54 protein-coding genes (2 of these 54 running past the window's edge) are annotated in these 57,671 nt (G+C 54.8%); 38 read left to right on the top strand and 16 right to left on the bottom strand.

Annotation, left to right across the window (positions count from 1 at the left end; genetic code table 11):
* Positions 1–151, bottom strand: partial view of a DEAD/DEAH box helicase gene (locus WC598_RS07840; protein WP_372960925.1) — the 5' end (the start) only. 1,454 nt of this gene lie to the left of the window's left edge; the window shows 151 of its 1,605 coding nt (coding positions 1–151); its start codon is at positions 149–151; its stop codon lies beyond the left edge, outside the window.
* Positions 152–277: 126 nt separating this feature from the next.
* On the opposite strand from WC598_RS07840, the gene WC598_RS07835 reads away from it, so the two are divergent.
* Positions 278–853, top strand: a complete 576-nt coding sequence (locus tag WC598_RS07835; RefSeq protein WP_372960938.1) for a flavodoxin family protein — start codon at positions 278–280, stop codon at positions 851–853.
* A 7-nt stretch (positions 854–860) separates the two neighbouring features.
* Here WC598_RS07835 and WC598_RS07830 read toward each other — a convergent pair whose 3' ends face one another.
* Positions 861–1,604, bottom strand: a complete 744-nt coding sequence (locus tag WC598_RS07830) for an MBL fold metallo-hydrolase (RefSeq protein ID WP_372960924.1) — start codon at positions 1,602–1,604, stop codon at positions 861–863.
* A gap of 110 nt (positions 1,605–1,714) precedes the next feature.
* Between WC598_RS07830 and WC598_RS07825 the strand changes: the two genes are divergently transcribed.
* Complete coding sequence (locus WC598_RS07825; protein WP_372960923.1) at positions 1,715–2,581, top strand: hypothetical protein; 867 nt, start codon at positions 1,715–1,717, stop codon at positions 2,579–2,581.
* Between the two features lie 53 nt (positions 2,582–2,634).
* On the opposite strand, the gene WC598_RS07820 is transcribed toward WC598_RS07825, so the two are convergent.
* The 3 genes from WC598_RS07820 to WC598_RS07810 are packed head-to-tail and all read right to left on the bottom strand — an operon-like array spanning position 2,635 to position 6,138.
* On the bottom strand, positions 2,635–4,110 hold the full coding sequence (locus tag WC598_RS07820; RefSeq protein WP_372960922.1) for an NEW3 domain-containing protein: 1,476 nt from the start codon (positions 4,108–4,110) through the stop codon (positions 2,635–2,637).
* Entirely contained in the window at positions 4,107–5,216 is a 1,110-nt protein-coding gene (locus WC598_RS07815; protein ID WP_372960921.1) for an ABC transporter permease, read from the bottom strand. Before WC598_RS07815 ends, WC598_RS07820 begins: the two co-directional genes overlap by 4 nt.
* 4 nt (positions 5,217–5,220) lie before the next feature.
* A complete protein-coding gene (locus WC598_RS07810; protein ID WP_372960920.1) occupies positions 5,221–6,138 on the bottom strand; it encodes an ABC transporter ATP-binding protein in 918 nt (305 codons plus the stop codon).
* 254 nt (positions 6,139–6,392) lie between these two features.
* Between WC598_RS07810 and WC598_RS07805 the strand changes: the two genes are divergently transcribed.
* From WC598_RS07805 to WC598_RS07750, 12 genes are all read left to right on the top strand, one after another.
* On the top strand, positions 6,393–7,085 hold the full coding sequence (locus WC598_RS07805) for a hypothetical protein (protein ID WP_372960919.1): 693 nt from the start codon (positions 6,393–6,395) through the stop codon (positions 7,083–7,085).
* Positions 7,086–7,093: 8 nt separating this feature from the next.
* The gene (locus tag WC598_RS07800; RefSeq protein WP_372960918.1) at positions 7,094–7,870 is read left to right on the top strand and encodes a winged helix-turn-helix transcriptional regulator; all 777 of its coding nucleotides are present in this window, start codon (positions 7,094–7,096) and stop codon (positions 7,868–7,870) included.
* A gap of 181 nt (positions 7,871–8,051) precedes the next feature.
* On the top strand, positions 8,052–8,285 hold the full coding sequence (locus WC598_RS07795; RefSeq protein ID WP_372960917.1) for a hypothetical protein: 234 nt from the start codon (positions 8,052–8,054) through the stop codon (positions 8,283–8,285).
* Positions 8,286–8,410: 125 nt separating this feature from the next.
* A complete protein-coding gene (locus tag WC598_RS07790; protein ID WP_372960916.1) occupies positions 8,411–8,713 on the top strand; it encodes a hypothetical protein in 303 nt (100 codons plus the stop codon).
* A 108-nt stretch (positions 8,714–8,821) separates the two neighbouring features.
* The gene (locus WC598_RS07785) at positions 8,822–9,535 is read left to right on the top strand and encodes a hypothetical protein (RefSeq protein ID WP_372960915.1); all 714 of its coding nucleotides are present in this window, start codon (positions 8,822–8,824) and stop codon (positions 9,533–9,535) included.
* Positions 9,536–9,823: 288 nt separating this feature from the next.
* Positions 9,824–10,645, top strand: coding sequence for an archaeosortase A (gene artA / locus WC598_RS07780; protein ID WP_372960914.1), 822 nt, complete (start codon positions 9,824–9,826; stop codon positions 10,643–10,645).
* 674 nt (positions 10,646–11,319) lie between these two features.
* The gene (locus tag WC598_RS07775) at positions 11,320–12,711 is read left to right on the top strand and encodes a condensation domain-containing protein (RefSeq protein ID WP_372960913.1); all 1,392 of its coding nucleotides are present in this window, start codon (positions 11,320–11,322) and stop codon (positions 12,709–12,711) included.
* A gap of 124 nt (positions 12,712–12,835) precedes the next feature.
* Positions 12,836–13,522: a TetR/AcrR family transcriptional regulator gene (locus WC598_RS07770; protein ID WP_372960912.1), complete on the top strand. Its 687-nt coding sequence runs from the start codon at positions 12,836–12,838 to the stop codon at positions 13,520–13,522.
* Between the two features lie 118 nt (positions 13,523–13,640).
* On the top strand, positions 13,641–14,408 hold the full coding sequence (locus WC598_RS07765) for a flavodoxin family protein (RefSeq protein ID WP_372960911.1): 768 nt from the start codon (positions 13,641–13,643) through the stop codon (positions 14,406–14,408).
* A 4-nt stretch (positions 14,409–14,412) separates the two neighbouring features.
* Positions 14,413–15,147 (top strand): alpha/beta fold hydrolase, encoded by a 735-nt coding sequence (locus WC598_RS07760; RefSeq protein ID WP_372960910.1) that lies wholly within the window; start codon positions 14,413–14,415, stop codon positions 15,145–15,147.
* A 69-nt stretch (positions 15,148–15,216) separates the two neighbouring features.
* Positions 15,217–16,209 carry a 5,10-methylenetetrahydromethanopterin reductase gene (locus WC598_RS07755; RefSeq protein ID WP_372960909.1) on the top strand — a complete coding sequence of 331 codons (993 nt, stop codon included), beginning with the start codon at positions 15,217–15,219 and terminating at the stop codon, positions 16,207–16,209.
* Between the two features lie 15 nt (positions 16,210–16,224).
* Entirely contained in the window at positions 16,225–16,980 is a 756-nt protein-coding gene (locus tag WC598_RS07750) for an alpha/beta fold hydrolase (protein WP_372960908.1), read from the top strand.
* A 641-nt stretch (positions 16,981–17,621) separates the two neighbouring features.
* Here WC598_RS07750 and WC598_RS07745 read toward each other — a convergent pair.
* Positions 17,622–18,212, bottom strand: coding sequence for a TetR/AcrR family transcriptional regulator (locus WC598_RS07745; RefSeq protein WP_372960907.1), 591 nt, complete (start codon positions 18,210–18,212; stop codon positions 17,622–17,624).
* Positions 18,213–18,777: 565 nt separating this feature from the next.
* Between WC598_RS07745 and WC598_RS07740 the strand changes: the two genes are divergently transcribed.
* The 17 genes from WC598_RS07740 (at position 18,778) to WC598_RS07660 (ending at position 36,704) form a co-directional block, all read left to right on the top strand.
* Positions 18,778–19,692, top strand: a complete 915-nt coding sequence (locus WC598_RS07740) for an SAM-dependent methyltransferase (protein WP_372960906.1) — start codon at positions 18,778–18,780, stop codon at positions 19,690–19,692.
* A 397-nt stretch (positions 19,693–20,089) separates the two neighbouring features.
* Positions 20,090–21,241, top strand: coding sequence for an epoxide hydrolase family protein (locus tag WC598_RS07735; RefSeq protein ID WP_372960905.1), 1,152 nt, complete (start codon positions 20,090–20,092; stop codon positions 21,239–21,241).
* A gap of 532 nt (positions 21,242–21,773) precedes the next feature.
* Entirely contained in the window at positions 21,774–22,349 is a 576-nt protein-coding gene (locus WC598_RS07730) for an isoprenylcysteine carboxylmethyltransferase family protein (protein WP_372960904.1), read from the top strand.
* A 704-nt stretch (positions 22,350–23,053) separates the two neighbouring features.
* Entirely contained in the window at positions 23,054–23,737 is a 684-nt protein-coding gene (locus tag WC598_RS07725; RefSeq protein WP_372960903.1) for a TetR/AcrR family transcriptional regulator, read from the top strand.
* Between the two features lie 190 nt (positions 23,738–23,927).
* On the top strand, positions 23,928–24,185 hold the full coding sequence (locus tag WC598_RS07720; RefSeq protein WP_372960902.1) for a hypothetical protein: 258 nt from the start codon (positions 23,928–23,930) through the stop codon (positions 24,183–24,185).
* A gap of 185 nt (positions 24,186–24,370) precedes the next feature.
* A complete protein-coding gene (locus WC598_RS07715; RefSeq protein ID WP_372960901.1) occupies positions 24,371–24,625 on the top strand; it encodes an ATPase in 255 nt (84 codons plus the stop codon).
* A gap of 224 nt (positions 24,626–24,849) precedes the next feature.
* Positions 24,850–25,797 carry an SAM-dependent methyltransferase gene (locus WC598_RS07710; RefSeq protein ID WP_372960900.1) on the top strand — a complete coding sequence of 316 codons (948 nt, stop codon included), beginning with the start codon at positions 24,850–24,852 and terminating at the stop codon, positions 25,795–25,797.
* Positions 25,794–26,525 (top strand): flavodoxin family protein, encoded by a 732-nt coding sequence (locus tag WC598_RS07705; protein WP_372960899.1) that lies wholly within the window; start codon positions 25,794–25,796, stop codon positions 26,523–26,525. The genes WC598_RS07710 and WC598_RS07705 overlap by 4 nt, the downstream gene beginning before the upstream one ends.
* Positions 26,522–27,517 carry an SAM-dependent methyltransferase gene (locus tag WC598_RS07700; protein WP_372960898.1) on the top strand — a complete coding sequence of 332 codons (996 nt, stop codon included), beginning with the start codon at positions 26,522–26,524 and terminating at the stop codon, positions 27,515–27,517. Before WC598_RS07705 ends, WC598_RS07700 begins: the two co-directional genes overlap by 4 nt.
* Positions 27,496–28,227 (top strand): isoprenylcysteine carboxylmethyltransferase family protein, encoded by a 732-nt coding sequence (locus WC598_RS07695; RefSeq protein ID WP_372960897.1) that lies wholly within the window; start codon positions 27,496–27,498, stop codon positions 28,225–28,227. Before WC598_RS07700 ends, WC598_RS07695 begins: the two co-directional genes overlap by 22 nt.
* Positions 28,228–28,267: 40 nt before the next feature.
* Positions 28,268–29,503, top strand: a complete 1,236-nt coding sequence (locus tag WC598_RS07690; RefSeq protein WP_372960896.1) for a COG1361 S-layer family protein — start codon at positions 28,268–28,270, stop codon at positions 29,501–29,503.
* A 3-nt stretch (positions 29,504–29,506) separates the two neighbouring features.
* Positions 29,507–30,712, top strand: a complete 1,206-nt coding sequence (locus WC598_RS07685; RefSeq protein WP_372960895.1) for an ABC transporter permease — start codon at positions 29,507–29,509, stop codon at positions 30,710–30,712.
* 1 nt (position 30,713) lies between these two features.
* A complete protein-coding gene (locus tag WC598_RS07680) occupies positions 30,714–31,382 on the top strand; it encodes an ABC transporter ATP-binding protein (protein ID WP_372960894.1) in 669 nt (222 codons plus the stop codon).
* On the top strand, positions 31,379–32,881 hold the full coding sequence (locus WC598_RS07675) for an MFS transporter (RefSeq protein ID WP_372960893.1): 1,503 nt from the start codon (positions 31,379–31,381) through the stop codon (positions 32,879–32,881). The genes WC598_RS07680 and WC598_RS07675 overlap by 4 nt, the downstream gene beginning before the upstream one ends.
* 306 nt (positions 32,882–33,187) lie before the next feature.
* A complete protein-coding gene (locus WC598_RS07670) occupies positions 33,188–34,777 on the top strand; it encodes an amidohydrolase (protein ID WP_372960892.1) in 1,590 nt (529 codons plus the stop codon).
* A gap of 115 nt (positions 34,778–34,892) precedes the next feature.
* Positions 34,893–35,645: a TetR/AcrR family transcriptional regulator gene (locus WC598_RS07665; protein WP_372960937.1), complete on the top strand. Its 753-nt coding sequence runs from the start codon at positions 34,893–34,895 to the stop codon at positions 35,643–35,645.
* Between the two features lie 906 nt (positions 35,646–36,551).
* Positions 36,552–36,704, top strand: coding sequence for a hypothetical protein (locus WC598_RS07660; protein ID WP_372960891.1), 153 nt, complete (start codon positions 36,552–36,554; stop codon positions 36,702–36,704).
* Positions 36,705–37,355: 651 nt separating this feature from the next.
* Here WC598_RS07660 and WC598_RS07655 read toward each other — a convergent pair.
* Together WC598_RS07655 and WC598_RS07650 are read right to left on the bottom strand one after the other, a co-directional pair.
* Entirely contained in the window at positions 37,356–37,808 is a 453-nt protein-coding gene (locus WC598_RS07655) for a hypothetical protein (RefSeq protein WP_372960890.1), read from the bottom strand.
* 167 nt (positions 37,809–37,975) lie between these two features.
* On the bottom strand, positions 37,976–38,197 hold the full coding sequence (locus WC598_RS07650; RefSeq protein ID WP_372960889.1) for a hypothetical protein: 222 nt from the start codon (positions 38,195–38,197) through the stop codon (positions 37,976–37,978).
* 620 nt (positions 38,198–38,817) lie between these two features.
* On the opposite strand from WC598_RS07650, the gene WC598_RS07645 reads away from it, so the two are divergent.
* On the top strand, positions 38,818–42,990 hold the full coding sequence (locus WC598_RS07645) for a PAS domain S-box protein (RefSeq protein ID WP_372960888.1): 4,173 nt from the start codon (positions 38,818–38,820) through the stop codon (positions 42,988–42,990).
* 55 nt (positions 42,991–43,045) lie between these two features.
* Here the strand turns inward: WC598_RS07645 and WC598_RS07640 are convergent, their stop codons facing one another.
* Together WC598_RS07640 and WC598_RS07635 are read right to left on the bottom strand one after the other, a co-directional pair.
* Positions 43,046–43,174, bottom strand: a complete 129-nt coding sequence (locus WC598_RS07640; protein WP_372960887.1) for a hypothetical protein — start codon at positions 43,172–43,174, stop codon at positions 43,046–43,048.
* A gap of 87 nt (positions 43,175–43,261) precedes the next feature.
* Entirely contained in the window at positions 43,262–43,603 is a 342-nt protein-coding gene (locus WC598_RS07635; protein WP_372960886.1) for a GlpM family protein, read from the bottom strand.
* Between the two features lie 162 nt (positions 43,604–43,765).
* Between WC598_RS07635 and WC598_RS07630 the strand changes: the two genes are divergently transcribed.
* A complete protein-coding gene (locus WC598_RS07630) occupies positions 43,766–44,605 on the top strand; it encodes a deoxyribonuclease IV (RefSeq protein WP_372960885.1) in 840 nt (279 codons plus the stop codon).
* 40 nt (positions 44,606–44,645) lie between these two features.
* Positions 44,646–45,740 carry a CAP domain-containing protein gene (locus WC598_RS07625; RefSeq protein WP_372960884.1) on the top strand — a complete coding sequence of 365 codons (1,095 nt, stop codon included), beginning with the start codon at positions 44,646–44,648 and terminating at the stop codon, positions 45,738–45,740.
* Positions 45,741–45,757: 17 nt separating this feature from the next.
* Here the strand turns inward: WC598_RS07625 and WC598_RS07620 are convergent, their stop codons facing one another.
* Genes WC598_RS07620 through WC598_RS07595 form a run of 6 tightly spaced genes read right to left on the bottom strand, consistent with a single transcriptional unit; the run spans position 45,758 to position 52,985 of the window.
* Positions 45,758–45,961: a DUF2997 domain-containing protein gene (locus tag WC598_RS07620; RefSeq protein WP_372960883.1), complete on the bottom strand. Its 204-nt coding sequence runs from the start codon at positions 45,959–45,961 to the stop codon at positions 45,758–45,760.
* Positions 45,962–45,983: 22 nt separating this feature from the next.
* Positions 45,984–47,597, bottom strand: a complete 1,614-nt coding sequence (locus tag WC598_RS07615) for a hypothetical protein (RefSeq protein ID WP_372960882.1) — start codon at positions 47,595–47,597, stop codon at positions 45,984–45,986.
* Between the two features lie 5 nt (positions 47,598–47,602).
* On the bottom strand, positions 47,603–50,377 hold the full coding sequence (locus WC598_RS07610; protein WP_372960881.1) for a hypothetical protein: 2,775 nt from the start codon (positions 50,375–50,377) through the stop codon (positions 47,603–47,605).
* Between the two features lie 4 nt (positions 50,378–50,381).
* Positions 50,382–51,944 (bottom strand): AAA family ATPase, encoded by a 1,563-nt coding sequence (locus WC598_RS07605; protein WP_372960880.1) that lies wholly within the window; start codon positions 51,942–51,944, stop codon positions 50,382–50,384.
* The gene (locus WC598_RS07600; protein WP_372960879.1) at positions 51,944–52,342 is read right to left on the bottom strand and encodes a DUF1257 domain-containing protein; all 399 of its coding nucleotides are present in this window, start codon (positions 52,340–52,342) and stop codon (positions 51,944–51,946) included. Before WC598_RS07600 ends, WC598_RS07605 begins: the two co-directional genes overlap by 1 nt.
* 1 nt (position 52,343) lies before the next feature.
* Positions 52,344–52,985 (bottom strand): 4Fe-4S single cluster domain-containing protein, encoded by a 642-nt coding sequence (locus WC598_RS07595; protein WP_372960878.1) that lies wholly within the window; start codon positions 52,983–52,985, stop codon positions 52,344–52,346.
* A 286-nt stretch (positions 52,986–53,271) separates the two neighbouring features.
* Between WC598_RS07595 and endA the strand changes: the two genes are divergently transcribed.
* The 4 genes in view from endA to pheT are tightly spaced (at most 7 nt apart) and all read left to right on the top strand, a layout consistent with a single transcriptional unit that may run on beyond the window.
* Entirely contained in the window at positions 53,272–54,282 is a 1,011-nt protein-coding gene (gene endA / locus WC598_RS07590) for a tRNA-intron lyase (RefSeq protein ID WP_372960877.1), read from the top strand.
* Positions 54,283–54,289: 7 nt separating this feature from the next.
* Positions 54,290–55,546 (top strand): tryptophan--tRNA ligase, encoded by a 1,257-nt coding sequence (locus WC598_RS07585; protein ID WP_372960876.1) that lies wholly within the window; start codon positions 54,290–54,292, stop codon positions 55,544–55,546.
* A gap of 1 nt (position 55,547) precedes the next feature.
* Complete coding sequence (locus tag WC598_RS07580; protein WP_372960875.1) at positions 55,548–56,990, top strand: phenylalanine--tRNA ligase subunit alpha; 1,443 nt, start codon at positions 55,548–55,550, stop codon at positions 56,988–56,990.
* Position 56,991: 1 nt separating this feature from the next.
* Positions 56,992–57,671, top strand: the 5' portion of a protein-coding gene (gene pheT / locus WC598_RS07575) for a phenylalanine--tRNA ligase subunit beta (protein WP_372960874.1). 949 nt of this gene lie beyond the right edge of the window; only the first 680 of its 1,629 coding nucleotides appear in the window; its start codon is at positions 56,992–56,994; the stop codon falls past the right edge of the window.

Genomic DNA, 57,671 nt, shown 5'->3' with positions numbered 1-57,671 from the left:
TCTGGGCCTGGGCGGTCACATCGCGCCCTGCCTGGATGAGGGGGATTGCTAATGCCTGGATAGGCGAGGGCTCTTCGAAGCCCATATCTTCTATGGCTTTCCCGACTTCCTTTGACAGGTTAAAGTCGGAAAACTGTATACGTGAATTCATGTCGCATTACCATTTGGTGTGCGAGCTCATAAGATGGCGCACTGAGGACTATCGGGTTCCGTCACGGTATACCGGCCGTCGGGTATTTATGTCGGCACAGGAGAGTGGGTACTGATAATCATGACCCTGAAGGTTGTTGCATTCAACGGCAGTGCGCGGAAGGACGGGAACACCGCAATCCTGGTGAACGAGGTATTCCGTGCCCTCAAGAAGGAGAAGATCAAGACCGAACTTGTCCAGCTGTCAGGAAAGAAGATCCGGGGCTGTATCGCGTGCGGAAAGTGTTTTGAGAAGCAGGACAGGATGTGCGCGATCAAAGCGGATGTTGCAAACGAGTGCATTGAGAAGATGCTGGAAGCCGATGGGATCATCCTTGCCTCCCCCACCTACTTTGCAGATGTTTCATCGGAGATGAAGGCCCTGATCGACCGGGCAGGCTACGTTGCAAAGGCCAACGATGACATGTTCCGGAGAAAGGTCGGTGCTGCGGTGGTAGCCGTGCGCCGTGGCGGGGCCATTCACGCGTTTGATACCATGAACCACTTCTTCTTCATCAGCCAGATGGTGGTCCCGGGCTCATCCTACTGGAATGTGGGGCTCGGCCATGCTGCAGGAGATGTAAGTGAGGATGAGGAAGGTCTCAGGACCATGAAGGTGCTGGGCGAGAACCTGGCCTGGGTTCTTAAAAAGCTGGAAGAATAACTCTTTTTTACACTTCGATCTGAAGCCCGTCCGTAGCTGCAATGAGCCCGTGGCATTCGGGTGAAAAGCGCTCCTGGATATCCCTGCGCTCGGCGAGTGTCGTATACACCCCGGCTCCGAAATGCGTCAGGGCAAGCCGCTTTGCCCGGGCATCCCGAGCAATCCCGATCGCATTCTCGGGATTGAGGTGGGGCCAGCCGGGACTCTCCTCCCCGCTTTTGAGGCCGCATTCGGTGATGAGCAGGTCGGCATCCCGCCCGAGGGCGACGGCATTGTCGCAGACGCCGGTATCGGTGCAGTACGTTATGATCTTCCCGTCAATCTCCAGCCGGTACCCGAAGCAGGGGGCCGGGTGTACGAGCGGCAGGCAGGTGACTTTGAACGGGAGAACATGTTCTCCTGCTGCAAGCTCTTTTACGCTTACTGCATAGGGAAGATCCTTGAGTGGGACCGTAAACGGCTCGGCAACGAACCGGTCAAGGAGCCCGGCACTTCCTGGCTGGCCGTAAATGGTGAGTCCTTTTCTGAGCCGGAACTTGCAGAGGGCATGGAGCCCGACGATATGGTCGATATGGAAATGGCTGAGAAAGAGGCAGACCGGCTTTTTCTGGGAGATGTACTGGTCTGCTTTCGCTATCCCGTTGCCGGCATCGAACAGGATATCGTAGTCTTCCGACTGCACGAGGACCGAGACCGTGTTGCCCGTGGGGGTGTCGAACCAGCCGTTGGTTCCAAGGAACGTCACCTGCATGTATACCGGATTGGTGTTCCCCATGAAAAAAGGCCCGGTGCAGGTGCGTGGTATTTTTAAGGGTTTCCAGCTGATCTCCGATAGATCAACCCCTGTTACGGAGTCATCCCATGAACCGATACCTTTTCTGTACCCTGATCCTTGTGTTCCTTGCCTGTTGTATTGCCCTGCCGGCTTCTGCCGTGATCCAGGAAGTCACGCTCAAGGGCTCGGTCGCCTCGCTGAGCGCTTCTGCAAATACGGTTGCGATTGAGAATCCGCTCCGGTACGGCTGCTCGTACCCGGCCAGCGGTTCGCCTGTCTGCACCTTCACACCCATGAACACCTCGGCCCTGACCGGGACCGCACCGGACCCGGCCGCTTTTACTATGTTCAAAACCGGCGATCCGGTTGTAGCCACGAGCCTTGGCGGCGCCGGGGAGACCTGGATCGCCCTGGCAAAACTCTTCGGCTCGCGCCCTGACCAAGAACATGTCACGGATATTGCTGGTGATGCCACAACAATCCCGACCCCTCTCGCGGGGAACTACAGCCTCGTCCTGGATACGAATCCCGACTGCACGACCTGTGCAGGGACTATCTGTACGGCAGGTTCCGCATCTGTCGTCATCCAAAGCGATGGCCGGGTTGTAGCGAACAGAACGCTGCTTCCCGGCGGGGTCCTTACGTTCAATGGCCGGAATGACGGCTCGAGTGTCTCGGTCACCTTTGTCAAAGGCCAGGCTCTCCCCAACACCTGCCCTCAGCACAGGGCCGGGATCGTCGGGGGTGTCCAGCCTGTCTCCGATTACATCGTCAGGGTAGTGCCGCCGATTGGCATGATAGCCAGCGGTGCCGAAATCCCGCTTCCCGTAGCGAGCGCTCCCCCGGCAGCGGCTACGACACCTGCCCAGACCCGGAAATCCACAAGCCTGCCCGTTGTCGTGATCGGGGCGCTTGGCGTTGCAGCGCTGGTACTTGCTGCCCGCAGGTTGTAACCAATCTTTTTTTTTAAATACAGAATCCGGATCCCGGGCTATAGTAAAAAAAATTACCGGCGGCTGTATTTCCTGAACATGTAATACACGCCGCCTCCAATGAGCAGGAGAAGTGCGATCCCGAAGACTGCGACCAGCGACTGTTCGCGCACCGTTACCCGGAAATCATCGCTCTTCTCTGCCTGATCGGACTTCACTTTCACGGAAATCTTGTACTCGCTTGCAACGATATTTCCCGGGGGAAGGACCTGGAGCTTCACCGTGGCTGACTCCCCTGTCGGGATGCCGGCGATAGTCTCAGGCGAGATTACCGCATTCCAGCCGTCCGGGGCCGAGATGACGGTCCTGACATTGGTCAGGGTCCCGGCATTGCCGGCGTTTGTGATCCGTATCGTGAACGTGAGGGAGTCACCTTTGTTCACGGAATACTGGTACTGGTCGGCATACACTTTGAGCTCGTAGCTGCCCTTGATCTTCGCTGTCAGGTTCTCGGCATAGGAATCAGCCGATGAGTCGATGACGAGCGGGATCCGGTATTCGCCAACTGTCACATCGTACGGGGGGATTGCCTCCACCACCAGCGCTTTCTCTTCGCCACTCTTGATGAAGATCTCCGAGATATCTGTTCCCGGGGTAAGCTTGGCTTCGTACCGGACAAACCATCCCTGCGGGAGGTGTTCAAAACCAAGCCGGAACGTATCATCGCTCTTCCCGAGATTGCGGATCGTCAGGTCATAACGGGGCTTCTTGTCGGCCGTGGTGGTGATGACCGGGGAGTTGAGCGTGATCTCTGCTGCGAACAGGGCCTTTTCGAGCATGACCGTCCCTGCATCGGTCGTGATGCCGCCCTTGATCCGGACATCCTTCTTCTCCACTTCCTTGTAACCGGTGCGACTGATTTTGAGGGTATACTTCCCCGGCTCAACATCTGCTGATACCTTACCGTCAGCCGTGCTCATAACCTGATCAACGCTGATATGGTCGGCAGTTCGTACCAGTATCACCGTTGCACCCTTGATCTTCTCGCCGTCCCTGTCGACAACACTGAGCTTGAGTGTTCCCCTTTCGCCCATGTGCGTTTTCGAGATGGTCACGTACGCCCAGTACCATCCGTCGCCGATATGGACCCGCACCGCATACTCCCCGGCCGGCGTATCGGAACTCGTGTCAACGACAAGGGTCACGGTCTTGGAACCATTTGGGGGCAGGGAGATCTTGTTGATCTCGGTCTCCCCGTCCATGAACCGGATCTCCCAGTCGAGTTTCTCGGAGTCGAAGGATTCAACCCACATCTTCTTGTTGTTCTCCTGCCCGTTATTGACAACCCTGAGGTTGAATTTCGCGGTTTCACCGGCCTCGATGATCTGGCCGGGCAGGTCGCAGGTGATCCCGATGTTCGTGTCTGGGGACGCGGTTTGGTCTGCTGCGGCCGGCTGGGGGACCAGGATAAGTGCTGCGGCAAGGAGGATGAGGGCCGCAACGAGGAGTGGACTTGTCCCTCCCCGCTTCCTCGTATCTGGTCGGGTCATCGCACATCAAGCCGCATGAAACGTATGTACGCAAGGCCGAAGAAGACTGACGGGAAGAGGAGGAGGGCTATGATATTGGCTGCGATCTTTCCCAGTTTGTCGCCGATCCCTGCATCTCCCGTCCTGCTGACGCTGAACGCATTCGTGGTCATTCCCGATCCGGCGCTCATCACCAGGGTATTTCCGGATATTCCATTCGTGATGGAGGACGTGATCGATTCATAGTTCATGGTGGGGGAGAGGAGGGCGAGCGTATCATGCATTGCCTGGCGCTTCTCCCAGTACGTGTTCATCCGTTCATTGAACCGGTCCCAGGCATCGCTGCTGCCCTGAGCGCTGATTTTTGTTGAGAATACGACTGCGCTGTTCTCGCTTGAGTTTCTCGGAGTCACCTGCATCTGGTCGAGGAGCTCCTGCGGGAGTTCCGGCTGCCCGCCTATCACAAATTCCGTCACCGTGTTGTTGGAAAGCGTGGGGACCAGGACCGAGAGGACGATGAAGATGATGATGGTATAGATGAGCGCTGACCCGCTCTCGTCCATGGCTGTCGATAGGAAGAGGGCGATAGCGAAATACGAGAAGATCAGCAGGAACGAGACAACGGCAAAGACCGCGATCAGGACGAGTTCGTTCCCGTCCGGGACAATACCGTACACGAGCAGGGTTGCGAGGGCGATGAAGAGCACCACTCCAAGCGCACCGGCAAGTGCCAGGATCCCTCCCAGCGCCTTGCCATTGATCACCTCATCGCGGTACACCGGGTGGGAGAGAAGGATCTTCAAGGACTTGCTCTCTTTTTCCTTGGACACGAGATCAAATCCCATGGCGATCCCGAGCACGCCCCCGACAAAGACCAGGTACGTTGCAACCGATGAGAAGACTGAGAGAATAGACGGCTTGACCGGCATGTAACTGCTGAGGGGGGACTGAATCGCTGACTGATGCTTGTTATACTGGTCGAGGCTCTTGTTATATTCGGCAATTCCCCCGATCATGCCGACAATGGCGACAACGAGAAGGATGCCGAAGATGAGAAGGAACTTCCGGCTCCGGACATGGTCGAAGAACTCCTTCTCGGCAATGGTGAACAATCGTTTTCCTGCCATGGTTCTACCCCGCCACCTGGTAGTACGAGAGGAAGGTCTCTTCGAGCGAGAGCCCTTCGCGGGAGAGCCCCCGGAGCCGCACGCCGTGCTCTGCAAGGTGGTCTGCCACCTCGTCGCGGATGTCCGAGCGGGCAATGATGACGGCCCCGTGCTGTTCATGGTCATATGCGATGCTGATGAGGTCGGGGTGGCTGAATTCCGGTATCGGATCCTGTGTCTCAATATGGATAGTCACATGGCATGGCGAGTGTGCAGCGATGTCGCGGGCCAGGTTCTGCCAGGACCCCTGTGCAACCAGCCGGCCTGCCGAGAGGATGCCGACTGAGGTGCTGACCCTGCTCACCTCTTCGAGAATATGGGAGGAGACGACAACGGTCTTTCCTTCGCGGGCAACGTTTCGGATGATCTGGCGGTAATCGGCCACTCCCTGCGGGTCGAGGTTTGCGGTCGGTTCGTCGAGGATGATAACCGAGGGGTCGTTAAGCAGGGCTTTTGCGAGACCGAGCCGCTGGCGCATACCCTTGGAATACCCGCCCACATCCTTTTTTACCCCATCGAGGCCGACAAGGGGGAGGAGCTCGCTGTAGCGCCTTGTGCAGGTGCGGATATCCATCCCGTACAGCCTGCCGAAGTACGTGAGGTTCTCTTCTGCGCTGAGCGAGGGGTAGAACCCCACATCTTCGGGCATGTACCCGATCTGCTGCTTGACGGTTATCGGGTCGCGGGCTACATCGAGGCCGTTCACCAGGCACCGCCCGGCACTGGGTTCAATGAGTCCCACGAGCATCAGGATCGTGGTACTCTTCCCGGCACCGTTGGGGCCGAGCAGGCCGAAGATCTCCCCGTCCGGGATCTCTGCGGTCAGGTCATTGACGGCCCTGACACCGTTGTATTCTTTTGAAAGGTGTTCGAGTTGTATCATGGTAGCACTCCGGGCCGGAACGGTTCCGGCCGAACGGATGCACCAGAGAATGAGATGCGCTTAAAAAGGAGTTGTCGCACAGTTCTCTACCGGTTCCGGGACCGGAAAAGGGGTGTGCCGGAGCATTCAAATACCTCTTTTGACCCGCGCCCGGTTTTCCGGGTTTTTAAGAATCGATCCGATATCTGCCGCCCGGCAATGTGTAGACACTTGTGCCAGATATGTTATTTATCCCCCGCACCGGATATATGAACATGCATTTCCGGGTAGCGGTGGGGATCTGTGTTCTCCTGAGTGTACTGGTCATCCTGCCCGTTCTGGCATTGCCGGATATCAGCCAGGTAACAACCTCATCCCATACCGGCCAGGTCTGGGTCACCCTTAAGAATATCAACGGAACGGAGGCTCCGGAACAGGTTGCCGTTGCCTATGCGGTGGGAGATGTCAGCGAGATCCCCGCATATGCGGTCTCGGAGAATGCCGGTACCGGTTTTGTTACGATAACGGCTGTCGATACACTGCCTGCACAGAACTTCATGATCACTTCGTCCCCGTCTGCCCTGAACGCAGCACCCCCGGCTGAGAGCAGTTATTTCATCAATACCGTTACGGTGGGACGTACCGACGAACCGCTGCTTGTGAATAATGTGAATTTCGCGGTAGTCCCTGCAACCGCGAACTATTATGCAGATCTCGTTCCCGAGGGAAAACAGCACGAGTGGATCGATGTTGACTGGAAGGACCCGTCAAAGGACATCAGCCTCATGGTGTATGCGCCTGATGCGGTGTTTGGCCCCTACACAGACGTGGCGGATGGCAGGAAAGACGGCAGAATTTTCCTTGACGTGGCCAGCAGCCAAAACGTGACACCCGGCTACTGGTTCTTCCGGGTCCAGAGCAGCCTGCAGGACAGGATTCACTATTCCCTGAATACCTATTCCGCGTGATGGTAGCCATGAGAAAACTAACCTCCTCCGCCCTCCTCGCTGCCCTCCTTTTCCTCCTGCTGGTCGTATCCGGCGTGTCAGCCCAGGAATACGTTGTGCGGTCCGGCTACGACAGCCCACTGCCTGCGGATGCCGGGGCCCGCACTCCTGTCCCGGTCACGTTCTGGGCCCTGCCGCTCTGGGTGATATTTGCCGAGCTGGTCCTTCTCCCGGGAGAGTTTTTGCTCGTGATAAAACTCTGGGCATCCCTTGGGATCCGGCAGGTCTCGGGCGCAAATGTTCTCGATCAGGGTGCCCGGGCCCGGATCTACGAGTATATTTGTCACAACCCCGGTATCCACCTGCGGGGCCTCTCCTCAGAGATGCAGATGAAACTCGGGACGCTCCGGTATCACCTCAATGTTCTGCGGCACAACCACAAGATAGCGGTGAGTGGGGATAACGCAACCGTCCGGTTCTACGAGAACAGCGGGACGTACAGTACCGAAGAGCAGCGTATCCACAAGCACCTGCGCAACGAGACTACGAGAAAGATCCTCTGCGTCCTGCTCGATCACCCTCAGGTAACCCGGCAGGATATTGCCGATGCTGTTGGCATCTCGGGCCCCTCGGTCTCGTGGCACATGAAGCGGCTTGAAGAGGATCAACTCGTTCTCCCCCGGCACGAAGGCCGCATTACCGCGTATGAGATCCCAGCTGCCGTTGCCGTCTATCTCGGACGGCAGATCCGGGCTCCGTCCGGAATCCCGGTGCAGGAATGCCCGGGTATCGCCGGCAATGCCTGACCCTGCCGTTTTTTTAGGACCCTCATATTTTACACGAATTCTGCTGAATACCATGTATGCAATTCTGATGCCCTGAACATACAAGTCTTAAGGATAGTATCTGCGCTGAACATTAATCTGCCATCAAAAATGGTATAATCCTCAAATAAAAACCCGCTATATTAATATAGTCAACATTCATATGTTGACTGGTAATGATTGCCACAACAATGGAACTATTGTTGTCTGGAATGGTGATACGAACATGTCAGTAAAAATCAGCGACACACTACGACAATATCTCGGCTGGTGCCCGCAGACGCAGGTACAGATGCGACGGTTTACCGTCCAGCCTTTTGAACAGGTAAATTCTCCGGGCGGAGACAGCGGAACACCCGCTATGAGTTTGCATGGTATCACCAGTACAGGATCCTGATTACCGTATTAATAATTCCGGTTGTTATCTTCGCGACATGGATTTATGTAACTCTTGGCGGTTACCAGATTGCTTTCGCGCTTATGGGTATAATCCCCGCGGCAATCCTGGGTGGAATTGATCTCGTGAGAACACAGCGATTTTTCAGGGACGTAGTAACCAGCGGCTCTGCGAATGAAATTTCCCGAAGCATCCGGTCCTCTATTATCTTTGTTGAAGCTGCTGCATGGATCCTGTTCTTTGCGTTTTTATACCTCGTGAGGCAGGGATATTTTCTAGAACTGAATCCGACATCCACTTCGGCTTTAATCTCCGGATTTTTAATTGCCTTCAGTGCATTTTACCTTATATTCATATTCGCATGGGAGAAGAGCAATGGTATGAGAATGTACATAAAATGGCCACTCTATTATATCCGGAAGGAGTGACCTGGTGAAGAGATCCATTTTCCGGTTAATAAGCCAAAAACTCTTTTTCGCGATAGTGCCAAGACGGCAGATCTGCGAACTTCCGGTATTTGCGAAGGTGAACCGATAATGACATCTCTTATGGGCCGGACGATATTCATTCGTGAGGAACTGCACCGGGCGGGAAGCCGTATCTCCCGTCTCGCTGCATTGCTGACGTTAGGTGCCCTGCTGGTGATTGTGTATGATTATGTTTCGGCATTCCCGTTTGCGAATTCGGAGGTTTTTATAAACAGATGTGTCGACAATCTCCAGATTATCCAAGTGGTCATTGGGATTGTTCTCATAAATATTGCCTATATTTTCGTAACACTGTACCTGATCCCGGCACTTGATGAGAAAAATAAACCTGTGAATCCCGCGATCCGTGATTCCGATCCACTACACTGGAAAATTTGGGGTGGGATCATTGGGATCATATTCTGGTTGGAAATTTGCCTCCTAATCTGCCTGATAATCCTCATAGCAGTTTGTTTTTCGACAGTAATGCTCTCTGGGGCCGTAACCGGGTATCTATCCTGGAGTACCTCCTGGGCAGTTCTGATACTTGCGCTTCTGCCTCTGGAGATCTCGCTTCCCATTTTAATTCCCCGGATCATTGACGAGCATTCTCCGGACCGCGCCCTTGCTCTCATCATTCTTGAGCTTACGATACTGGTTCTATTCTTCACAGTGCTCATCGGCCCGATTGTGACGGGAATCATTATGCTCGGTCTCTATCTATATGCAAAGATAAGCCCATCCCTGTCCGGACTCCATCCACGGGACGCTGGTGGTCATTAGCCTGAAGCAGAATTCCGTTTCCTGGCGTTCATGGGTATGTTTAATGTCCCCCTGCAGAAGAGATGCCCCTCTGATCAATCCGTAACCCGAATAACGTGCGGGTATAAACCGGCCTCAAAAAGAATGAAGATCGCCATCAATTCGATCGATGAATGTTTGAATTATTCTCGGATATGCAAATCGGTGTGTGAATAAAAAAGCCAACATTAAAACCCGAACCACTCCCACTATACCCGGAAATCCGGTGCTGGAAGAAAGCACCGGCGGGATATTGTATTCAGGACTATCATGACAGAAATTCTTATTTTTGCAGCATTTCTTGCGTTCGTCCTGTTCCTTGTTGCAGGACGGGGAAAAAAATACGCAGCAATTCTCGGGTGGACACTGGTTGTGGTCAATCTCCTCATGGAAGTTCCTGATTATCTGGTTCAGGATAACCTTCTTTACCCGGCGATTGCAGTCATGTCCGTGCCGTTCCTTGCGATCACTATACTACGACTTCTTGCCGAGGATCAAACCATATTGCAGCTGTCAAGCGCTGCTGCAGTTGCCACGCTTATCTTTGTCCCGTTCTCGTTTATGCCATTATTCCGGGATGCATTGATCTCCGCTGTTGTCGGACAGGCAGTCTGGCTGCTTCATGCTTTTGGTTATCCTGTGCAGATCGAAGGATGGAATATTATCCTGCTCAACGGATTTGCAACCGAGATCATTCTCACCTGCACGGGGATTACTGCAATAGCGATTCTGCTCGGGGTTGCGGCGGGATCCCGGGATCTCTCCATAAAACAGGGAATATATGCATTCCTCATCGTGGTTCCAACGATTTATTTTCTCAACATTCTCCGGGTTGTTGTTGTGTTTATTGCATGGTCTGATCAGTGGTTTTCATTTCTCCCGGACCCTACCGGAACCACTGAGTTCGGTGCAGGATACGCGAGTTTCTTCTGGGGACACAACGTGTTTGCTGAACTGTTCTCGCTGGTTATTCTCATCGTAATTGCTCTCGGATTGTTCCGGATCATTCCGCAGCTCGCCACTTTTGCCCGTGATCTGATTCATCTCTACACAATTGAAGTCCGGGGTTTGATCCGGTTTGCAGGATTATAACCGGAATGAGCCGGGAAAATATCGATACTTCATGGACCCCGCAGGTATCAGGCAGGTCCTGAGCAACCTGGACTCAGTTCCTTAAAGGAAAAACCGATGGGAAAAATTACCTCATACTCTCATTTTTGCGCGATTTTTCCGGAGTTTGGGAAATTACTGGTGATATTATAAAACCGGGTGACAAAAACCATTCCCATTTTTATATCTTTGAAAATAACCACTGGATATGTATTTTTAATACCCTGAACCAACGGGAGATTTGATTTCCTAAAACCGGAATCTCTCCCCGATGTTCATGCCCGGAGATCGCAGCATGCCTTCATTCACACATGATGGCAGTATAGTGTAACCTGCGCTTTCTTCTTCTCCGGCGGGTTTTTCACTGCCAGATCCCATTTACCTCTGCGTATGTACTGGTTTCCTCTCCCGTCTGACAGGAAATCACCCCTCCGTTGGGCTCCTGTCCCGACTGTCCGGTAAGCGTGGATGACTGCTGCTGTCGGGAACATTGTGCATCCCGGGACCATGAACTTCCAAGCATAGGCATCTGAATAATTTAGAACCATACGAGAATTAAAATGCAATCCACAATGACCCCTGGTAAATCCGGGGACCAAACAAACCGCGTTGAAAAAATATATGATCACCCGGATATCCCGGGTTGTATCCGGAAGATGTCCCGGTTAGAACGGCTGTTCTTTATGAGACCGGTATACACGGTCATAATGGCGGCCCGGATCACAGGCGCTGTTGATCCGGCAGGGCTCCGGCAGGCGCTCGATGCTACAGCCCGGAAGCATCCGCTGCTCCGCGTAAAAGTCGTGTTCGATGAACGGCACGAGGCATGGTTCTCATCTGAAGGTGTCCCACCGGTCCCGATGAGGATTGTTCAAAGAGTGTCTGATCGCCAGTGGCTGGACGAACTCAAAGAAGAGGCACGGGTGCCGTTCGATATCAACAGGGGACCGCTCATCAGGTTCGTGCTCCTGCAGTCCCCGGATGTATCCGACATCCTCCTTTTGTGCAACCACAGCATCTGCGACGGCATGGCTCTTGCCAACCTTGTCCGGGATATTCTTATCCTGTATGAGGATCCCGCTCAGGAAGTCTCGGTAATAAATCCACCGGATGTTCTTGATCTGGTAAAGCCAGGCATATCCCTGCCGGGGCTTGTTGTCCGGTTCTTTGTTGGTCTTGGCAACCGGAAGTGGCAAAAGAATCCGTACAGGTTCAGTGCGGACGATTATGCTGCCCTGTACCGTGGCTACTGGGAAACCCGGAAGCCCGGTCTTGTCCTGTTAGAGTTTAATCCGGAAGAATCCGCACACCTGCTGGCAACCTGCAGGAGCCATGGGATTACTGTGGGATCGGCAGTCTCTGCAGCATTTCTGGCAGCCCGCACCGATATTGTCGGGGAATTTCCGAAAAACCAGCAGACGGTTATGGTTCCTTTCGACCTGAGGAGAAGGCTGACCCCCCCTGTCGGGAATGTCTTCTGCTTCTGCGATGGAGGAGTAAAGTTCCCGTTTTCCTGGTCCGTGAAAAAAACATTCTGGGAGAACGCAAAGGATCTTCATAAGGAAATCCACTCGCGGGTGGAAGTCCTGGACCCCTCCTGTCTTGACATACCGTCGTTTGAACCCTCCTTTATCGATGCCCTCACCGCATTTGGCCCGTATGTTGATACAATTCCGGAAGTATTTGCCCGCACAGATACCATGCGCCGGTTCATGAAGGATACCGGAAATGTTGTCTTTTCGTTCAACCGCAATTACGAGAAGGATCTTCCCGGCTTTGTCCCTTCGAATATCGGAAGGATCGATGTCCCGGAATCCCCGGGCGGTATCCGGTTGGACCGGCTCATCTTCCTGCCAGGGATCAGTGAGCTCGGTCCGCTGTCTCTGGGAGGGGCTGGTGCCGGGGGACGGATGGCCTTTTCCCTGCCGTTTGTCGATCCTTCGGCTAAAACCGGGATTTCCCCGGAGGCAGAGCTGATCCGGATCCGGAACCGGGCCTTTGAAATCCTGGGATTTCCGGAGAAGGTAAGCGATAAGGCGCTGGAGTGATGTGAGAGGACCACTCTAATCTCCTCGCGATTTTTCCAAACCTTAATATGGGATCCTAACTTCCGGTTATATGTATAACCGTGAGTTATAACAATAAACGCGGTTTATACAGCTGGCGATTACCATGTCATTTCAGGAACTAATCGAGAAAGAACGGGAGCAGCGGCGCACGTACATTCTCGATACCGCGGAGAAACTCTTCTTTGCCCGGAGTTTTACGAGCGTCACCATGGAAGAGATCGCAAAGAAGGTCGGCCTGAACAAAGCAACCCTCTATCTCTACTTCGAAGACAAGGACTCGCTCTTCTTTGCTATTGTACTCAGGAAGGTCCGTACATTGCATAAAATATACAATGACTGTACCGGACAGAAGATCAGTGGCAGGGAGAAGTCCCATAAGATCGGTGCGGCATTCTTTGATTTTGCCCGGGCGAACCCGGATTATTTCCGGCTTCTCTGTACAACCGGGCCGGGACTGTTCCAGAATAAAGAAAATCCCCTGGCACAGACAATCCGTGAACTGCTGGGAAAAGAACTGTGCCTGGTCCGCGACGTGCTCAAAGAAGGTATCGAGGATGGCAGCGTCAGGAATGACCTTGACCCGCTTGAGATGGCTGTCTATATCAGCGTGACATCAACGAGTATCGTATGCCTCAGCCCTGACTGGCGGAATGTGCTGGAACAGGGAGGAATAACCTACGATCAGTTTGTTGCCGATTATCTCCGGTTCATGAGCAAATCCATTGATGCACGGCCATATCCGGAGGAGAACGGAAAAGAAAAGAAACCTGCGAAAAAGCAGAAGATCTGAACAGATTTTACCATTGCTGTAATGTGGCAGTGACCAGGAGCGGAAGCTGTCTGGTTTCTGTCAGCTCAGGACGAAACTCGAAAGAAAATATGAGTTTTTAAAAAATGAGGAAATGATCATGAAAGTATTAGCAATCAACGCAAGCCCCCCGGGGGATCAGGAGAACACCTCAATGATCCTCACCGCATTCCTTGACGGGATGCGTGACGCAGGAGCAGAGGTAGAACTTTTTGACACGAACGATATGACGATCAATCCCTGCCGGGGAGATCTCAGCTGCCAGATTGTGAACCCGGGGGTTTGCATGCAGAACGATGATATGGCTAAGCTTATCCGGTCTTATTCTGCAACAGATGTTCTGGTACTGGCATCCCCTGTCTGCTGGGAAGGACTGACCGGCCCGATGAAAATTTTTCTCGACCGCCTGACCCCGGTAAAGGAACCGTTTTTCGAGGTATCGGATACCTGCTTCCACCATCCGCCCCGATATGAAACCATACGGCGGCGCAGGGTAGTACTGGTTTCCGGCAGCACGCGCTGGGAACACGATACGTTTGACCCGGTGCTCGTGCATGTCCGGGCCATGGTGACGGGCATGAGTTGCCTTTCCGCCGAGTATGCCGGAGCTCTCCTGAGGCCCCACGGGTGTGCCATGAAACCACCCTTTGCAGCGGAGAAAGCAGTCAGCGAGATCCTTGACACCGCCAAAGAAACCGGCTGGGATCTCGTCAGGGTGGGTTCGATCTCACAGCAGAAACTCGATCGTGTCAGTCGGGAGATCCTGTCGCAGGAAGATTATGTGCGGATCTTCAACCGGCATGTCCAGTCTCTGCGGGAGGAATGCAGACACCCCGGCCTGTCACACAAGGATACCGTCTGCCGGTGATCTCATGCCCCTGCAGAAAGTGAACGATATCGACATGTATTACGAGATCCATGGCGAAGGAGAGCCAATCATCCTCATTGCCGGGATCTGGAGCGATCTTTCCGGGTGGAAGACCACGATTCCCGCACTATCGAAAAAATACAAGGTGCTAGCTCTCGATACCCGTGGCGCCGGGAGAACGGATAAGCCGGATATACCGTATACCATTGAAATGATGGCTGATGATACCGTGGGCCTCATGGATGCACTGGGCATCAGCCGGGCTCATATTCTCGGCGCCTCGATGGGGTCACGGATCGCACAGGCAATCGCAATAAAATACCCGGCCCGGGTAACAAGCCTGGTCCTGCATGTCGCTGCTGCCCGGCAATCCCTGAGTATCCTCAAGGGACTGCTGGTACTGAGCACCCGGTTCCGGATGCGGGACCCGCATTTTTTTGATAAGATAAGCGCATACCCGCCTACATCTGCATCTGCACTCCGGCAGTTCGATGCCCATATGGCATTCGACAGCCGCGAGTGGCTCGGGAAGATCCGGGCCCCGACCATTATCATCAATGGAACAAAGGACGCAATTGTCGGGCCGGGGAAATATACCGACGAACTGGTGTCTGGTATTCCGGGTGCAAAACTGGTCATGGTTGAGGGCACCCACTTTTTCGCAAGCGAGGATCCGTTCCTGCTGATCAATCCGGCGGTTGCGTTTATGGCTGAAGTCGACGGGAGGCAGACGGGATAATTAACAGATTGCGGCAGGGGGATGAACACCGGTTGCGACCCCTGTATGCAATCCTCAATGGTGAACCTCATGACAACCTATGGAATTGAATTTGTACCAAACGCGAATGTGAATGTAAAGCAGGCTGTGAACCTGTGCAGGCTCGCTGAGTCCAAAGACATAGACTTTGCCTGGATAACGAACCACTACAACAACCGGCACTGTTACCCGGTGCTTGCAGCGATTGCGCAGGCAACGACAACCCTGAAGATCGGCCCGGGGATTATGAACGCATTTACCGATACACCGGCTGCGATGGCATCCTTTGCCTGCACGCTCAACGAGATCTCCAATGGCAGGGCCGTTCTCGGTATCGGGCCGGGCGATCTCTCAACGCTGCCAAAGCTGGCGATCCAGCCTGAAAAGCCGGTTGCCCGTCTCGAAGAAGCAATCCTGCAGATCCGCAGGCTTTGTGCCGGTGAGGAAGTGAAACGATCCGGTTTGAAGTACTTCGACTATGATGGCGCAAAGATGACCGGTGTCACGCTTCCCGGCAAAAAGGGGATTCCCGTGTACGTGGGGGCACAGGGACCAAAAGTCCTGGAACTGGCCGGAAAGGCTGGCGACGGTGCACTGATCAACGCGTCCAACCCCAAAGACTTCGGGATCGCCATCCCGATCATCCGGAAGGCGTGTGATGCAGTTGGCCGGAAATCCTTCGATGTCGGGGCCTATACTGCGATGTCGATTGACCGCGACATAAAGAAGGCCCGGAATGCTGCAAAGATCCCGGCCGGTTTTATCGCTGCCGGCTCACCCCCGGAGTTGCTGGCCCGCCACGGGCTCGACCTGAAAAATGTTGCCGGCATCAGAGAAGCGCTCGCAAGGTTTGACTTCAGGACAGTTACTGAACTTGTGGGCGACAAGGAGATTGATGCGTTCACGCTTGCCGGAACACCGGAGATCGTGAAGCAGAAGTGTGAAGATCTTGCAAAGGCCGGAGTCACCCAGATCATCTTCGGTTCGCCGCTTGGTTCGGATATGGTGAATTCCATCCGGCTCCTAGGCAAGTATATTGTGTAACGGTGTCTTTGAGAAATGCCAGTCGTTCATGTAAATAATATCGATATGTACTACGAGATCCACGGCGAAGGAGAGTCGCTGGTCCTTATCCCCGGCTGGGGTATGGAGATCACTTCAGTCTCTGCACGGATTGCAGATTTTGCACAGAAATACCAGGTCATTGCTGTAGATAACCGGGGCACCGGCCGTTCTTCGAAACCGGATACTACCTGGTCGATTGAAGACATGGCCGATGATACGGTTGGTATTCTGGACGCACTCGGGATCCAACGTGCTCATATCCTCGGCCTCTCTATGGGCTCGATGATCGCCCAGATGATTGCAGCAAAATACCCGGGCCGGGTGAACGGTCTTGTGCTCCATGTGGGCTTCACCCGGATCCCATTTATGGTAAAAACGATGATGAACCTGATGCAGTACCTGCCCGGTTCAAAGAATAAAATGGAAGAAGGAATGGCTCTTATTTTTGGCCAGAACTATCCCCCGACACCGGCATCATTCCGCAGGCAGGGTGAAGCCGTTGCGAGGTTCGATGGAAGGAAATATCTTGGCCGGATCAGGGTCCCGACCCTGATCGTCAACGGGTCGAAGGACCTGTTCGTACCATTGAAGATCACCCGGGAACTTGTTGCGGGAATCACCGGGGCGAAACTGGTTCTTGTTGACGGTGACCATATATTCTCACGGACAAAGCCGGAACTGCTGCAGATACCGGTGCTGGAATTCCTCGACAAGGTGGATGCCGGGGATTCCGCATGCCGAATTAAATGATCCCCGGGATATCCAAAAAACACCCCGACATTGTTTTTCCTGCGGGCTCCCCCTTGTCTTTCAGGTACAGGGACTTGCAGATCTTTGCGATTGTTCCGGTAAACGCGACCCGGGGTCCGCCGGATCATCCCCCCGGGGTCCGGACACCGGTGCGATCGGGAAGGGATACTTGGGGGGACCCCGGATCCGACCCCCCGCCGGTTCTCCGGCCAATCTCCCGTCCGGAAAAACACCTCCGTGAGCAACCAAAAGGGTCTGTATTGACCGTTTTTAAAGTTCAAAATGCCCATCAGATAAGCAAACGGGGGGCAATGCAGGCATATCTTAAAAATCGTGCTGTATAATTCGCTAAAAAACGCGACCTTCAAAAAAGCGGATTTTCAAATCGGGCTCCGATTGGCAAACGGGGCGTTTTAAAGGGAGTTTATTTCCGGGGAGATTTACGGTACGATATAACCCGGGACAGGGGTAACACGGTCTTCGCAGGAACATACCATGACATGGATAAAACCAGGAAGAGTGTTTTTGCTTCTAATCCTGTAATCCCCCAACAATCTCCGGATCGTCACAAGGACCGCCCGATGATCAATATGAGACCGGCCATCGCAACGAACAGATCTTTTTACCTTTTTTTGATCTCTTCACGGTTTCAGGAACAATTTCACGGCATGAAACCAGATACGCCGCGAATCTGATCTCGCAAGAAAAAGGATTGCATATATCTCACCTGTCTGTAATCCGGAACACAGGACGGCAAGTACGAGAGCCAGGGTCTTTGGATCAGCCGGTGAACATATGGTCCCGCTTTTTTGTTCCCGATCAATTCCCTTTTCCAGCGTGGATTCCAGGTCATGAATATATTTTGGTGTCACTTCCGGAATACTGTCCCCATGATTCTTATGCAGACCGATTTCCGATAAGAGATCTCTCCGGGTTCCTTCATTGAAACAGAGCCGGTCGGAATCCGGGGGCCCCTGCCGGGTTTCGGGCCGGTTGAAGTAGGGATCGGAACCAATCTGATAGAGTTCTTTTTCTATGGTTACAAGAACTTCCTGGAGCAATGCATTCTTGCTCCGGAAATACCAGTATACCGCCCCTTTTGTGACGCCGATCTTCCGGGCAACGTTATCGACCGTTACGTTCTCATACCCGCTTTCTGCCATCGCCTCCATTGCAGACAGGACGATCCTCCGTTTCGCATCATCCGTGTACTGGGGAACAACTTTTGGCATAATATCCTGATTTATCTTTTTTTTCCATCCGTATAATCATAGGTATTTTAAACCCCATTCGATTAGTATTTATACATTCCATGGGTATGTTAATTATCGCATCGAATGGTGATAACTCTTGGACAACGTAACGCAGTCACACGGACCGGGAAAAGCCGCAGAATCCCTGCTGCCGGGACGGTGCCAAACGTGACGGCTGTCCCAAGGAAGCCGTTGGCCGGAGATGCATGCGCGACCACACTACCTGCGCCGAGTGTACGTGGTGGAGAGAACGGGGCTGCATCTTCTTTACCCTCGACAAAGACCGAGGATGCGAGGTGGCGTGATGGACACCAGGATCACTCGTGTAGCCTCCCGGAAATGAACGTTATTGCAATCAAAAGGCAGTACCGGCATCCCTGGCCGTCAGCCAGATGCGAGAGGAACTCATAAAAGAGCAACGAATTGATGATCCGGGGACTGGGTTTTGAGATTTCTAAAAGGAGGATAGGAAATGCAAGAATCAAACTGTGGATGCGGGCAACAACCGGATCCAGAAATTTAATTTCTAAAAGGAGGATAGGAAATGCAAGAATCAAACAATGCTAAGGCAATCGAGATGAGTAACCCGAGTAAAGGCCCAAGTAAGACGGCCGAGACAATAGCCATGGTGAGGGTAGGTGAGTCGAGAAGACCGGAGGACGAGCGCATCTGTTATGACCCGTATGCCATCCGCTTTATCAGTCAGAACGTGCTGGAATTTGCGACCTGTAACCCGGAGAAGTACAGGGCATTTTTAGCGCAGAGCGAGCGTCTGGTACCCGGGGTAAGCAACTCGATCATAGCCCGGGTCAGATATATTGACGATCTTGTGAATTCTTCATTGAGCGATGGTCTGGAGCAGCTCGTCATACTTGGAGCCGGGTACGATACCCGGGCCTACCGAATCGAAGGGCTGAAAAATATCAAAATATTCGAGGTTGACCAACCGGCAACACAAAAAATAAAAGTGGAGAAGATTAAGGAGATTTTTAAATCGCTCCCCAGCCATGTCACGTATGTTTCTGTCGATATTGGCATCGATAAGCTCGATCAGCGGCTCCTGGAAAACGGCTATGACCGGTCTTTAAAAACCCTCTTTATCATGGAGGGGCTTTTTATGTACCTCCCGGCAGGGATAGTGGACGAGACGCTGTCCTTCATAACGCATAATTCGGGCAGGAACAGTGCTATCGTTTTCGATTATATTCCCGAGTCCGTAGTTGATGGCACATGCGAGCTTGAAGCCGGTAAGAACTGGCGAAAGGGGTTGATGGACGTGGGAGAACCATTCCTGTTTGGAATAAAAGAAGGGGAGATCGAAACCTTCCTCACACAAAGGGGATTCTCGAACGTTCAGAATGTTACCAGCAAAGACTACAAGACGGCATATTTCTTTGGAAAAAACGAGGGCAGGGTAATGAACAGCCTGTTATCGTTCGCTTATGCTGTTGTTGAGTAAGATCACCTTTGAATATGTGAGGAGGCGTGATGGACTGACAGATCACGATATGATGGAAAAAGGGGTTTGAACTCGCGGGAGCCAGCCACGATGATATCGTTGATAATTTCCTCAGGTTCATCAATCCATCCTTCGACCAACGGTAAAACCCCACCTCATAAACAATCCCCGGCATAAAAAGAACAACTGACTCTGCCGGCCCTGCACGCACAGAAAAACCGGGTGAACGATCCCGCATGAAAGAGCGTATGCTGTCGAAAAAAAAGCGAATACCAGGGTGATGAAAAATTCCATTCAATGCACCCAGCTGCATTCCTGCAGCTGCACCAGGAACCGGAACCTGTTTCCGGAGAGAGGAAACAATGACGACCAATGATTATTCTGCGGAGGTATCTCCATGAGTCCTGAACCATTCACGGTAACGATAACCAAAGAAACGCTTGCCGATATGTATGAACGCCTTGCCACGACCCGCTGGCCGGACGAGATCTCCGGCTCCGGGTGGGAGTACGGAACAAATCTTGCCTACCTGAAAGAGCTGATCGCATACTGGCAGGACGGGTTTGACTGGCAGGTGCAGGAAACCGCCATCAACCGCTTCGCCCATTTCCGGGCAGAAGTTGACGGATCCGGCATCCATTTCATTCACGAACGCGGCAAGGGAAAGAACCCGATTCCGCTTGTCCTCCTTCATGGCTGGCCCGCAACATTTACCCAGATGCTGAAGGTAATCCCGCTCCTTTCTGATCCGAAAGACCACGGAGGAGATTTTACGGATTCTTTTGATGTGGTTGTCCCGTCACTGCCGGGCTTCGGGTTCTCGGACCGGCCTACCGGCCCGGGGATGAGCTGCGCCTGCATGGGGGAGATGATCCATACGCTGATGACAAAGGAACTCGGCTACAGCCAGTATGCCGTCCGGGGCAGCGACATTGGCGCCGAGATAGCCCGGCACCTTGCCCATGCACATCCGGAATCCATAATCGGCATTCACTTAAGCGGAGCAACACCCCTTATGGGCCCGCCCCCGGCTGACCTGTCACCCGCGGAGCAGCAGTATCTTGGGGCCGGCCAGATGTGGATGATGACCGAAGGAGCTTATTGCATGGTCAATTCAACCAAACCGCAGACCCTTGCGTACGGCCTCAACGATTCGCCGGCGGGTCTCGCGGCCTGGATCGTGGAAAAGTTCCGGGCATGGAGCGATTGTTCCGGCAACGTGGAGACCCGGTTCACTAAAGACGAGCTGCTCACCAACCTGACGATCTACTGGGCCACGGGAACGATCAACTCTTCATGCCGGGTCTACTGTGAGACCATGCGCAACATGTCGCCGTCCGCAGGCCGGCGTATCGATGTCCCGACCGGAATGGCACAGTTCCCAAAAGATCTCGTCCCTGCGGTCCGGGCATGGGAAGTGCGGTTCTACAACCTGCGGCACTGGATGGAGATGCCCCGTGGGGGTCATTTCGCAGAGATGGAAGAGCCGGATCTGCTTGCAGAAGATATCCGAGAGTTTTTCCGGCCGCCCCGGGAGCTGATGGACTGATTACCGTCATTTTTTTAGTAAAAATGCACCGATATATCCGTGAAACTCTTCACGCGGAGTCGATCATTCCAGCTCGATCTCATCAATTCTCCACGACGGTCTGGGGGAAATATCGAAAGGAGATGACCGAGAACTTTGATTCAATTCGCTATCGAAAACGGTTCCTGGTTGAAACCAAGTTCTCTGTCCTCAAACGTAGGTTCGGGGCGGACCTGAAATCCCGAAGATTTCAGAGCCAGAAGACGGAAATCTCATGTAAGATCATTCTAGCCAACCTTGACAGGTTCATACAATTTGTTTGGAGAATGGTTTTCTACAGAGCAAAAGAAAGTTAATGTTTACATTATTTTTACAAACGTTTATAGTGTCAGCGACAGTGAACCGAAGTTCCCCCATTCGGTTGCAGGCACAGTAAACCGTCCCTCATCAGGGTCTCCTTGAAGGAGACGGGTGTACGCCTCACGTTTCCCTAACAATTGCCATCCCCATTGATTTTTAAACATGCCCCTCCAAAATATTTATGCGATATTATATGTTGCTTCACCCCGTAGAAATTATCCTAATTCTCCTCTGGGGTGGTTTTGTTGCCTACTGGTGGACCACCTCACTGCGGAACCGGACGCCCCTGAAGCGTGTGCCTTCCCGTTTCGGTTTCCTCACCAGCATGGGCTTCCCAGCCGGTGTTGTGCTACTTGCTGTCGTCCTAGTCGCTCCGTGGTTCTACGAATCACGCCTGCTCCCCGACCTTTTTCCAGTTGACATCTTTGGCCTGCTCCTTGTTATCTTCGGCATCTGCTTTGCGATCTGGGCAAGAGTGCACCTCGGTCATAACTGGAGCAGCCGTCCCGCCATCCACAATAATCATACGATTACTCGCACCGGGCCTTACTCGATTGTACGGCACCCGATATATACCGGTATTCTCACTGGAATCCTTGGCACTGCGATTGCAACTGGTGCGACTCTCGCATTTATCTGTCTCCTTGTGTTCCTTGTTCTGTTCCTACTTAAGATCCGGATGGAGGAGCAGTTCTTGGTGGAAGAGTTCGGGGAGGATTACGAGCGGTATCGGGGGAATGTGAAAGCGATCGTACCCTTCGTGCTGTGAGCGGGCTAGCAGAAGTCGATCACGGATTTAAAAAACTGCTTCTGTAGAAATGCACATGAACGGGTGTTCGCACCCGATCCATCAGTACCAGCAATTGATCCGTGCCCTTGAAAATTGACAACGGGTCCGGTACTAAACCGACCCGGGTTCGCCGGATCATCCCCCCATGTGTCTGGACACTGGTGCGATCGGGAAGGGATATCTGGGGGAAACCCCGGATCCGACCCTCCGCCGGTTCTCCGGCCAATCTCCCGTCCGGAAAAACACCTCCGTGAGCAACCAAAAGGGACTGTATTGACCGTTTTTAAATCTCAAAATGCCCCTCATATGAGCAAACGGGGGACCATACGGGCATATCTTAAAAAACGTGTTGTATAATTCGCTAAAAAACGCGACCCTCAAAAAACCGGGTTTTCAAATCGGGCTCTGATTGGCAAACGGAGCGTTATAATTGGAGTTTTGTAGGGAGATTTACGGTTACGATATGACCCGGGGACATCGAGTCCCGGCTCCCGGCTGGAACTGCTCGACTGTGACAACCTGTTCATTCTCAAAGAACCGGAACGGGTTACCCGTCCGGTACTAACGTTCCTGCATGACGTAGACCGGTTGAAAACCTCAACCTTTATATGATTAAAGTTACTACAAGTTACTGTGGTGACTTGCAGTAACTTACGTAAACGTTAGTTACATTGCCTGGAATTATGGTTGATATCAAGGAACTGAAGGAGAAAGAGAAGGAGAGGCGCTCCAATTTCATCATCGATGCTGCGGAGAAGCAATTCTTTGCCAAGGGATATGACACGGTATCGATGGATGACATCGCAGCAGAGGTCGGTCTCTCCAAAGCAGCATTGTACCGGTACTTCGAAACCAAGGAAGCATTGTATTTTGCAATCGTCTTGCGGGGTACCCGCATCCTTGCTGCCATGCTCAGAGAAGGCATGGACAATGCCCCGACCAATATTGAAAAAGTTACCGCATACCGGGATGTTGGTGACCAGTTTGCAAAGGACTATGCCGATTACCAGAAGTGTTGCTACTTCCTGATGTCAGGAAGGTTCGACCCGGCCTCCATCATGGCGAACAAGGATATCCAGGAGATGGGGCTGATGCTGGGCGAGATGTATACCCGCTTCCGCAACGCGATACAGGCAGGAATCGAGGATGGCTCCATCCGGTCGGATGTTGAACCGGAGGAGATCGCTGTCCTGCTTACGATGATCTCTGATGGCATCAATAACATGAGATCCGATCTGCTGATGATCCTGGCAAGCAGGGGAATCGACAAGGAAAAATTTTCCCGGGACGTCAAGCGCCTCATTGCGGCCATGATCACCAATACCGGAAAAAACGGGGGTCCTGAGGGATCCCACCGGGGAGACTGATCGCCTTGAGGAGCTTGCCGCCAACAGGTATCGGCTGAGTTACTGGGCGCTGTTTTTCTTCACCAGACCGGCCTGAGCCGGTAAGTGAAACGATGCCACGTCCGCCCGCGGCCCGGCTTCCTAACAGAACCGTATGAGATAGCCGTGCGTATGCAAGATGAATTAAAACAAACACCCTGGAGATGTGCTGATGATAACGAAGAATGAATCTGACAAAGGCGATTCCGGTAAAACCGTCCCGCCATGTATTGAACCCGTTGAAGTTGCCGTACTGCTGTCCCTGATCTTTGACGGGATGTCGCCAATGCGGCCCGATCTTGTGATGATCCTGGAAAGCCGGGGAATTGACAAAGACCGGTTCTCCCATGACGTGCGACAACTCTTGACGGTCATGGTCACAACCCCGGAAGCCTGCGGGGAGAACGGGCGATCCCCCTCCGGGTCCTGAACCGGAAATTATGTGGGTGACGGGAATACCCGTGCCCCGGACCTGATCTCTTACAATTAATTGGCCGGCAAACCGGCCAGATCCTTTCAGGAAAAAGGTATTTGGTAAGCCTTGGCGGTCCACGTATTCGTCATCGGCAGTCGGATCGCCGGAAATGATTTCATGAAAAAAGGTCGGAGGAAAAAATGGTTACAGAAATCGGATCAACAATCGTAAACGAAACGACCATCAATCTCGGTCTCAAGGCGATTGGAGCAGGTATTGCAATCGGACTTACCGGTATCGGTGCGGGAAATGCAGAGATGGGCATAGGTGCAGCATCCGTCGGGGCTATCGCGGAAGATAAAAATTTCTTCGGAACCGGCATCATCCTCACTCTGCTCCCGGAAACGATCGTCATTTTCGGGTTTGTTGTCGGCCTCCTTATCCTGTTCCTGTAGGCAGGACCCGATTACTGCCCGAGGCTTGGCCCGTCTCCACGCTGGCGATTACCCGGGGATGGGGCAAACGGAAAGGCGGTTGCGTGATTATCTCCCCGCTCTCAACGTTTAGTTACAAAATAACCGATAGTTATAATTTAACCCAAAGTTAGTACAGTACAAGAGACTGCCCCCGGGCAGCATCCAGACGATTGCCGGCTCCCTATGGGAGAGGACTGTATCACATGGACACTCAGCAGACACGCGGGGATCCCGCAGAACCCAACACAAATTGTAACGGCCCAAGTACCATGGCTGAAAAAATAGCCGTGATCCGTGCTTGCGAATCAATGAAGCCGGAGGACGAACGGATCTGTTTTGATCCGTACGCTCTCCACTTTCTTGATCCGGGGACACGACAGGCTTTGCTCCGGAACTCCGGTGCATTCCGGTACATCCTGGCACAGATCGAGAACCAGTTACCCGGCATCAGCGGCGCCCTTGTTGCACGCGTCCGTTGTTTCGATGAATTCGTACAGCAATCCACAAACACCGGCTATGGTCAGATCATAATCCTCGGCGCCGGGTATGATACCCGGGCATACCGTATGGATGACCTGAAGACCATACGGGTATTCGAAGTGGATCATCCCGATACTATCCGCGTAAAGGTGGAGAAGATCCGGAAGATCTTTGGAACCCTTCCCAATCAGGTGACCTATGTTCCCGCCGATCTCGAAGAAGACGGCCTTGAATTGAAACTGGCCGACCGTGGCTATGATCCCACCTGCAGGACGCTCTTCTTAATGGAGGGACTGGTCATGTACCTCTCTCCTGCGGCCGTTGACCGGATATTCTCCTTCACCGTAAAAAATTCCCCGAAGGGAAGCAGCGTCCTCTTCGATTACTGTCCCGAAGATGACGGGACAGGATCCGGCGCCGGCTGGGCCTCGGTAAGGAGCGCCACGGCGTTTGTAAGTCGGCAGGGAGAACCGCTCCGGTCCTGCGTGCCGGGATCGATACGGGACTTCCTGACAACGCGGGGGTTCGCAGGAATCCGGAATATGACCGGCGCTGACCTGCGCCAGGCTTATTTCACGGGCAAGAACCGCGGCAGGACGATTAGCGAGCTCTATTCGATTGCGTCTGCTTCGGTTGGCACGCAGACCTGCACCGTGGGGGAAGAGCCATGAAAGTCCTCGCCATCAGTGCAAGCCCGCATAAGGATACGGGCAACACCGCCCTGATCCTTACCCCGTTCCTTGATGGTATGAAGGAGGCCGGCGCGGCGGTTGAACTCTTTTATACCGAAGACCTCACGATTCGCCCGTGCCGGGGAGACTTTGCCTGTTTCTGCCGCCCCTCCGGGAGGTGCATCATGTCCGATGATATGGACTGGCTGATGCCGAAGGTCCGGGAGGCAGACATCCTCGTCTTTGCCTCGCCGCTCTATGTTGACGGGGTAACGGGACCGATGAAGACCTTCATCGACCGGCTCGTTCCGCTCCTCCAGATGTACATCGAGACACGGGACGGACACTGCCGGCATCTGCCAAAGGACACCAAAATCCGGAAAATCGTTCTTGTCTCCAACTGCGGCTTCTGGGAGCGGGACAACTTCGATCCGCTCATCCTGCACATGCGTGCCCTTGCAAAGAACTTAAACGCGGAATTTGCCGGGGCGCTTGTCCGGCCCCATGGCCCGTTTCTGCGCAGTGCACCTCAGTCAGGGCTTCCCTATGAGGATATCCTGGATGCCGCAAAGAGCGCGGGCAGGGAACTGGTGCGGGACGGGGTACTTTCAGAAAAGTCTCAGGCTGTTGTCAGCCGGGATATGCTCTCGCATGAAAAATTCATGCAGGTCTGTAATCCCATGATCGGGAAACTCGTGGAACGGCTCGGACGGGAGGACCGGTCATGAACGGTGACCTCGGTTTTATAGGAATTTCACGGGAAAACCCGGAAGCCGTTCCTTCCATAGGGGCCGGTCCCAGCAAGACTGCCGAGACCACGACCCTCGTCAGATCAGGAGAGAGCATGAAACCTGCAGATATCCGGCTCTTCTTCGACCCCTACGCGATCCGGTTTATCAAACCGGCCCTCCTTGCATGGTTTAACGCCCATCCGGACGAAACCCGGGAGATTGTCGAATATGAGGAGCGCCGGTTCCCCGGGATGAACAGCGCTATCGTGGCCCGGACCCGTTACTTTGATGATATCATCTCAGAATCCCTGGAGACCGGCGTGGAACAACTCGTTATTATGGGTGCAGGATTCGATGCCCGGGCCCACCGGATCTCCGGCCTCTCCTCTGGAGTTCGGGTTTTCGAGCTGGACCAGCCGGATACCCAGGCCGTCAAACAATTACGGGTTCGGGAGATCTTCGGGCACCTGCCTTCGCATGTCTCGTATGTCCCGGCCGATCTCAAGACCGCCGTCTGGCAGGAAACCCTCATAGATCATGGTTACGACCCGGGAAAAAAGTCCCTCTTTGTCCTGGAAGGGCTCTGCATGTATCTCTCCCCTGAGACTGTTGATACAATACTCGGCTTCGTAGTAAGCAGGGCCGGGCCGGGCAGCAGCGTTCTCTTCGATTATCCCGCGATGTCGCTGATCGATGGCTCCGATGACAGCCTGATAGCAAAGAACTTCCGGCAACGGGTTAACGGGCTGGGCGAACCGCTCCGCTTCGGCATTCCCGACGGGAGTGTTGTCGCCTTTCTTCACCGGAGAGGGTTTAGCCGGGTACGGAACCTGACCCCCCCGGAGGGGAATGCTCGGTATTTCCACGGGAAGAATGCGGACAGGCCGATGTGCAGCCTCTTCTCATTTGTCCACGCGGACATACCCATGAAAGGAAAAAACTGCAAATATGGCGGGGAATTACCTGTATGTCGGAAGGGATTGCTGTGATCCCCCCGGATATATCCGGCAATCCGGATATGACCGATGAACGGCAGATCCGGATCCGTGGGATCCTCTTCGGCCTCGTCCCGGTCGTCCTCATGGGTGTAATTCTCTTCATCTCTGCGGGAACGCTCTTCTGGCCGGCAGCATGGCTGATCCTGCTTGTCATGTTCAGTGCCACGACCATTGTCACCGCCACCTGCCACGCGGAACTTATAACCGAGCGCATGCAGAAGCAGGCCGGTGCAAAAGAGTACGACCAGAAACTGGTCCGGCTGCTGAATCTTATCGGTCTCCTGCCGCTCCTTGTTGCCGGCCTGGACTTACGGTTTGGCTGGACCGGCCAGATGGCATTCCCTGTTCAGGCCATCTCCATGGTCCTGTTCCTGCTTGGCTACTTTATATTCTCATGGGCCCTGCTCTCGAACCGCTTCTTCTCTCTCATCGTCCGGGTCCAGAGTGAAAAGGGGCATCATCCGGTCACCACCGGCCCCTACCGCTTCGTCCGGCATCCCGGTTACCTTGGGTTTATCATCATTGTGCTTGCCCAACCGGTACTACTCGGCTCGGTCTGGGCAGTTATCCCAGCGGTTGTCACCGCCGGGCTGATAGTCTGGCGGACCGCTCTTGAGGACCGGACTCTTCAGAAAGAACTTCCCGGCTACCGGGAATACACAGAACAGATTCCCTACCGGCTTATCCCCGGGATCTGGTGACCGCCCGCCTCTGAATAACAAAACACACCTGGTTATAATCATGAACAATCCCACCGGAAAAATGACCGCGATCCTTGTCGCACTGGTCCTTGTGCTCGTGATGACCGTCCCCGTGCTTGCAGAATCTACTGCGCCGACCGTCATCATCTCGGACTATACCGTAACGCCCTCTATGCTCATGCCGGGAGATACCGGCACCCTTGCCATCACCCTCAGCAACACTGCTCAGGCTGCATCTGTAAAAGAAAATACCGGTATAACCCAGAGTGGGGCCTTCTCCACAACCCGTAGTACCGATATCAACATCTTCATTGAAAATGTCCATCTCGAAGGAAACGGTATCACGGTAACCTCTGCTGATTTCGACCGGCTCGGCGAGCTTGGTCCCGGCCAGTCCATGCCCGTGACCTTCCTCATCGAAGCTCCCTCCAGGGATGGCATCTACTTCCCTGAAGTCTGGGTGGACATCAAGGGCGGAACAAGCACCCGCTATCCCATCCCTGTGAACGTGAACACTCATATCGCCGTTGCCAAGAAGCCGGATCTCTCGCTTGAGAAGATACCCCCTGAACATGTGATCCCCGGGGAAGACTTTCCAACCCTCCTCACGCTCGTGAACCGTGGGGCAGGTCGTGCCGATGACATATCCGTTGTGATCAACGCCACTTCAACTGCCCTCTCGCTCAAAAGCCCTGCCAATTATTATATCTCCCACCTTGAATCCGGTGAAAAACAACAACTCGTCCTCCTGTTCTCAACCGACCGGAAAATTGCGGTTGGCATACGGGATATCCCGGTGAGTATCGAATTCCGGAACCCGGACGGGACCCGGTCCCGCCAGACAGAACACATCGGAATTCCGATCAAGGGAAAAGCAGAGATTGCCATCGCCGCGATCACAACCGATCCGGTCCGGATTGGCGATGGCGACAAATTCACCATGACCGTCCGGATCGAGAATACCGGGACCGCTGACGCCAGGTCCGTCCAGGCATCGATTGATCTGCCGGCTTCCGGGAACCGCGATGCTTTCATCGGCAGGATCGAACCTGACAACGATGCCCCGGCTGTCTTTTACCTCCAGGACCGGGGGAGCGGCGAGATCCATTATACCCTCAAAGTCCAGTATGCCGATGACTACGGCAACCACACGGCAGAAAAACCTCTCATGCTCAGCGTGGCCCCGCCCAATTATACCGGTTCGATCCTCACCCTGGTTATTCTCCTCTGTCTTGCGTGCGGAGCGTACTGGTACTGGAGAACCAAGAGGAACTAGATCATGGCCTCCACACTTCGGGTCTCCGCACACCTGGCCCTTCGGGGTCTCCAGCGGGGAAACCGGTTCACGACCGTTCTCACGGTCCTGATAATAGCGCTCGTCTTTATCATGCTCTGTTTCCAGCCCTCGCTGAATGCAGGGATCATCTCTGCGGTCAACAACCAGATCATAGACTACAGTTTCGGCAACATTGTTGTCGAGCCAAAAGAGCACCAGGTCTATATTGACCATGCTGCAGGTCTCAAGAAGAAGATCGACCGGATTCCCGGGGTTGTTGCAAGCACCCCTGAGTACAAGCTGGGTGCAACCTATACCTTCAAGGACACCCAGTATTCGGGGCCGCTCTATGCCATTGATCCCTCGGATGCCCGGCCGGTGCTCAGGACCCATACCAAGATGCTGTCAGGAGAATTCCTTTCCGATGGCGACCGGGGGCAGATCGTTCTCGGGGCCATTCTCGCCGGTAACAAGGACCAGAAACTCGATAAAGTCAAAGCCCTCCGGGGCGCCCAGGTAGGAGATACCGTTGACGTGGCCTATTCGAACGGGGTGGTCCGGAGTTACCGGGTCAAGGGAATTTATGCGACCGACTCGCTCTCTGCGGATATGTCCGCTGTGATTACACGGGAAGAAGCTGAATCTGTTACCGGTCTTTCCGACAAGGCATCCCTTATCCTTATCCGGCTCTCCCCATCTGTTGATGAAAATGCGTTCAAGACAACGCTGATGCAGTACGGCGTCCAGGAACCTGTCAAAACCTGGTCAGAAGAGGCCGGGGCGTTCATGACGGACACCGCGAAGACCTTCGAGGCGCTCAACGCGATCATGACCATCTTTTATCTCCTGTTTGCAAGCATTGTCGTCTTCATCGTGGTCTACATCAACACGACCAACAAGCGCAAACAGATTGCGATCATGAAAGCGATCGGCATAAAGCGTGAGATCATCATCAACGATTACCTTATTCAGGTCCTTGTCCTCTGTGGGATCGGGATCATCCTCGGCCTCATGCTCTTTCTCCTCCAGACCCAGGCTATGACCGCGAACCCCGTCAGGTTCCCCTCCATGGGTGTCGTGACCCCGGTTGTTTCGCTCTCTCTTATCACAAGCGGCATCCTGGATCTCCTGGTGGTATCCTTCATTGCTGGCTACATTCCGGCCTGGACAACAACGCGGGAAGAGATCCTCGACGGTATGAGGGGGTAGCATGATCCTCTGTGAAGATCTCAGTAAAATCTACACCCTGGGGGCGGTGCAGGTCCATGCCCTGCGGGATGTCTCCCTGACCATTGAGAAAGGGGAGTTTATCGGGATCATGGGTTCGAGCGGAAGCGGTAAGTCCACGCTCCTGCATATGCTGGGCCTTCTTGATCATCCCTCCCGCGGAAGCATTACCCTTGCCGGGACCGACGTGGGAACACTCACCGAGGACGAGCGGACGCTCTTTCGCCTGAACAATCTCGGCTACGTCTTCCAGGATTATGCCCTGATAAGCGAGCTCTCGGTGCTGGAGAATGTCTGTCTTCCCTGTCTCGTACGGGGAACTCCACGCGGGGAGTGTATTCCGGCAAGCACGGAAATCCTCTCATCCGTAGGTCTTGGCGATCGCATCAATCATCTGTATCATGAACTGTCCGGAGGGCAACAGCAGCGCGTCTCTATTGCACGGGCACTTGTCAATAAGCCACGTATTCTCTTCGCCGATGAACCTTGTGCCAACCTGGATTCCGAGACTTCAAGAAACATCCTTGAACTCTTCAGGCAACTGAACCAAGAGCTGAAACAGACGATTGTCATGGTCTCTCACGAACCCTGGCATACCGAGTATTTTGACCGGGTGATTACCCTCAGGGATGGCGAGGTCGTTGCCTCATGACCCTGGAAAAAGACGAATTTGGAAGAATTGAAATGAATACCAACCTGACAGACGCAACAGCGACCCGGGACAGGGACCGAAAGTCCGTACTCGTGATCGTCCTCGTAAGTATGTTGATGGCCATCCTTGACGCCTTCATGATGAACATCGCCCTCCCGACCGTGACCACCGATTTTGCGATCGGTATTGCCGAAGCCCAGTGGGTCCTGACCGGGTACCTCATTGCGATGACCAGCCTCTTCATCATCTTCGGCAGGCTCTCGGAATTTACCGGAAAGACCCGGCTGTTCACTGCGGGGCTCGTCCTCTTCACTGCCAGTTCTCTTGCATGCGCCATTGCACCCGGAATCAGCTGGCTTGTCGCATCCCGGATCCTCCAGGGACTCGGTGCCTCAATGATGTTTTCCATTTCAGGTGCAATCATCGTCAACACATTCCCAAAGGAAGAGATGGGACGAGCAATGGGTCTCTTTGGTGCCGTTTTCGGTCTCGGTGCTGTCCTTGGACCAGTACTTGGGGGGTTCCTGACTGCACTCTTCGGGTGGCAATCAATCTTCCTTGTAAATGTACCAGTTGGAATCCTCCTCCTTTTCGGGGTATCCCGTTACTTCCGGATACCGGAAACCATAGACCCCCACTTCATCATGGACTGGATCGGGGCATGCCTGCTTTTTGTCTTCATTACATCGCTCATTGTCTTCTGCGGACAGATGGCATACCTCTTTACCATGACTCTTCTTCTCCTTGCGAATGGGATAGTCGTAGTGGCAAGTTTCATGCTGCTTCTTGTTCACCTGAGACGCTGTCCCCATCCCATTTTCGACATTACTTTCCTGAAGAACCGCTGGTTCGTAATGCCGGTGATCGCCTCGGCTCTCTTTACCATTGCTGTTACTATAGTGAACACAATCGGACCGTTCTATTTCCAGGGGGTCATGGGTTATTCGCCACTCCAGATCGGACTTCTCTATATGCTGGTCCCGCTCTTCCTGATGGTTGCATCTCCCGTGAGCGGGTGGGTGTACGACCGTTACCGGTACCGGTATCTGGCAGCAGTGGGTGTGGCTATCAGTATCGCCGGGTTCCTTATCCTGACATACGCGATTCTCGTTGCTGGTCTAGGCCTGATTGTAACTGCGTTCGTAATTCGGGGGATTGGCGGCGGGTTCTTCGTCAGCCCAAACGCAACTGAGACTATGACCTCGCTTCCATTAAAGAATACAGCGGCAGCTTCGAGTGTCTCTGCTACGATGAACAACCTAGCCTCGGCACTGGGAATCTCACTCGCGAGCATCCTTGTTGCAGCAGGGTTTCTGGGGTCAGGGTACAGAGGTCCGGTCCTAGGGGCCGACCAAGCACTCCTTTCGCAGATATTCGGAGTATCAGCACTCATTGCTGCGGGCATCTGTCTGTGTTCAGGGATCGTGTCGGTGATGAGGAACATGCAGACGCCTCCTCAGCCAACTACTGCTGGCCCGGTCAACGTTTACGAAGAATAGAATTCCCCCTGAAAGTGGGATACAAACAGCCGGTTGCGAATTACAAAAATGAGGTTAACGTATGAATCTCGCTACTTGTGATAGGCTCTCAACGATTGGGAACAATCCGTTTGCCTGTCCCAATTCCACCTCCCCGATATGTCGGAAACGTGCCGACAGGGCGACCTTACCGGGATTTCAGGGAGATGAAGCACATCAAAGATCCGGAGAGATTATACCGATAGTTCCGGTGAATTCTCTGGTCACAGCACAGGAGCAACGGAACTCCACGAACCGCACGACAGATATCAGAACCTGAGTATTATCATGACGCCAAAAACCAGAAACGTAAAACCAGTAATCGCATTCGCGAACGGAAAAATCCTGACCATGGACCCCGGCCAACCCGCTGTAAAGGTGGTTGTCATCAGGGAGGGTCGGATCGTCGGTGTGGGAGATGAAACCCTCCTCCGGGACTATCCGGGTATCGAAGTGAAGAATCTTGCAGGCCGGACCCTGATCCCGGCCTTCATCGATTCCCACAACCACCTTTCATCCTTTGCGTGTTTCATGCCGGAATGGGCAAATCTCATGGGCCTCACAAACCGGGACGCGATCTTTGCAGCAATGAAGGAGCACGCAAACAAGCATCCCGGCTCCGGCTGGATCGTAGGTTTTGGCTGGTTCGATGCTCATTCCGGAGGGATCGAGCTCACGCGGGAGGATCTCGACCTCCAGTACCCGGACCGTCCCGTCGCATTGATCCAGACCACGTTTCATAAATCCGTGGTGAACAGCCGTGCCCTGGAGATCACCGGTATCGGACTGTCAACCCCCGACCTCCGGTGCGGCATCATCCAGCGGAACCCGGAGGGACTTCCCACAGGTATTCTCATCGAGCAGGCACAGGCCCCGGTTTTTAAGGAGATCATGGCCGCGGATACCCGGAGGCTTTCGGACCTAATCGAGACCAGGGCTCATGAACTGCTGCCTCTTGGCATCACCGCAGTTCACGATCCAGGAGTCACGCCATCTGCCGAAGCTGCCTATCGACTCCTGTACATGGAAGGAAGGCTGCCGGTCTCGGTCCTGATGATGCCGCATGGCGTAACCGTACTGGACAATGAGGTTGGGGCACGGCTCAACGGCCCTGTAACCGGAACCGGTGATGAGCAGCTCCGCACCGGCCCGGTGAAAATCTTTGCTGACGGAGGTACTCCGGAAATGGTTGCGTTTGCCATGAAGATCCAGGGGCGGGTGTTCACAAGCGGGAAATACCGGGATGATTTTACCGATGCAATCTGCACCGCAACCCGCCACGGGTTCCAGACCTGTATCCACTCGATCGGGAACGTCACAACGGATGCCGTGCTCGATGCCTATGAACAAGCCGCCGGACAAGCGCCCGCAGGTTTTGTCCTTCGGCCCCGGCTCGAGCACCTGAACCTCCTGTCCGAAAGCCAGATCCAGAGGCTCGCCGGTATGAACGGGTGCGTCTCGATCCAGCCCCAGTTCCTCGTGCGGGGAAAGGGCATGGCGCAGGCCCGTGTCGAAGAAGCGAAATGGTTTGCCTACGGGGAGCTCTCTCGTGCCGGCGTGGTTGTTGCGGCGAGCAGCGATGACCCGGGCGGATTTTTGGATGCTCGCGACCCGATCAGGTGTTCGGTTATGGGCTCGACCATGAGTAATGGGGATGGCATAACAATCTTCCCGGAGCAGGTTCTCCCGTTTGAAGAATGGCTCCGGATCTATACGGCCGGTTGCGCCTGGGCCGGCGGCCAGGAGAACGAACGGGGGATGCTGAAGGTGGGGCTCGTCGCCGATCTTGTCATTCTCGACGGGGAATTGGATCCGATGCACCCCCCACGTGTTGTTGAGACCTGGCGGAACGGGGAGATGGTGTACCGGGCCGGCTGAACCGGGAGAATCATTTTTCCGACATACAGACATAATCCTGCTCCGATCCGTTGGGAAGATTTCGGACGCCAAATCCTTTTATTGCCAGCAACTACCGGTTATATACTAATTCTTGATGTGGATCAAAACCATGGCCATTGCAGACAGGAGACAGCGGGAGAAGGAGCAGCGGAGGACCGAGATCCTCGATACAGCCGAGCGTCTCTTCTTCTCCCGCGGTTACGACGATGTTTCCATGGACGAGATCGCAAACGAGGTCGAGCTGAACAAGGCCACGATCTACCTCTATTTCCGGAACAAGGAAGCCCTCCTGTCGGCCATTGTCCTGCGGGGGTTTGCCCATCTCAACCGCATGTACCGTGAGTGCGTGGAGACTCGTGTTACCGGCATCACAAAGATCTCGCTGATGGGTAGGGCTTATTACCGGTTTAACCAGCAGTATCCCGATTACCTCAGGATGATTCGGTACTATGGATCTGATCGGTTCAGGAAAGATGAGAGCCCGGAGCTGACTGACATCCTCGCTGCCTCTGCCGAGAGCCGTAGTCTCATATGCTCCGTGGTACAGGAAGGTATCGATGACGGCACCATCCGCAATGATCTCGATCCTCTGGAGATGACCCTTTTCCTGATGATCTCGTTCATGACTATCCTTTCACTTGAAAATAAATGGATAACTATCCTCGATGACCGTGGCATCAGCCATGAGACCTTTGCCCAGGATTTCCTGCGGTTTATCACACCGGCGGTTGATGCTCGGGCAACTCTGGAAAAACCTCATTTCATCGATATCAAGGGTTTTGAGTCCTTTGGCTCTATCTCCCTTGCCCTTGAACCTATAGCGGTTGAACGGAAGAAAAAAAAATAAGTGTCCGGGTATTTCCCGGCTCATGCCGCACAGCCACTTTTACGGGGGTTCCTTCCCGCTCATGGCCATGACGGATGGCCCTCTGTACGGCAGAGCTGTCGGCAGTGGACAGAGGGCAGGGTTCGATGCAATACCGCGGCGGGTGGCTGCGCAGGTCTCCCTTCCCAATCCAATGACCGTCGGAGCAGTCAGAAAACTGGTCCCTCAAAGGGGCCCGGTGGATACAGAACATCGACAGGTTTTTTTAGTTTTTACAAAAGATTTTTTATCCGGAAAAGATTATTGAGTTTTATTTTTGGGGAATACGAGAATGGAGGTGATACAGGATGGGAAGAGGGCAAAAAAGTTCCGCAGGACGCCGTTGCAGCACGGCACACGAAGGACATGATCCCCGGGGCGAAAATCGCGCCCCGTGGGATTCCATGAACCCTGAAGACGATCCCCGCTGTGATATGAGGGATCCTGAAGACCTCCCGGACCCGGCCAACGATGATTACCTGTGGCCGGAATATGAGGAGGATGACGACGATTGAACAATCCCGCAGAACCTGTGAGATGTTCTTCGGGACTATAAGGGCAGGAGATCTACCCCGCCCCGTTTTTTCTTTATTTTGTGTTACCTTCTGCCAGTTGTCTCCATATGATCGAGTGTCCGGTCCCAGATGATCAGGATACCCGAGACGATCACACACGCAAGCAACATGTCCTCGATGAAAGTTCCGGTGTAGGACCCTTGGCTGATGGATGTTGAAGGATACGGGGAGGTCGGGTACCGGGAGTCTGGTTGTTCCCGCCGCTCAAAAGCATCTATCTTCCCCGGGGAACTGTCTACGCATATGCGTGAAACCGGTTTCCCTCCTTTTATGGAGTCTGCCCTGCCTCCTTTGTGTTATCGTGTTGTTAGCGATGATCTGGATCCTGCTGTACTGGCTTGCGGTACCGGACCCGCAGATTGCCCCGTTGGATGCTCTCGTCTTTTTGATTGCGTTTTGTGCAATTATTGTGTACTCGTTTTTTCCGGCTGACGCGGGGATTGTTTCCCTCCAGTTGGCTGGGTAACTCTGCTACGAGCGTAATCGTGCGAGAGATCGTGGAGATTGAGGGGTGGTGTGAAGGGGGGATGAACGCCGGCAGGCCCGAATATGACCTGATCCCCCGGATGAATTGAAAAAATGAGAATTGTTCATAAATAATGATGAAGAATCGATTTCCCGTTTTTTTCAAACTGTATTTTCGACGACAATAACCATTAATATTTCATGAAATCTTGCCATGCAGCGGAATTTGAAATCGGTAAACAACTATCTCTGACGATAAATTGTGATACGAAATTCATTTGGATTTTTCGTCGGAAAGAAAATCTGGTATCTGAAAATTGGATTCGCTTGACTAAAAAATGGAACCGGCAACTGCATTTTATCATGACTACAAAGCAATCTGATTGGATTTGAGGGCACGTATCACGTGTATATGTCTCATGTGGAAGCGTGGATTGTTTGTAAGAATTGTGAAATGCGGTGTATAATTGGATTTTCCAATTTCATCCGTTATCTATTGTATTTGAAATTAGTAACGAATCTATTTTTTTATATTCCTTTATAATCCGGATTTTTCCACATGTCTGTATTCTCTACCGTTATGTCCGGGTATTGTTCAGATTTTTTTTTCGGATTTCAATGTGTGTCTATCGAAATGAGAATCTGAAATATTCTATCCATGAGTATATAATGTATAAATCCGGGATCCTATTCCCGCTCCGGTCTGGTCATTGACGCTCCGCTCCTTATGGGCCATCATCATTTTTCTCTGTGTCAGCACCTCGATCATCTTTGACTTCCAGTTCCGGCCCGGGTATAAATGATGAACCTCATCTATTGGGAGTTGGTGCCAAGGAGCGTGTCCTCGCATATGGGCTGGAACCCGGCGAGATAGTCGATGTCGCCCGCGAAGAGTCCGGGTGGGGGGCCCAACGGATCTTCCGCACGGGAGTCGTCCGCTACCGCGGCCTATCTTCGGGAGCATTTCTTCCTTTCGATGCTCCCGTAATGTCATGGTTGTGAGGTTGATGGTGCCGTTCCGGCAGTTGATGTGTTTCAGGAAGGATCGAACCTTCCCGGGAGCTCGGGATGTGTGGTGATGCGGAAGCGACTTTGGCCTTTTCATGCATGCAGATCCATGGCAAAGGATTTCCCGACACGAGAGTGCCCGGGACCGGTCTGCAGTCGGGGCATCCGCTGCCTTGTGAGGGATTGTGCGGGTAACATGGTTGCGATGGGGAGCAGATTTCCCCCATCGATTTTGTTATCTCCGAGAAACCCGGCGTTGAATGCCTAATAGTTCCTTGCCTGGTCACTGAATGCTGCGATGAGCTTTGGTGTTGTCGCATCGATCAGGGCGTAATTCGTGCGGTTCTCCATAGCCAGAATCTTTCGGCTCGGGTGATTCTTTACATAAACCCGCCGGCAGTTTATTTGTGTTTTCAAAACGGTTCCGGCCCACTCGACTGCATCTTCGCAAGCGCACACCCGCATCTGCTGCCAAGAGCTGATCATCCTATAACTCCCTCACACCTTTGTCTCGTACATCTCCGGCATCTCTATCCTGCGGGCTTCCCCCATGAAGGAAGCATGGTGGCAGTTAACATGGAGGAACCGTTTGCGAACTGGATCGCGTAGGTGCTATCCGTGCGGATCGAAGAAAATGGGCAAAATTAACGGATATATATTTTCCCTTTTTGATAGTTATTTTAGGATTTTAGGGAAATATTATGTGCGCGGAGCCAATCCGGTAAATCCAGAATGTTCTTATACCCCTTCCCTTCCACTGGAGATACCGTCGGAGACGTGCAATAATCAGGCAATGCACAACACAGTTTATTAAGAAGACAAGCCTTTACCACCTCCCGTTTTTCCGGTACTGAAATGATTCGGCTCCTGCGGTGCTGGTGATCAGGGATTATCTCCGCAACGGGACAGCACCGCAATACTTCGTGACTTGATCATCCACTCAAAGATGGCCATGAGAAACTGTTGTGGTGCACTCATGCGGAAAACCGGGCGTTCTGCCAAACCTATTTCATTTCCCGCTCTCAATTTACATTTCGTAAATTGACCACGGGATTGGGGTTCAGCCGGATGTGTGCAGAACACCCGCCCATTCCGGAATGAACATAATGCAGTACACTGTCCTTTATGTTGACGATGAACCGGAACTTCTCGATCTCGGAAAGACGTTTCTTGAAAAACTGGGAAACATTGCCATTGATACCCGGCAGTCCGCCTTGGATGGTCTTTGTGCCCTCCGGGAAAAGCCGTACGACGCGATCATCTCTGATTACCAGATGGCGGAGATGGATGGGCTGGCATTCTTAAAGACCGTCCGCGCAGAATTCGGGGATCTTCCGTTCATCCTGTTCACCGGTCGGGGTCGTGAGGAGGTAGTTATTGAGGCTATCAACAACGGCGCGGATTTCTACCTTCAGAAGGGCGGGGATGTAAGGCCGCAGTTCGCCGAGCTCTATCACAAGATCAACATGGCCATAGGGCGCAAACGTGCCCTGGATGCCCAGCACGATTCCGAGAAACGGCTCTCCACCCTCTTCCATGTCAGTCCCATTCACCAGCTGATCACTGAGTACTCTTCAGGAAAAATTATCGATATCAACAACCGTTTTCTCGCGGACCTCCGACTTCCCCGAGAGGATGTAATTGGGAAGACACTGGCGGAGATCGGATTCATCGTCGACCCGGCCCAGTTCTCCCTTATTCGGGATCAGCTGGACCGGGAAGGAACCGTCAGGAATGCCGAACTCTTTGTCAGGGACCGGACCGGCCGGATGTTCACGACGCTCGTATCGCTGACCCGCGTTCAGGTGCCCGGCCAGGACCTCATCTATACCCAGAGTATGGATATCACGGCACGGAAAAATGCGCACAACACCATCGACGCTCTCCTCAATGCGCCCCCTGATGTCTCCATGTTGCTTGATACGTCAGGTACCATCCTTGCCGTCAACGAGGCCGCATCCACCCGCTACCATATTCCTTCTGTTAACCTTGTCGGGATGAATGCGTTTGACCCGATCTCACCCGAACTCGGGGCCCTGTGGAAGATGAAGATCGATGATGCTGTTGCGACCAGATGTCCCCTTATCTATTCCGATGACCGGACCGGGAGATCGTATGAGAACCATATCTACCCTGTTCGCGGCCCGGATGGCAGGGTTGCATCGATTGCGGTCTATTCCCGGGATGTGACCGAGGAGAAACAGGCACAGACTGCACTCAGGGAATCAGAAGAAAAGTACCGGCTCGTTGTCGAGAACAGCCACGACACGATCTACATCTACCGGGAAAACCGCCTCCTCTTCATCAACCATCAGGCAGAGGAACTCACCGGATACTCGCATGCAGAACTCATGAAGAAGGAGATCTGGGATTTCATCCACCCGGACGACCGTGAGCGGCTTAAAAAATCGGCTATGGAGCGATTTTCCGGCGGGCAGGTCTCCACGACCTTCAAAGCCCGGATCATCACGAAGCGCGGCGAAGCGCGGGATGGGGAGTTCTTTGTTGACATTGTCGAATACCTTGGGAAACCCGCAATCCTCGGTATTGCCCGGGACATTACCGAGGAGAAGCGTGCCGAGGATGCCCTGCGGGAACACGAGGAACAACTTCGCTCGCTTGCCGACAACCTTCCCCTCGGCATGGTATACCAGGTCGTGAGGGAGCCGGATGGGACGCGGCGATACATTCACGTGAGCGCCGGTGTTGAAGTGATCCATGAGGTCACTCCGGAGCAGGTATTGCAGGATCCGCAGGTAATCTACAGCCAGATCGTTCCTGAAGATCTCCCCCGGGTCAGGGAGGCCGAGGAGCACTCCCACATGACCCTCTCCCTCTTCAGTGCCGAGATCCGGATCCATCCCCCCTCGGGCATTGAGCGGTGGGTCCTCCTCCGCTCTGCCCCCCGCCCGCTGCCCGGTGGCAGAACTCTCTGGGATGGAATCGAACTCGATATAACGGCAACCAAGCGGGCCGACGAGGAACTCAAGGCTGCCTACGAGCAGCTGACCGCGTCGCAGGAAGAACTCCGGTCCCAGCTCGACATGATCAAGGAGAGCCAGGAGCAGCTGACCGAGAGCGAGGAGAAGTACCGTATCCTGGTCAGCCATACCGGGGACGGGGTTTTTATTGCCCATAATGGAATACTCCTCTTTGTCAACGAACCCTTTGCAGCAATCTGCGGTTATACTGCTGAAGAACTGTCAGATACACCATTTGCTCCTCTTGTTGCTCCTGAAGACCGGGAGATGGTTTTATCGCGCCACAAAAGACGCCTCCCGGGCAGTTCCCTGCCGGAGGTCTACGAGTTCCACACCCTACATCGCGATGGGATTACACGGAACCTGGTGAAGATCCAGATCGGAACCGGTTCATACCGTGGCCTGCCGGTTGCGATCGGTACCATTCGTGATATCACTGAGGAACGGCGCCACGAGACCGCGCTTATCGAGAGTGAGGAACTGCACCGGCGGATGATTGCAGCGATCCCGGATATCGTTGTCCAAACTGATGCTGAAGGGAATATTACTTACGTCAATGAGATTGGTCTGAATCTGGGCGGGTACGAAACCCCCGGTGACGTAATCGGACGATCCATGCTCTCCCTGATTGCGCCGGAAAGTCTTGCCGAAGCAGTGACCAACACCCGGCTGATGTTCGAGGGCCCGCTGGGTCCTAAGGAATATACCCTCCTTGTCAACAACGGCGTCCGGCTCCGGCTAGAAGTGAACGGGGATGTCCTCCGCAAACCGGATGGAACCCCGTATGGCATTGTGTACATCTGCCGGGATATCGCGGAGCGGAAAACGGCGGAAGAAGCGCTTAAGCAATCCGAAGAACTGTACCGGAGCCTCTTCACGGCATCGCCGGACGGGATCTGCATGGTTGACAAGGAGGGCGTCCTCACCTATACATCGCCGAAATCGCTCGAGTTCTTCGGCATCTCCGATGCAAAAGAGGTGCTGGGAACACATGTTCTTGACTGGATCTGCCCGGTGGATCGCGTTCTCGCTATGGAACGTTTCAGGCAGGTGCTTACCGACAACACCTTTGTCTCGAATACATATCATGTGCAGCGGAGGGATGGATCCCGCTTTGTTGTGGAGATGCACAGTTCGGCTCTCCATTATCTCGATGGCTCCGTGCGGGGCATCATCTCGATCATACGGGATATCACGGCTCGTCAGCGGACTGAGGAAGCCCTGCGGTGCAGTGAAGAGAATTACCGACAGATCATCGACAATATTCAGGATGTCTTCTACCGCCTCGACCGGGACGGTGTCATCACGATGATTAGCTCATACGGGGCCCGGCTCGTGGGCTACGATTCCCCAGCCGATCTCGTCGGGAAGATGCGGGCAACCGATTTCTACGCAGATCCTGCTGAGCGTGACACGTTCCTCGCATATCTTCAGGAAAAGAAGGCAGTATCGGGATATCCCCTCACTCTGAAAGACCGGTACGGAAGGCTGCACAATGCCACGACAAGCATCCGCCTGCTCTATGACAAGGATGGGAATATGGACGGTATCGAAGGACTCCTCCATGACGTCACCCACTTAAAGAATGCTGAGAATGCCCTGCGGCAGGCAAACCGGCAGCTCACGCTCATGACGAACATCACGCGTCACGATATCCGCAACCAGCTGCTGGCCCTTGGCGGGTGGCTGGAACTATCTCGGGCATCGGTTGCCGATCCTGACCGTATGCTGGAGATTATTAACCGGGAACAGAAGATAGCGGATGTCATTGATCAACAGATCAGTTTCACGTCCATCATTGATGATATGGGAGCAAAAGTCCCCTCCTGGCAGGATATCGGGCGCCTTGTCGGGACATCGTGGGAATCTCTACCATTCGGGAATATCCGGCTGGTGTGCGAGGTAACACATGTTGAGGTTCTGGCGGACCCCCTCCTTGCAAAGGTCTTCTATAATCTGTTTGATAATGCGCTCCGGTATGGCGGAGAGAAAATGACAATGATGCGGGTTGCGGCTGACCTTGGAAAGGACGGTCTGACCCTGGTGATCGAGGATGACGGCCTGGGGATCCCTGCAAAAAGCAAGGTCCGGTTGTTCAATCGCGGTTTTGGGAAGAATACCGGTCTTGGGTTGTTCCTGGTCCGGGAGATCCTCGCCATCACCGGGATCACGATCCGGGAGACGGGTAACCCCGGCACCGGCGCCCGGTTTGAAATCCTGGTGCCAAAGAATGCGTTCCGATATACCGGCAACATCTCTAGGGTAGATCCGGATTCTTCGGGTTTTCCTCCGTCGTAGGTGTCGGATCACCCTAGCAACCCTGCCCGTGTTACCGAGTCCGCGAGAAGATGTGTCAGGCAGCCGAGCAAAAGCAGGATGTGCCGGCAATGAGCGGGAACCTGGGAATATTTGGTGCGAACAGGATTGGTATGGCTGAAACGAGAAACAGGATGCCAACGAGTTTCTGCGCCCGCCGGCTCATATGCAGTTATCGTCCGGGCGGGCCGGGAGAACGTGTTGTGTGGAGTTACTGCTAACATCGCGCTCCTCCCCCTGGTGACGTCAGTACTTAAACGCTTGAAACAATGCTGTTTATGATGAGGAGTGCCGCGATCCAGACTCCGTATGCCCCTCCGATGCTTGGGAAAAAGCTGAATCTGGTCAGAAGGAAATATAACGTCAGCAGGAAGAGGATGCTCGGGATCGCGAACCAGAATGCCGATACGACCAGCTGCCGTGTCGTCTCCTGGCCGGCCTCGCTGTAAGTGAAGAGGAACGCGAGGGTGGTGATGATCGGCGCTGCGGCGAGCATGCCTCCGTACCGGGGATCTACCTGTTCAGCAAGAAACGTCACCCCGACAATGACGCTGCCCCCGATAATGAATTTCAGGAGCATGTAAAGATAATTCATCCCGGGATTATTTCCCTGCGAGAATAAAAACCCGGTCTTTCATGGTAGTAGTGGTTGTATCGGCAGTCGTTCAAGGAACACCGGCTCTATCGCCCCTGCTCCGATCACAAGCCCTAATAATTCCCGCACGCGATGATCAGGTACAATGGAGGGAGAAACCGAATGGTAAAAGTGGGGGTCCACGTCTCGATTGCGAGCTCGCTCGATTTCGCTGTGGACCGGGCAAATGATGCAGGGTGCGATGTCTTCCAGATGTTCTCGCGCAATCCCCGGGGCTGGAGTTATCTCCCGCTCTCCGATGAAGTTGTGGAACTCTACCGGCAGAAGATCAGGACCACTGGCATCCTCCCTGTCGACCACATGCCCTACCTCCCGAACCTCGCCTCACCTAAAGTGGAGGTGTACGAGAAGTCGGTTGCAACCCTTACCTCCGAACTGGACCGGTGCGGGGCGCTTGGTATCCCCTACCTCGTCACCCACCTCGGCCACCATCTTGGCGATGGCATGGCTGGTGGAAGGGAACGGGTGATCCGGGCAATTGATTCTGCCCTTGCAGCTTCAAACAGCGGGGCAATGCTCCTCCTTGAGAATACCGCGGGCGAGAAGAACAGTGTTGGGAGCAGTTTCGAGCACATCCAGGGAATCCTTGACGGGCTCTCCGACACGAAACGCATTGGAGTCTGCTTTGACACCTGTCATGCCTTCGCTGCTGGTTACGAGCTCCGGACTGAGGCCGGTATCGCCGAGACTCTCGGGCAATTCGACGAGCAGATCGGTCTGAAAAATATCAGGATCATCCACCTCAACGACACGAAAGGCGATAAGGGCAGTGGCCTTGACCGTCACGAGCACATCGGCCTTGGCTTCATTGGAGAGGACGGGTTCCGGCACATACTGCACAACAAGGTCTTTTCCTCCCTCCCTCTCGTCTGCGAGACTCCCGTTGACGAGCGCCGTGACGACCGGGGGAATATCCGGGCCGTCCGTGACCTTGCCGGGTAACCCTGTTTTCAGATACCCTTTTTGCTCCCGCATCGAAATCATGACTCCTGATATTATGAATAACCGGTTCTGCGGGAAATGCGGCGCCCCCCTCATTTCCTCGTCCCTGAAATTCTGCACTTCCTGCGGTGCGCCCGTTCTACCTGTAGCGGAGACGACGGCGCCTGTCCCTCCTGCCGGATCTCTACAACCCGCGAGCCTGCATCTGCTCATAGTGGTCGCTGTGCTTGTAGTCGCTGCCGTAGTATGTGTTGCCCTGGTCCTGCTCATCCCGCATTCCTCCACAGTACCCCCGTCTGCAACCTTTTCCGGGGACCGGGAAGGATCCGTGTCGATGGCGCCTGCAGGGCCGCAGACTGGGGGTCTGACTGCGGCTCCTGTGATGAGCATACCCGGTTCACTCCCGACAACTGCACCTGCCGCACTGTCACCCTCTGTTTCGACTATTCCCACGGTTGGAACGACCCTCGATACTACCACCCTGCTCATTGTCCCGGCAGCCACATTTTTCACCGCAACACCCACAACCGTTCCCACGGAGATCCCGACAACCCGCCCCACGTCGCAGATAACCCTCGCGGTAACTCATGTCCCCATCCAGCCCCCGACAAGTTCTGTTACAAGTTCCTCTCCGGGAGCGCCCGCGCTCGATCCCAAGGTCATTGAATCGCGTATCCATGACATGATTAATACCCAACGGGAGAAGAACGGTCTTGCCCCCCTTTCCTATGATCCGTTCCTCGCGGATATCGCCCGCGGGCACAGTTGGGACATGGTGACCCGGGATTTCTTCGATCACATCAACCCGGATGGGAAGAATGCACGGGCGAGAGGGGATAATGCAGGGTACCCGTGCATTCGCTACTACAAGAGCTATTCGACACTTGGGATAGCCGAGAACCTCTTCCAGGGGAACCGGTATCGCTTCTATTACACCAATACAAACGACCCGAATGGAACCGTCACTGCCTATGACTGGAATTCGGCCGAGCAGATTGCCGACACGGCAGTTGCCGGGTGGATGAACAACACCGGGCACCGGGAGAATATCCTGACGAGCTCATATTCCCTTGAAGGGATAGGCGTCGCATTCGCACCCGATGACAAGATCTACGTGACCGAGAACTTCTGTTAGGTAAAATCGCCTGTCTCTTACCGCAGGTTCTGGTACTGGAAGTTCTGGACTTCACCTGGCTGTTCGTAGTATTCGGCAGTATAGGTCCGTTCTTCAACCGTACCGATAACATCTTCCAGATCCTTTGTCAGCGCATCGCATCCCGCCCCGTGTACTCCCTTAACCGCAATCTGGATCATTCCGTTTTTGTCAATGGTTATTTCGAGTTCCTGCATCTCCATGGTGTGTATCCCCTCTACCCGGTTATGTCAGCCGGTAGACCTGCCTGTTCAGTTTCACGAGCGTTCCTGTTGCAAGATCGCGGGCTGAAAGGCAGAGGTAGCGCTCGCGGTCGATGACAAACGTGCACTCGAAGCGAGGCTCGCCTTTCTTTGCTGGCGGCTCGGCAATGAGCAGGGGTATGTTCCGATCGTTCACAGGCACTGCCTGCACCGTTGCCCCGGCATCCTCTGTTGGCCCGGCGAGCCGGACACCCCCGGCAGTGTCCGACACCAGCTCGATTGCGCATTCCCTGTCCTTGTTTCCTGCTATCTCGAAGAGCGGGATCCCGAGGTGGGTCTGGCCGTCATAGGCAGCGCTGATGGTGATCCGGGCTATCTGCCCCTCGCTTGGGAAGCGTGTCCCGCTGTGCACGAGAAACCGGTAGCGATGTTCCTGTGCAGACGGATCCCAGTAGCGGAGTGCATAGGAGTTGGTTATCCGGTCAGGTGCCCGGGCCGGTTCTGCAAAGGCTGCAGCCCCGCGGGCAACGGCATCCATCTCATGGCCCACATGGACTGTGATTCCGGGGAACCGGTCCCGGACCGATTCCGCAACCCCCGGTAGGGTACAACCTGGGCCTATGAGAAGGACGGATGCTATTCTTGTCTCCTCCTGCCCTTGTGCCCGCAGGGCAGAGAGCGCCCGGTCGAGCACGTCCCGCACGCTTTGGATGACACCGTGCCCGTCCAGCACCCGGGTGAGTTCCTCCGGCCCGTAATGGGCAGTGTATGTCCTGCCCCCCACCGGCTCGGTGACTGTAATCTCCGCCATCCCCTCGAACGGGATTCGCTCCCGGGCCCGCCGTGCCTCCCGAAATAACAGGGGACGGATCCGCTCCTCTCGGGGATTGCTCTCCAGCATCCGGAAGCGGGTGAGGAGATCCTGCACGATCCAGGCATCAACAACCTGACACCCGGTGGGGATGGAAGCGCGCCCGGCCATCCGCACACATTCCCACTCATGCCCAGTACCCGGTTCTACCACAATCACAACGGTTACCGTGAGTTCGGTCTCCGCAAAGGAAATGACGAGGAACGGCTTGCCGGCCTGTGGGTATACCCCGTATCCTAGGGCCGCTGCGAGGAACTCGTTCACCCACGAACAGGAGCGGGCCCCGGCAGCCCGGCTGATGCGCTCCAGCCATGCCGGGTAATCCGTTGACGCATCTGCAGGCAGGGCAAAGACCATGTTGGCCCCACCGGGATACTGCCCCACTGCACGCGAGAGGACAATGGTGAGGAACTCCGCTGCAGCCACCCCGCAGCGGATCATGTGACCATTTCCCGTTGACACCTGAACGGGGCTGTTGTCGAAAAGGTACCGACGCATCGAACGGGCGGTTGAGGCCTCCTGTTCCCTACCTGTGCGTAAGACTTCGTCGCCGATACCTGCCACACATCCCTCTTCGTACCGGATAAGGGACGGCACCAGGTACACCCCGTTTTTCCCGGGAATTCCCGGGACAATGTGGGATATATCTTCAAGATCCAGTGTGGGGAATCCTCCCGCAGGATCGCCTACAGTTATGATGGTTGTACTCACCCCGAAATCGACCCCGAGTCGTACGGGTTCTTCGGAAATCTGTGTGTGTTCCACTGCAGTCACCCCATAATCTGGATATCGTACCGCCCGATTACCCCGGTTGATGGACAGATCTGGATCTCGTTCCGGAACCGTGCGGCAAGGATGCGGTACAGGAATGCCCACGACCGACCGTCGGGACTTCCGCGTGAGGCATCCGCTTCAGCATGGACCGGTACAATGTCGGCGGGCGTTATACCGGTAAGGAACGTGGAGACCGGGAATGGGTGAAACCTGCAGGTGCCGTCCTCTCCGCTCGTCACAAAGATCTTCTCCTGCGGGAGCACCACAATTCCGGTAATGGCACCTATGTGGAGTGCCTCCGTGCGGATGAGTTTCTGTTCATGGATCGCGTAGTATGCGCAGATGCCCGTATCGTAGCCGACAACAAGGATGTTCCCATCATGATCGAAGGCGAGAGCGGTCACGTTCCCGGGTATGCCTGGCAGCTCCCCGGCCGGCGTCCCGCGCGGAAGATGGTAGAGCCGGATAATGGCATCCGCTCCTCCTGCGACAAGAAGCGTGTCCTCCGGAGAGATGGCAACTGCCCTGATGCCGGTGCGCGATTCTTTTAGGACCGTGGCGGTTTCTGTCCCGTCCCGCCAGATTCTTACGGTCTTATCGTTGCTGCCGGTGATGATGAGGGAGCCATTCTGCATTACGGCACAGCAGGTGACAATACTCGAATGCCCTGCGAGCGTTCTTCCAGGCTTCCCCTCCGGGATGCTGAATATACGGACGATCCCGTCCCATCCCCCGGTGATAAGCGACACACCGTCCGGCGAAAAAGTGCAACACCGCTGCGATGTACCCGTCTTGTCCATGCTGGCAGTAAGGCTCCCATTGCGGACGTTCCAGATCCTCAGGGTCGAGTCTGCCCCGGCGCAGGCAAGGTACATGCCATCTGGGCTCATTGCCGCTGTCCTTACATCTGGCGTATAGAGATCGATGGTCCCGGCAGCGCTGCCATCCCCCCCTGTCAGGACCCGGGCTATACCGTCTCTGGTCACTGCTGCGATGAAGGAGCCTTTTTCCGAACCGGCAAGTGCGGCAATACTCCCGGCATGGGTGTCGATGGTGCGGATGATCTCCCCGTTTGGAATACGCCAGAGTTTGGTTGTTCCGTCCCAGCTTACTGTTGCAAGACGCGAACCGTCCGAAGATGTCGTGCAGGAGGTTACCGCCCGTTTATGCCCCCTGTATTCCCGCACCAGCCGGTGGTCGGGCATGCGATAGATGCGGATAGTCCCGTCATCGAATCCTGCGGTAAAAAACCTGCCGTCCGGTGTCGCTGCGCAGCAGGTGGCATGCCGGCTGTAGAGTGGGATAACCGCAGCAGGCCCGGCGCTACGGATATCCCAGAACCGGATGGTGTGGTCATTGCTTCCTATGGCGAACCACCCGCCTTCTATTGAGGCAACTGAACAGATGGTATGCCCGGCATGTTCCGAAAATACCCTGGTTCGAGTCGCGGTCCGGATGTCATGGAGTACCGGGAGTGCCCGGTCATGGATGACAAGACATCCGGTTCCCTTATTTGCGAACACAACCGATTTGACGGGATCGGGAGGACCGGGCGGCAGGTACCTGACAGTACTGTCCGCGATTCCGGCAACCGAGACCATCCCGTCCATGTGTCCGCAGGCGACGGCGGTCCCATCTGGCGAAGGGATAAGACAGGTCACCGGTGACATATGCAGCGGAACGATCTGAAGGATTCTGCCATCCCGCACATCAAGGATGTGCAGAGTACCCCGGTTATCTCCAATAAGAAGTGTCCGTTCATCACCGGACGGTTGGAGTGCGGTCACTTCCCCCTCGACGGGGTTTCTCGACCAGTTCAGGATAGATCTCTGGAGATCGTGGCATTGGATAACTCCTGCCTCAATGCAGGATACGAGGTGACGGTTATCGCGGGAGATCGAAATGAACCTTACCGGTCCCGTGACAATCTCACCTGAGCATCCTGTTGCTCCCATGCGCCAGAGAGCAACCATCCCGTCACAGCTGGCGGTTGCAAGGAGCGACCCGTCCCGGGAGATGCAGAGGTGCGAGACCTGAGCTGCCGGTCGGCCGATCACGGGCCGTTTATCGCAGGCCGGTGAGGGATATGTCCAGCGATCGGGAAGAGTCTTGACAATCTCATCCCACACCAGCCGGTCATCGCCCTCCGGGCTCCATCCCGCATTCTTCATTTCGGTAACGGCCGCGACTGCGTGCGGGAGAGGTGCCATGGGGAGAACCTGCCAGAGTTCGTCCCACGCATGTTCCTGTGACAGGCCTTCGACCACGGTTTCCCATTCTCCATATGACCATGCTTCGGGTTTCGGCATGTCTGGGGCGGAGATAGCCCGTGCAAGGATTTGTTTTGTCCCCCGGGTCTTGGCAGCCATGCGGGTGCGGAACCGGATCGTAGCATCCGCCCTCAGGTATCCCAGGGCAAGGTCGGTTGCTGTACCGGTTTTACCGGTATGCTTCCCTGTGCAGAAGAGGTAGAGCGCCCGGTCACCCTTCTTTGATGGCAGGTAATTGCAGTCCCCCGAGAGGCCGGCAAGGGCTGGGGAGTCCTGGATGAGCACTTCCCGGCAGAGGGTGTCCACCTGTTCCGGGGAAGTGAGGGAGGAAAGCGCGGTTCCGGCGAGACTGCGGGTAGTCGGGTCATCCATGGCAGCGTACAGTTCTGCCAGTGTGCGGACTGCTGCACTATCCCCGGTTCCGATTATGCGGGCCAGTTTTTGTACCCGGTTCCGGGAAAACCACCGTCTGATGACCGGGGGGAGATCGAGGGATTGCATGGCCTCACATCCCGGGATTCTCAAATGTCTCAAGTGCAATGAAGCATGCGGCATCCTGAGTGTTGCGGGCTACCTCCTTTGAAGCGGAGATCGCCCGCCCTTCGGCCAGGTACGCCCTGAGGGTGGCCACCGTCTCACGCTGGGAGACTGAGAGCGGCACCTGTTTCCTGATGCATGAACTGATGTCTGCGGTGGTCAATCGCCGCATGTTCTCGGAAAAGGCCTGGTACATCGCGTCGATGATGGTCTGCTCTATCTCGGCCCCAACGTATCCGTCACTCTCGCGGGCAAGCAGGTCAAGGTCGAAATCGGCAGGAATGCACTTCCGTTTCTTTAAGTGGACTGCGAAGATCTCGCGCCGCTCGTCCAGGCTCGGCAGGTCCAGAAAGAAGATCTCGTCAAACCGCCCTTTCCGGAGGAGTTCTGGCGGGAGTGCAGCGATGTTGTTTGCGGTTGCCACCACAAAGCAGGGCGAGGTCTTGTCCTGCATCCATGTCAGGAGATGGGCAAAGACCCGCTGGCTCGTCCCCGCGTCCCCGCTCCCGAATGCAAATGCCTTCTCGATCTCGTCCACCCAGAGAATGCAGGGCGCAATCGTCTCGGCAAGGGCAAGCGCACGCCGTGTCCGCTCCTCGGATTCCCCGACCAGGCTCCCAAAGAGGGCGCCCACATCGAGCCGGAGGAGCGGGAGGTGCCAGAGGTCGGCGATCATCTTGGCTGTCAGACTTTTTCCTGTCCCCGGGATGCCTATGAGAGCGATCCCCTTTGGGGATGGAAGCCCGTACTCGCGGGCCTCGCTCGTGAACGCCCGCTCGCGGAGCCGGAGCCATTCCTTGAGTGCCAAGAGGCCGCCCACGTTCTCGGGCGTCTCGGTGAAACTGTAGAACTCAAGCGCATCTGACTGGCTCAGCACCTCTTTTTTGTCCGCAATGATGGTGTCGATGTCCTGCTCGTCGATGGTCCCCCGCGTGACGAGGACTTTTGCAAATGAACGGCGGGCCTGGTTCAGGGTCATCCCGAGTGCTGCCTGGATGAGTTTCTCCCGCCCTGCTTTCGAGAGCGAACTTTTTATCCCGCTCGTTGCAAGGAGCACATCAAGGTCCGCCGAGAGCTCGGCAGATGCGGGTGGCGGGAAGTGGACCAGGACCGCCTCGTCCCGGATCTCCTCCGGGACCCGCTGGACCGGCGTGACGATCACGATGGAGCGGCGGTTATACCGGAACTTCTGGGATAAGGTGCGGATCCGGCGCTTCACCTGCGGATTATTCCAGTACTCGTGGAAGTCCTTCATCACAATCACCGTGTTCTCGTCGGTCTTCTGGATATCGTCGAGAGCAGCGAGCGGGTCGCGGGACTGGGTGTGGAAATTCTTGTTGCCCGTAATCACCTGGTAACCGTCCACGCTGTCCCAAGTTATACACTGGCGGGGTGGCTCCCACCTCTCGCAGACCTCCCGGATGCGGGAAATCACGCGCTCTTCCTCGGGTGTCATGACTACCATCAGGGTCACCCGGGCGCGGAGCGATATATTGAGTCTGCGGGCAAAGTCCGGCTCGACGTGTTGCATTATTCCCACCTCCGCACGACAATCCGAACACTACCGTTCTCTTCGTTTGTCTCGGAGACGATCTCGTATCCCTCGCGGGTGGTCTGTTCGATGACCATCCTACGTGCATATTCCTTTTGGATGGTTTCTGCCTGGCGCGAGAGTTCCAGCAGGACCTTCTGTTCGTCCGCACCGGCAACGTCCCACCAGTCGGCTACCATATCGTAGATCCCGTCCGGGCCTTTCACAAATCCGAATCCGCAGCCCTGCTTGTTCTTTGCTGCAATATCCACGGAATGCTCGCCGTGGTGTCCTTTCACAACGGCATCTATCTCGACTGTGTACCCGAGATTTGTCAGGCAGGAAACGAGCGCCTCGCGGTTGTGGAATGTAGTCTTCACCCTGCTGTAGTGTGACATCTTACGCCCCCCTGCAGCGGTCTGCCAGCACCCGGAGGAATCCCGTTTCTGGAAAACCGGATGTTGTGATGCTGCCGTCAGCTGCAATGGTGAATTCAGTTCTTATACACCGTGTGTCTTCCACATGTGATGGCATCGTTATCCTCCCGCTGAGCGGGATAATCCGCTGGTTGGACGAGCCTTTTAAGGAGTCGGTGCACCGGAGGGAGGGAATATATGGGCCGGCAATGAGGAGGTCGGTCACCGCGAGCAGCTCCTCCCACCCTTTGACCGTACCTTGTGAAAGGTTATCATAGGTATACCCGGTATACGTTACTACGGTGAGCCCTGCATCGCGGACCTGCCGTCCCAGCGCTGCGAGAGGAACCGCTTGGGCGAATGGCTCGCCTCCAGAAAAAGTAACCCCGTCAATATTGGAAAGAGAGAGAATAGTTTCCGCAAGATTGCCGACAGGAATCTGCTTTGCGGGAGAAAATGCCTGGAACTGCGGGTTGAAACACCCCTCGCACCGGTGGGGGCAACCCTGCACCCACACAACTGCCCGGGTGCCGGGGCCGTTCACCTCGGACCGTGCAAGAAAGCACGCAAGGTCAAGAACGCTTCTGAGTCGGCATCCGGGGTCGTTGTATTCGTTCACCATCATTTTCCGCCGCGAGATTTGGCCTGAAAAGAATTCCGGTGTGGGGCCGATCTATCCTGTAGTATTACCCAAATCTTCCCGGAATGAGATTCACTCTGGGGGACGTGCAATTAAGCATACTTATGAGATACGATCTGACTATACAAATTCGATTTCACTCTTTTTATAGGCATTGATCCCTTTATTGTAATCCATAAGAATTTCTGCGCAACGGCACCTGGATGAATTTTCCCTCTTTTCCCCGCGCTTCAGGCGCCCTTATAATCATCCGAAGATAATATATCCGGCAGTGAAAGCAGTATTTGACGGTATAACGATCCGGACGGGAAAAGAAGGAAAGGCGCTGTACGAGCAGAGCGGGTATGGCCGGCCGGAAGCCGATGGTCTCCGTCTCTCCCCGCAGGAAGCGGTTTACCTCCTCCACCGCCAGAGGATAGAAGTTCCCGGCTACTCGTTCGATACCCTCTTTGCCGAGCTCTCCAATGAGCCTGGTTTCATGCGCAGTTTTCTCGTGTACCGCGATCTCCGCGAGCGCGGGTACGTGGTCCAGACCGGACCGCACGATTTCCGGGTCTTCCGGCGCGGAGAAAAACCGGGCAAGGGGGAGTCGGTGTACCTTGTCCGCGTCCTCTCGGAGCGGGACCCGGTCCGGTTCGAGAAGCTTATCGAGGAAGTGCTGGCCTCACGCAACATGCGCAAACAGTATGTGCTTGCGGTCGTGGACGACGAGGAAGAGCTCACGTACTATGAGATCAAACTTCAGAAACTTGCCGATGCCACGAGCCCGCTCCCCCCCCTTCAGGAGCACGATGCCCTGCTCATCGGGAAATCCGCCCTGGTCCGGGTCCCGCCCCAGTCCGACCTTGAACAGGCCGGGTACGGGAAACGGATGGATCCTGAACGTTTGATCCTCGGCCCCGTGGAACTCCTCTCCTTAATGGAGAAAGGGATTATCCGGCTCACGAAAGGGTCTGAACCAATCAGTACTACTGATTTCCTTGCTTTGGCACAGGAGACCGACAACGAACTCGATGGCAAGATTGCGGTCTATACAGACCTCCGGGCGCACCAGTTCACCCCGCGGACCGGCTACAAGTTCGGCCACCACTTCCGGGTCTACTGCGGCAAGAATGTCCACTCCGACCTCCTGGTCCATGCTGTCGAGAAGGAGTCGGTCCTCCCGATGAGTGTCATCTCCCGCTCCGTGCGGATGGCGCACAGCGTCAAAAAGAAGATGTTCTTTGGCGCCGTACATTCCTCCGGAATCCAGTTCGTCGAATTTGCACGAATAAAACTGTGATACAACCATGCCCGCTCCCCAGATCAACCCCTGGTCAAGCACCCCATCCCTTGACATCGAGAAGACGTTTGCTGAATTCGGTATAGATGCGATATCTCCCGCGCTCGCGGAACTCCCCGAAGTCCCGTATTTCATGCGCCGGGGTATCGTGGTCGGCCACCGCGATTACAACCAGATTGCCCACGCGATCAGGACAAAGTCTCCGTTCCACATCCTGACCGGGTTCATGCCAAGTGGTCACCCGCACCTTGGCCACCTGATGGTAATGAAAGAGGTTGTCTGGCACGTGCAGCAGGGCGGCAACGGTTACATCACGATCGCAGACCGGGAAGCCCATGCGGTCCGGGGCCTCTCGTGGGAGAAATGCAACGATTACGGAAAAGAATACCTCGCCTGCCTGTATGCACTCGGGTTTGAGGGGGAGACCTACTTCCAGAGCCGGAACAACCGGCTCAAGGATCTTGCGTTCGAAGCTGCTACCAAGGTCAACTTCTCGGAACTCTCGGCCATCTACGGTTTCTCGCAGGAGACAGATCTCGCCCATGCGGACAGTGTGATCACGCAGGTTGCCGACATTCTTTATCCGCAGATCGACCGCGAGCCTGCGCCGACCCTTGTCCCGGTCGGGGTGGATCAGGATCCGCATATCCGCCTGACCCGGGGTATTGCCCATAAAATGCGGATGTTCACCGTTGAGGAGCGGGACGGGTACATCAGCGTCCGGTCAAAGAATGCTCCCGAGGCAGCGCTCGAAGCGGTCAAGAAAGCCTTCCCACATGCGAAGAAGTACGAGGGGCACGTGGACATCAAGGGGGCGCAGTGCACCGACGTAAAAGGCAAAGTCCGTGAGATCGAGCGGGCGCACGGCGGGTTTGCGTTTTACACTCCCTCATCCACCTACCATATCTTCATGCCGGGCCTCACCGGGGGGAAGATGTCGTCGAGCGTGCCGGAGAGTTTCATCTCCTTCCATGAGCCCGAGGCAACGGTAAGAAAGAAAGTGATGAGCGGGATCACCGGCGGGAGAATGACTTTAGAGGAACAGAAGCGCCTTGGCGGCGAGCCGGACAAGTGCTCGCTCTTCCTCCTCAACCTCTTCCACATGGTGACGGACGATAGTGAGCTCGCAGAGATCCGTCGGAAATGCACGGCCGGCGAGATTACCTGCGGCCAGTGCAAGAAGGAGACGGCCGAGCGGGTAGTCGCGTTCCTGAAAGACTTCCGGGAAAAGATGGACGCAGCAGCAGACAAAATCAGGGTGTGACATGGCAGAACTGACACAGAACGAGAAGCGGTTGCTTGCAACACTTGAATCGGAAAAGAAGGCAGATGCTCCGCATCTCGCCGGCCTGATGGGGGCAACACCCGAGGCCGTGGTGCAGTGGGCCCACCTTCTTGAGGACAAGGGACTTGCCACCGTCGGGCGGATCGTGGTAAAGGAGTTTGTATACACAGACGAAGGGAAGACCTACGCGAACACTGGCCTTCCCGAGACCCAGCTCCTCCGTTTCATCCTTCCTGGCACCACGCTTGCTGATCTCCAGAAGCACGAAGCCTTCAGGATCGGGTTTGGCCAGCTCCGGAAGAAAGGGCTGGTCAAAGTCGAAGGTACATCCGTTACAAAAATGCCCGGAGCTTCTACTGATGCAGACGAATCTGCGCTCAGGAACCCGGCAGCCGGTGACGCAAAGACAAAAGAGCTCATCAAGCGTGGTATCCTTGAAGAGTGCGAGACGGTCCGTAATGCCATCGCCATCACACCTGAAGGAATCACCATCGTCAAGAAAGGCCTTGATCTCCGCGAAGAGACCGGGACTCTCACCCGGGAACAGATCATCTCCGGTGAATGGAAGAATCTCACCTTCCGCAAATATGATGTGAGCAAACTCCCGAAGAAGGCATACCCCGGTAAGATCCACCCGTACCAGCGGATCATTGCCGAGATGCGGGAGATCCTCCTCGAGATGGGCTTCGAGGAACTCTATGGCGGGATCGTCCAGCAGTCATTCTGGAATTTCGATGCCCTCTTCCAGCCGCAGGATCACCCGGCCCGGGAGATGCAGGATACGTTTTACCTCAATGAGACCCTCCCGCTCCCGGAAGGGTACGAGAAAGTCAAGGCTATGCACATCTCCGGGGGGGAAACCTCTTCCACCGGCTGGGGCGGCGCATGGCGCGAGGAGAAGGCCGAGCAGTGCGTACTCCGGACCCACACTACGAGCGTCTCCATTCAGCACCTTGCACAAAACTTAAAGCCGCCCGTCAAGGCCTTCTGTGTTGGCCGGGTATACCGGCGCGAGACTATCGACACCACGCACCTTGCCGAGTTCGAGCAGCTCGAAGGGATCGTGATGGACGAGAATGTCACGTTCGGGAACCTGCTCGGGATCCTCCGGGAGTTCTACAACCGGATGGGCTTTGAGAGTGTCCGGTTCAAGCCCTCGTTCTACCCTTACACCGAGCCAAGCCTTGATGCTGAGGTGTATGTCGAAGGCATCGGCTGGATCGAGATGGGTGGCGCCGGCGTCTTCCGCGAGGAGGTCACCGCCCCGCTCGGGGTAACCTATCCAGTCCTTGCCTGGGGTCTTGGCGTGAGCCGCATAGCGATGCTCCGCCTCGGCCTCAAGGATCTCCGCCTCCTGCACAAGAGCGATGTCGCGTTCCTGCGGGAGACTCCGTCCCTGCGAAACACGAAAGGAGGGCTCTGAAATGGCAGTCATCACGCTCCCCTACAAATATCTTGAGCGGCTCACCCGCACTGATCGGAAGACGATCCTCGATAAAGTTCCCCTCATCGGCTCAGATGTGGAACGGGTCGAGGAGGACCATGCAGATGTGGAGTTCTTCCCCGATCGGCCGGACCTCTTCAGCCCTGAAGGCGTAGCCCGGGCAATGCGGGGCTATCTCGGGATTGAGATCGGCCTCCCGGTCTATTCGGTAAAGCCATCCGGTATCAAGTTCACGATCGATCCCCAGCTTGCGAATATCCGCCCCGTCCTGGGAGCGGCAGTCATCCGCGGGGTCTCGTTCGACGATGAGTCGATCCAGAGTATCATGTCCCTCCAGGAATCGCTCCACTGGGCGGTTGGCCGGGGCAGGTCCAAGGTCGCCATAGGCATCCATGACATGGACACGGTGAAACCACCATTCCACTATATTGCCTCGCGCCGGAGCCGGGGTTTCATCCCGCTCGACTTTAGCGAGAAGATGACGATGGAGGAGATCCTCGAGAAGCACCCGAAAGGCCGGGACTACGCGAAGATCGTGAAAGACTTCCCGCTCTTCCCGCTGATTGTGGACGATGACGATCACGTCCTCTCGTTCCCGCCTATTATTAACGGGGAAAGGACCCGGGTCACCATCGACACGAAGAACATCCTTCTCGATAC

Source organism: Methanoregula sp. (assembly GCF_041645475.1).
In the GTDB taxonomy this organism is placed as follows: Archaea; Halobacteriota; Methanomicrobia; order Methanomicrobiales; family Methanospirillaceae; genus Methanoregula.
The sequence above is the reverse complement of the archived record's forward strand: the minus strand, read 5'-3'. Positions and strand labels throughout refer to the sequence as shown.

Excerpts from the sequence above, each read along its gene's own strand:
- artA (WP_372960914.1), top strand. The coding sequence starts at position 9,824 with ATGACAGAAATTCTTATTTTTGCAGCATTTCTTGCGTTCGTCCTGTTC.
- WC598_RS07650 (WP_372960889.1), bottom strand. The coding sequence starts at position 38,197 with ATGATCAGCTCTTGGCAGCAGATGCGGGTGTGCGCTTGCGAAGATGCA.
- WC598_RS07735 (WP_372960905.1), top strand. The coding sequence starts at position 20,090 with ATGAGTCCTGAACCATTCACGGTAACGATAACCAAAGAAACGCTTGCC.
- WC598_RS07775 (WP_372960913.1), top strand. The coding sequence starts at position 11,320 with ATGTCCCGGTTAGAACGGCTGTTCTTTATGAGACCGGTATACACGGTC.
- WC598_RS07690 (WP_372960896.1), top strand. The coding sequence starts at position 28,268 with ATGAACAATCCCACCGGAAAAATGACCGCGATCCTTGTCGCACTGGTC.
- WC598_RS07645 (WP_372960888.1), top strand. The coding sequence starts at position 38,818 with ATGCAGTACACTGTCCTTTATGTTGACGATGAACCGGAACTTCTCGAT.
- WC598_RS07805 (WP_372960919.1), top strand. The coding sequence starts at position 6,393 with ATGCATTTCCGGGTAGCGGTGGGGATCTGTGTTCTCCTGAGTGTACTG.
- WC598_RS07815 (WP_372960921.1), bottom strand. The coding sequence starts at position 5,216 with ATGGCAGGAAAACGATTGTTCACCATTGCCGAGAAGGAGTTCTTCGAC.
- WC598_RS07630 (WP_372960885.1), top strand. The coding sequence starts at position 43,766 with ATGGTAAAAGTGGGGGTCCACGTCTCGATTGCGAGCTCGCTCGATTTC.
- WC598_RS07605 (WP_372960880.1), bottom strand. The coding sequence starts at position 51,944 with ATGCAACACGTCGAGCCGGACTTTGCCCGCAGACTCAATATATCGCTC.
- WC598_RS07585 (WP_372960876.1), top strand. The coding sequence starts at position 54,290 with ATGCCCGCTCCCCAGATCAACCCCTGGTCAAGCACCCCATCCCTTGAC.
- WC598_RS07675 (WP_372960893.1), top strand. The coding sequence starts at position 31,379 with ATGACCCTGGAAAAAGACGAATTTGGAAGAATTGAAATGAATACCAAC.
- WC598_RS07625 (WP_372960884.1), top strand. The coding sequence starts at position 44,646 with ATGACTCCTGATATTATGAATAACCGGTTCTGCGGGAAATGCGGCGCC.
- WC598_RS07830 (WP_372960924.1), bottom strand. The coding sequence starts at position 1,604 with ATGCAGGTGACGTTCCTTGGAACCAACGGCTGGTTCGACACCCCCACG.
- WC598_RS07825 (WP_372960923.1), top strand. The coding sequence starts at position 1,715 with ATGAACCGATACCTTTTCTGTACCCTGATCCTTGTGTTCCTTGCCTGT.
- WC598_RS07680 (WP_372960894.1), top strand. The coding sequence starts at position 30,714 with ATGATCCTCTGTGAAGATCTCAGTAAAATCTACACCCTGGGGGCGGTG.
- WC598_RS07725 (WP_372960903.1), top strand. The coding sequence starts at position 23,054 with ATGGTTGATATCAAGGAACTGAAGGAGAAAGAGAAGGAGAGGCGCTCC.
- WC598_RS07800 (WP_372960918.1), top strand. The coding sequence starts at position 7,094 with ATGAGAAAACTAACCTCCTCCGCCCTCCTCGCTGCCCTCCTTTTCCTC.
- WC598_RS07745 (WP_372960907.1), bottom strand. The coding sequence starts at position 18,212 with ATGCCAAAAGTTGTTCCCCAGTACACGGATGATGCGAAACGGAGGATC.
- WC598_RS07620 (WP_372960883.1), bottom strand. The coding sequence starts at position 45,961 with ATGGAGATGCAGGAACTCGAAATAACCATTGACAAAAACGGAATGATC.
- WC598_RS07695 (WP_372960897.1), top strand. The coding sequence starts at position 27,496 with ATGTCGGAAGGGATTGCTGTGATCCCCCCGGATATATCCGGCAATCCG.
- WC598_RS07665 (WP_372960937.1), top strand. The coding sequence starts at position 34,893 with ATGTGGATCAAAACCATGGCCATTGCAGACAGGAGACAGCGGGAGAAG.
- WC598_RS07810 (WP_372960920.1), bottom strand. The coding sequence starts at position 6,138 with ATGATACAACTCGAACACCTTTCAAAAGAATACAACGGTGTCAGGGCC.
- WC598_RS07710 (WP_372960900.1), top strand. The coding sequence starts at position 24,850 with ATGGACACTCAGCAGACACGCGGGGATCCCGCAGAACCCAACACAAAT.
- WC598_RS07700 (WP_372960898.1), top strand. The coding sequence starts at position 26,522 with ATGAACGGTGACCTCGGTTTTATAGGAATTTCACGGGAAAACCCGGAA.
- WC598_RS07635 (WP_372960886.1), bottom strand. The coding sequence starts at position 43,603 with ATGAATTATCTTTACATGCTCCTGAAATTCATTATCGGGGGCAGCGTC.
- WC598_RS07600 (WP_372960879.1), bottom strand. The coding sequence starts at position 52,342 with ATGTCACACTACAGCAGGGTGAAGACTACATTCCACAACCGCGAGGCG.
- WC598_RS07705 (WP_372960899.1), top strand. The coding sequence starts at position 25,794 with ATGAAAGTCCTCGCCATCAGTGCAAGCCCGCATAAGGATACGGGCAAC.
- WC598_RS07670 (WP_372960892.1), top strand. The coding sequence starts at position 33,188 with ATGACGCCAAAAACCAGAAACGTAAAACCAGTAATCGCATTCGCGAAC.
- WC598_RS07785 (WP_372960915.1), top strand. The coding sequence starts at position 8,822 with ATGACATCTCTTATGGGCCGGACGATATTCATTCGTGAGGAACTGCAC.
- WC598_RS07720 (WP_372960902.1), top strand. The coding sequence starts at position 23,928 with ATGATAACGAAGAATGAATCTGACAAAGGCGATTCCGGTAAAACCGTC.
- WC598_RS07770 (WP_372960912.1), top strand. The coding sequence starts at position 12,836 with ATGTCATTTCAGGAACTAATCGAGAAAGAACGGGAGCAGCGGCGCACG.
- WC598_RS07765 (WP_372960911.1), top strand. The coding sequence starts at position 13,641 with ATGAAAGTATTAGCAATCAACGCAAGCCCCCCGGGGGATCAGGAGAAC.
- WC598_RS07795 (WP_372960917.1), top strand. The coding sequence starts at position 8,052 with ATGTTGACTGGTAATGATTGCCACAACAATGGAACTATTGTTGTCTGG.
- WC598_RS07760 (WP_372960910.1), top strand. The coding sequence starts at position 14,413 with ATGCCCCTGCAGAAAGTGAACGATATCGACATGTATTACGAGATCCAT.
- WC598_RS07610 (WP_372960881.1), bottom strand. The coding sequence starts at position 50,377 with ATGCAATCCCTCGATCTCCCCCCGGTCATCAGACGGTGGTTTTCCCGG.
- WC598_RS07740 (WP_372960906.1), top strand. The coding sequence starts at position 18,778 with ATGCAAGAATCAAACAATGCTAAGGCAATCGAGATGAGTAACCCGAGT.
- WC598_RS07655 (WP_372960890.1), bottom strand. The coding sequence starts at position 37,808 with ATGAAAAGGCCAAAGTCGCTTCCGCATCACCACACATCCCGAGCTCCC.
- WC598_RS07640 (WP_372960887.1), bottom strand. The coding sequence starts at position 43,174 with ATGAGCCGGCGGGCGCAGAAACTCGTTGGCATCCTGTTTCTCGTTTCA.
- WC598_RS07730 (WP_372960904.1), top strand. The coding sequence starts at position 21,774 with ATGTTGCTTCACCCCGTAGAAATTATCCTAATTCTCCTCTGGGGTGGT.
- WC598_RS07660 (WP_372960891.1), top strand. The coding sequence starts at position 36,552 with ATGATCTGGATCCTGCTGTACTGGCTTGCGGTACCGGACCCGCAGATT.
- WC598_RS07685 (WP_372960895.1), top strand. The coding sequence starts at position 29,507 with ATGGCCTCCACACTTCGGGTCTCCGCACACCTGGCCCTTCGGGGTCTC.
- WC598_RS07820 (WP_372960922.1), bottom strand. The coding sequence starts at position 4,110 with ATGACCCGACCAGATACGAGGAAGCGGGGAGGGACAAGTCCACTCCTC.
- WC598_RS07595 (WP_372960878.1), bottom strand. The coding sequence starts at position 52,985 with ATGATGGTGAACGAATACAACGACCCCGGATGCCGACTCAGAAGCGTT.
- WC598_RS07750 (WP_372960908.1), top strand. The coding sequence starts at position 16,225 with ATGCCAGTCGTTCATGTAAATAATATCGATATGTACTACGAGATCCAC.
- WC598_RS07715 (WP_372960901.1), top strand. The coding sequence starts at position 24,371 with ATGGTTACAGAAATCGGATCAACAATCGTAAACGAAACGACCATCAAT.
- WC598_RS07755 (WP_372960909.1), top strand. The coding sequence starts at position 15,217 with ATGACAACCTATGGAATTGAATTTGTACCAAACGCGAATGTGAATGTA.
- WC598_RS07580 (WP_372960875.1), top strand. The coding sequence starts at position 55,548 with ATGGCAGAACTGACACAGAACGAGAAGCGGTTGCTTGCAACACTTGAA.